The sequence below is a fragment of the Pseudomonas sp. genome, assembly GCF_035497915.1.
Lineage (GTDB): Bacteria > Pseudomonadota > Gammaproteobacteria > Pseudomonadales > Pseudomonadaceae > Serpens.
In genome coordinates, this window is record NZ_DATJCS010000014.1 from 1 (window position 1) to 55045 (window position 55045).

The window sequence follows — 55045 nt, forward strand, 5'->3', positions numbered from 1 at the left end:
CCAGTGCGGTACTTCACGAACTTGGGGCTGCCGGCCATTGCGGTGCGGCAGGAATATATTCATCGAACCGCCGTGTACGTGACCCGTATGCACGGTGGTGTGGGAGGAGAGGCGCCGTGAGGCGTCTCCCTATCCCGATTAGATTACTGAATCACTATGAAAGTTAAATTATCCAACATCAAAACTGACGGATGGGAGCTTGATGATGGGGAAGCCATTCATAGTGAACATCCAGACACCTTCTGGATTCCCGCTTTTGATGTCAGGAATAGCCTCCAAACAGAGCAACTGGTTAAGCTCATCTTTCGAATAGTTACTGTAGATGAGGCTGGCGAGGAAGAAGTCAATGTTGAACGCATGTGGGTTATTGTTAAGGACCGAATCGGAAGCCTCTATAAAGGCCAACTTGACAATGATCCATACTGCACCGAAGGCATACGAGCTGGCATGGAAGTATGGTTTCTGCCAAAACACGTAATAGATATTTACGCGGAGTAGCAATCTAACAATGCGCTCAACGTCGCTCACTTCGTTCGCTGGACGTCCAAAAGCTGCGCTTTTGGCCGCTCGTTAGCTTAATCGTTAGAAGCCAAAGGATTGTTCTGTGTTCGCCAAAAACCGAAATCCTGATAACCACCTACTCGACCCTTTAGTAAAACCTCTCGCGTCTAGAGCGTTCTTGGTTGTTATTTCCCTGGCTGCCATTGGTGCAGGAATCTTCATTTCTGTTATTCATAAGGACTGGTCATGGATCAATAGATTTGGGGCGGTAGTAATAGTGGTCGGACTGCTATTTACAATGTCCCCGCTATTCTCAAATGGCATCTATAAATCACAGTCCGGTGCCGGCCGCTTTGCTGATCTCCACACTGACGGCACGCCAATAACCACAACTCATGAAGAACGAAAAATTGGCAATAACGTTGTATTGGGGATAGTTGTTACAGTAATTGGAACATTAACAAATGCTTTTGGCGACTTACTAGGAGCTTGCGTATATGGCTTCTAACAATGCGCTTAACACCGTTCGCTTCGCTCACTGGACTCGCAAAAGCTACGCTTCTGCTCGCCTGTTAGCTTAATCGTTAGCCGCCAAGACCTTAAGATCCACAGCGAGAGAGCAATCATGTTCGCGGAGTTGAAAAACAAGGAACTGCATCTTCACGGCAAGACAGCTGAGTTCAATGCAATCGCTAGGTCAATTCATAAAGGCAGGCACGGCGCATCAGCATCCTTTGGTCTTTGCAGTTCAATCTCCTTATTTTCCTCACTGCACACCAAGTGTCATGGCAAGCTCGCCGCCATAGAAATTAAAGAATCGGAGATTCACATCACTTACTCCGAGTCTGTAAAAAATCACCTCTACACCTATTTCTCAATGCCATCTGATACACAACCGGGCTCTGTATTTTTCCTTACTCACTCAAGTCCCGGCTATCCACCATTGCTGGCAGACAGCTCACTTGACTTAATCATTCATGTCATTTCTAGCGAAACATGAGAGTTCGGCTAACAAATGGTTCAAGCCGCTCGCTTCGCTCACTGCGGGACCGGCTAAAGCCGGCCCCTTAACCAAACGTGTGTGCCGGGCATGGCACGTAACTATGTCCAAATAAATGGGACAGATTTATTTAGATTTTCCCCTTAAATAGAGTGCGCTGCATTTCAATCTGCCCGGAAGGTTTTCTCCGCGCACCGTCACTGTTCTCCCAACATCCGTAGGCCTTCTATGACGAACCATGCCGCTTTCCGCCTGTTTACCCTTTGGGCACACCTCTCGTTGTTGGCGGTCGTCCCAACCGCTTGGGCTCAGCCGGACAGTGAGCCCGCGCCCGCTGTGCTGTTGAAGCAGATCGAACACCTCAGCGAACTGCTGCGCGACCCCTATGCCAGCTGGTATCAGGAGGCAACCATGGTTCAGCAGGTGGCCGTTTCCGGTGGCCCGCCGCTGGCGCTGGCTGTGTTTACGGTGGAAGGCTTCGGTGGAGGGAATAACCACTCCCAGTATTTCGCGGTATTCAGCCCGGAAGAGGGCATGGACGGTACCGTGCATTACACGCTGCTGGATGTGCTGCCCATCGCGGGCAAGGGCTGGCGGGGCGTGTGGGAGTTAAATGCCCGGGTGAGTCGGGCACACGATTCCTATGCAACCGATATCCACCTGGATGCACTGGCGGTCGGGGAGGACGACGCGCCGAATTTTCCCAGCGTGCCGGTGACGCTGCACCTGCGCCTCAAGGATGGTCGTCTGGAAGACCTGACTTCGCAAAGTTGAGCGTGGTCGGCCTGTGCCACCCTACAAGGGGGCGTGCTTTGGGGCGGTGCTTCTGAGCGCGCGCCTCGGATCTTGTTGTTCAAGCCGCGAGCGCTACGGAGCCTACAAAAACAGCGCAAGGAGAAACGAGTGCAGACGATCCGCGATCCAGCCGAGCTTGAGCGTTGCAAACAAGGCGCCGCCCTGCTGCTGTTCGGCGGCGAAGCGTGTGGTGTTTGCCGTGCGCTGAAGCCACAGCTTGAGGTGCTGCTGGCGAACGAGTTTCCCGCACTGGAAGGTTGCTACCTGGACTGTCAGGGGCAGGCTTCAGTGCTCTGCGCGCAGGAGGGTGTGTTCTCGCTGCCCGTGGTGCAGGTCTGGTTCGATGGGCGCAAGTTCGCCGAATTCGGACGCGTATTTTCCCTGGGGCAGGTGCGCGAGGCTATCGCGCGGCCCTACCAGATGGCGTTTGGATCTGAGTGAAGATCAGCTTGCGCAGCAACCAGAACGAAAACTAGCGTCCCTGCCAGCGCCGGGGGCTGCGGCTCCCATGTAGCTGGCTACGAATCGCGCTCAGCACTTCATCGGCGGGTTTTCCGGCATTGCCATCGGTTGCATAGGCAGCCAGTCGAGCGTCCAGTTCGGCCCGCTGTTCATCGGTGAGCTGTAGCGCGCGCTGGTCTGCAGCGATGCTGTCCCACAAGTCCTCGACCAGGCGGATGCGTTGCTCGATAGGCAAGTCATGGAGCGGTGTATTCATGATGGTCTCCAGATTGATTCGTACCTTAACCGTGCTCGGACTCGCTGCACATCACCCTGCGTCGGCCGTACGCAGAAGGCCCGCTTGCCGGTCTCAGTATTCACACCTCAACAGCCCGAGCCCGTGCCGCCAACAGCTGCCGAGCCAGCGGCAGCACCTGGTCGCGGGTCAGGGGCGCCAGCGGCAGCTGCTCGGCGTCGTGCAGATCGACCCAGCGCGCCTCGGCGATTTCGGCGCGGGCGGTGATGGCCTGGTCGAGGGGCAGGGCGAACAGTTCGGCGACCACCTCCAGGCCGGGCTCGTTGGCCGCCGGGGCGCTGAAGTTGCCCAGGTAGGTGGCCTGCGCGGCGTCGATGTGCAGGCCGAGCTCTTCGTGCAGTTCGCGGCACAGGGTGTCGACCGGGCGCTCATCCGCCTCCAGCTTGCCACCGGCCTGCATGAAGGCCGTGGTGCCGGCCTTGCGCACCAGCAGCAGCTGGTGCCTGGCGTTGTAGATCAGGGCTGCGGCGATGGAAATGTAGGGCGAGTTCATGGGGTTTCCTCGAGCGGGGGGCTGGCGGCGTGGCCGGCGCTTCGTATACTGTTTGCATATACAGTATTCGCGGAGAGCCCATCGTGCAACTCATCGACAAGCTGAGCATTCTCGCCGATGCCGCCAAGTACGACGTGTCCTGCGCCAGCAGCGGAGCGCCCCGGCGCGGTTCGAAGGGGAAATCGGGCATCGGCGCCGCCGGTCCGGGCATCTGCCACAGCTTCACGCCGGATGGTCGCTGCGTATCGCTGCTGAAGATCCTGCTCACCAACTTTTGCCTGTACGACTGCCAGTACTGCGTGAACCGCCGCTCCAGCGACGTGCCGCGCGCGCGCTTCACGCCCGAGGAGGTGGTGGCGCTGACGCTGGATCTGTACCGGCGCAACTGCGTCAGCGGGCTGTTTCTCAGCTCGGGCATCATCCGCTCGGCGGACTACACCATGGAACAACTGGTGCAGGTGGCGCGCCTGCTGCGCGAAGTGCACGAGTTTCGCGGCTATATCCACCTGAAGACCATTCCCGATGCCGATCCAGCGCTGATCGAGCAGGCCGGCCAGTATGCCGACCGCCTGAGCGTGAACATCGAGCTGCCCAGCGACGCCAGCCTGGTGCGCCTGGCGCCGGAGAAGACCGTGGCGGGCATCCAGCGCGCCATGGGCACCATCCGTTATCGCCAGCAGGCGGTGGAAGGCGAGGCGCGGGCGCCGGCGTTCGCGCCGGCCGGGCAGAGCACACAGATGATCGTCGGTGCGGACGACAGCGACGACCACCGCATCCTGCACACCTCGCAATCGCTGTACCGGCGCTTTCGCCTCAAGCGCGTCTACTACTCGGCCTTCAGTCCGATCCCCCACAGCCCGGCCACGGTGCCGCAGGCGGCGCCGCCGCTGCTGCGCGAGCACCGGCTGTACCAGGCGGATTTCCTGATGCGCGGCTACGGCTTTCGCGCCGAGGAATTGCTGGGCAAGCCGGGCAACCTGGCGCTGGACGTCGACCCCAAGCTGGCCTGGGCGCTGGAGCATCGCGAGCAGTTCCCGGTCGATCTCAACCGCGCCGAGCCGAGCCTGATCGCCCGTGTGCCGGGCATCGGCGTGCTCAGCGCGCAGCGCATCGAGCAACTGCGCCGCCAGCGCAAGATCCGCTACGAGGACCTGCGCCGGCTGCGCTGCGCGCTGGACAAGGCCGGCCCGTTCATCGTCACTGCCGACTACCGGCCGCGCCAGGACAGCAGCGAATCCCTGCGCCTGCGCCAGCAACTGGCCGAGCGGCCGGCGCAGCAGATGGCGCTCTGGTAATGCGCTGCGTAGGCATCGAGGGCGGCTTCGCCGACTGGCGCGACAAGGCGCGCACGCTGCTGCACGAGGGCGTGCCGCCGGACTATGTCAGCTGGCGCGATGAGCTGATGCCGGCCGACCTGTTCGCCGAGGAGGCGCTGGCCCGCTACGCGCCCGGCCCGCAGGTCACCGTGCCGCGCCAGGTGCTGGAGCTGCTCGAGCGTGCCGCGCGCTATCGGGTGGCGGAGCGCTGGGCGTTGCTCTACCGCGTTCTCTGGCGGGTGGCGCAGGGCGATGCGGCCGCCGCGCTGCCGGGCGACCCGGACGGCAGCGAGCTGCATCTGCGGATCAAGGCGGTAGGGCGTGACATTCACCAGCTGCATGCGCTGCTGCGCTTCGTGCCGCTGGGCGGCGCGGGCCTGCCCGACTACGTGGCCTGGTTCGAGCCGGAGCACGAGGTGCTGGATATCGCCTGCGCGCATTTCGCCGAGCGCATGGGGCGGCACAGCTGGCTGATCGCCACGCCGCGCGACGGCGTGTGGTACGACGGCGAACGCTTCGACTACCGCGTCGGGGCGCCGGACGAGTGGCGACAGCTGGCGCGCACGCCAGACCCCGAGGGCCAGGCGCTGTGGCTGGCCTACTACCGCAGCACCTTCAACCCGGCGCGGGTGAATCCGCAGGCGTTGCGTCAGCACCTGCCGCAGCGCCTGTGGCAGCAGGTGCCGGAAGGCCGGCTGATTCCCTCGCTGCTGGTGCAGGCGCGCATCGGTGCGCAACGCGATGGGCAGGCGTCCGAGGTGAGCGCGCGCCCCGGCAAGCGCATCCGTCTGCGACAGGAAGACTGAGAAAAGGCGTGCGTACGGTGGGCGCTGACAGGGCAACACAGGCTAAAATGCGGCACTTTCACTCTCGCCCACCCGGAGCCCCTCCATGTCCAGCATCACCCTGAGTCGCTATCTGATCGAGCAGACTCGCAACTTCAACACCCCGGCCGACCTGCGTTTCCTGATCGAAGTGGTGTCGCGCGCCTGCCGCCAGATCAGCCACGAGGTGTCGCTGGGCGCGCTGGGCGGGGTGCTGGGCAGCATGGGCACCGAGAACGTGCAGGGCGAGGTGCAGAAGAAGCTGGACGTGCTGTCCAACGACATCCTGCTGGAAGCCAACGAGTGGGGCGGCCACCTGGCCGGCATGGCGTCCGAGGAAATGGAGCAGGCCTACCAGATTCCCGGCAAGTATCCGAAGGGCGCCTACCTGCTGGTGTTCGACCCGCTGGACGGCTCCTCGAACATCGACGTTAACGTCTCCGTGGGCACCATCTTCTCCGTGCTGCGCTGCCCGAATGGCCACAACGGCAAGGGCGATCTGTCCGAGGACGCCTTCCTGCAGAAGGGCACCGAGCAGGTGTGCGCCGGTTACGCCATCTACGGTCCGCAGACCATGCTGGTGCTAACCCTGGGCAACGGCGTGAAGGGCTTCACCCTCGACCCGCACATGGGCAACTGGGTGCTGACCCACGACAACATCCGCGTGCCGGAGCAGACCGCCGAGTTCGCCATCAACATGTCCAACCAGCGCCACTGGGAAGCCCCGGTGCAGCGCTACGTCGGCGAACTGCTGGCCGGCAAGGAAGGCCCGCTGGGCAAGAACTACAACATGCGCTGGATTGCCTCGATGGTCGCCGACGTGCACCGCATCCTCACCCGTGGCGGCATCTTCATGTACCCGCGCGACGCCCGCGAGCCGGAAAAGCCCGGCAAGCTGCGCCTGATGTACGAGGCCAACCCGATGTCGATGATCATCGAGCAGGCCGGCGGCGCCTCCACCAACGGCACCCAGCGCATCCTCGACATCCAGCCGGAATCCCTGCACCAGCGCGTGGCGGTGTTCCTCGGCTCGAAGGAAGAAGTCGAGCGCATCACCGGCTACCACAACCAGGCCTGACGCCATGCAGCCCTGGCAGCCGCTGCTCGACTGGTGGTTCGGCGCGCCCGCCGCGCCGGGCGAGCAGGCGGCGCGCCAGAATGGCCTGTGGTTCGGCTACCGGCCCGAGCAGGACGCCGAGGCGCGCCAGCACTTCGGCGGGCCGGTCGAGCGGGCCCTGCGGGGCGAGCTGAACTGGGCAACGGAGCCGCGCGGCTGGCTGGCCGAGCTGATCTGCCTGGACCAGCTGCCGCGCATGATCCATCGCGGCACGCCGCAGGCCTTCGCTGGCGATGCCCGCGCCCAGGCGCTGCTCGATGAAGGGCTGCAGCGTGGCTGGGATCACCAGCTGTCAGACCTGGAACGGGTGTTCTGCTATCTGGTGTTGGAACATGCCGAAGACCTGTCCCGCCAGGACCGCGCCGTGGCAGCCTTCGCCGAACTGCTGGCGCGTCAGGCCGGCGCCGATCGCGCGCCCTTCCAGTCCTTCCACGATTACGCCGAGGCGCATCGCCGGGTGATTGCCCGCTTCGGGCGCTTTCCGCACCGCAACGCCATCCTCGGCCGCCCGGGCAGCGACGCCGAACGGGCGTTTCTCGCCGAGCCCGGCTCGTCGTTCTGAACGCGACCCTTCATCGCCGCGCCACCGTCCCAGGCTCGCCGCTCGCGGGCTTTCCCGTTAGGCTGCCGCCGATCGTTTTCTGAGGAGTTGCGCCATGTTACGTCTCGCCATCCTGCCGCTGTGCCTGCTGCTGGCCGCCTGCAGCAAGCTGACCCAGGAAAACTACGCCCAGCTCGAGGCCGGCATGCCGCGCGCCGAGGTCGAGGCGCTGCTCGGTAAGCCGGCGCAGTGCTCCGGCGCGCTGGGCCTGTCCAGTTGCACCTGGGGCGACAGCGAGCGCTACGTGAGCGTGCAGTTCGCCGGCGACCAGGTGCTGATGTTCTCCGGCAAGGGACTGCGCTGACGTTTCCTCGCTATCATCCCGTGATCCGCAGCCACGCCTCGGGAGCAACCCATGCAACCCCTCTACCCGGACATCAAGCCCTACGCCTGCCACGCGCTGGCGGTCGATGACACCCACACCCTGCACGTCGAGGAAAGCGGCACGCCGGACGGCCTGCCGGCGCTGTTCGTGCACGGCGGGCCCGGCGCCGGCTGCGATGCCAGTTCGCGCTGCTACTTCGATCCGACCCTGTATCGAATCGTCACCTTCGACCAGCGCGGCTGCGGCCGCTCCACCCCCTTCGCCAGCCTGGAAAACAACAGCACCTGGCATCTGGTGGAGGACATGGAGCGCATCCGCGAACAGCTGGGCATCGACAAGTGGCTGCTGTTCGGTGGCTCCTGGGGCTCGACCCTGGCGCTGGCCTATGCGCAGAAGCATCCCGAACGGGTGCTGGGGCTGGTGCTGCGCGGCATCTTCCTGTGCCGCCCGCAGGAGTTTCACTGGTTCTATCAGGAAGGCGCCAGCCGCCTGTTCCCGGACTACTGGCAGGATTACCTGGCGCCGATCCCGCCGGCCGAGCGCGGCGAGCTGATGCAGGCCTACTACCGGCGCCTGACCGGCGAGGACCAGATCGCCCAGATGCAGGCCGCCAAGGCCTGGGCCGGCTGGGAAGGGCGCACCGCCACGCTGCGTCCCAACCACGAGGTGGTAGAGCGCTTCCACGAGCGCGCCTTGTCCATCGCCCGCATCGAATGCCACTACTTCGTCAACGATGCCTTCCTGCAGCCCAACCAGCTGCTGCGCGACATGGAGCGCATCGCCCACCTGCCGGGGATCATCGTGCACGGCCGCTATGACGTGATCTGCCCGCTGGACAACGCCTGGGCGCTGCACCAGGCCTGGCCGAACAGCGAGCTGCAGATCATCCGCGACGCCGGCCATTCGGCGGGCGAGCCGGGCATCGTCGATGCGCTGGTGCGCGCCACCGACGCCATGGCCCACCGCCTGCTGCGCCTGCCCAACGGCGGTGACGCATGAAGGCACTGATCCAGCGGGTGCGCGCGGCGCGGGTGGAAGTGGCCGGCGAAGTGGTGGGCGCCATCGACCAGGGGCTGCTGGCGCTGGTCGGCGTCGAGCCGCACGACACCCCGGCCAGCGCCGACAAGCTGCTGCACAAGCTGCTCAACTACCGGGTGTTCGCCGATGCCGAGGGCAAGATGAACCGCTCGCTGACCGATGTGGACGGCGGGCTGCTGCTGGTCTCGCAGTTCACCCTGGCGGCGGATACCAAGAGCGGCCTGCGCCCGAGCTTCTCCACCGCCGCGCCGCCGGCGCTGGGCGAACAGCTGTTCGACGACCTGCTGGCCAAGGCCCGCGCCCGCCACGACCAGGTGGCCAGCGGCCGCTTCGGCGCCGACATGCAGGTGCATCTGATCAACGACGGGCCGGTGACGTTCCTGCTGGAAACCTGATGGGCTGTACGGGCGGAACGGCGGCCAGAAAGGACCCCACGTCCCTGGCGGTCCGAAGGCTATGGCGAAACCTGTAGGGCCGGGTTTATCCCGGCCGACGCGGTGTCGATGCGCGCCCCGCTGGCCGGGGTAAATCCGGCCCTACAAAGGGTCAGGCGCCGCGCTTAATACAACCGCGCCAGCAGCGCGGTGACGGCGGTTTCCACGCGCAGGATGCGTTCGCCCAGCTGCACCGGCTGCAGGCCGGCCTCGCGCAGCTTGTCCACCTCGTAGGGAATCCAGCCGCCTTCCGGGCCGATGGCCAGGGTCACCGGCTGATCCAGGGGCAGGCCGCGCGGGCAGGCGGGAAACTCGCCGGGATGGCCGAGCAGGCCGAGGGTGCCGCCCGCCAGGGCCGGCAGGCGGTCCTCCACGAACGGCTTGAAGCGCTTTTCGATGCTGATCTTGGGCAGCACGGTGTCGCGGGCCTGCTCCAGGCCGAGAATCAGCTGCTCGCGAATCGCCGCCGGCTCCAGGAACGGCGTCTGCCAGAAGCTCTTCTCCACCCGATAACTGTTGAGCAGCACCAGGCGCGCCACGCCCATGGTCGCCACGGTCTGCAGGGTGCGCTTGAGCATCTTCGGGCGGGGCAGGGCGAGCAGCAGGGTGATGGGCAGCTTGGGTGGCGGCGGCTGGTCGAAGCTCACCTGCAGCTCGGCTTCCTGCGGATCAAGACGCAGGATGCGGCCTGCGCCCATCAGCCCGCCCAGACGGCCGACGCGCAGGCTGTCGCCTTCGTCGGCACGGTGGACTTCATGCAGGTGGACCAGCCGCCGATCACGCAGGATCACACGGTCGGCGGCAATGAAGTCCGCCTCTTCGAGCAGCAGCAGGTTCACGGCTGGGCGCTGGGGGGCTGATCGTTGTGCTCGGTCGTTTCGACCTCGGTCGAGGTTTCGCTTTCCTCTTCGGCCTTTTCCTTCTCGCGACGGATCATCGCGCCGAAGAACAGGCCCACCTCGAACAGCATCCACATCGGCACGGCCAGCAGGGTCTGCGAGAACACATCCGGGGGCGTCAGCAGCATGCCCACCGCGAAGCAGCCCACCACCACGTACGGCCGGCTCTTGCGCAGGGTGGCCACGTCGACGATGCCGACCCAGATGAGCAGGAAGGTGGCGATGGGAATCTCGAAGGCCACGCCGAAGGCGAAGAACAGGGTGAGGACGAAGTCCAGGTACTGGCCGATGTCGGTCATCATCGCCACCCCTTCCGGGGTCACGCTGGCGAAGAAGCCGAACATGATCGGGAACACCACGAAGTAGGCGAAGGCCATGCCGGCGTAGAACAGCAGGATGCTGGACACCAGCAGGGGCACGGCAATGCGCTTCTCGTGGGAGTACAGGCCGGGTGCGATGAAGCCCCAGGCCTGTTGCAACACCACCGGCATGCCGAGGAACAGCGACACCACCAGGGTCAGCTTGAACGGGGTGAGGAACGGCGACGCCACCCCGGTGGCGATCATGGTGGCGCCTTCGGGCAGGTAGGCGCGCAGCGGCGCGGCCACCAGCGCGTAGATGTCCTGGGCGAAGTAGAACAGGCTGACGAAGATCACCAGCACGGCGATCACGCAACGCAGCAGGCGCGTACGCAATTCGGTGAGGTGCGAGACCAGCGGCATTTCCTGGTCGCCGGGTTGGCGCGTACTCATGATTGCGGCGGTTTGTCCGGGCTGGTGGAGGCGGAAGTGGCGGTCGGAGCGGGTTCGGCGGGCACTGCGGGAGTCGGCTGGGGTTCAGCCGCCACCGCTGTCGCCTCGGCGGCAGGCGTCGCTGGCGGGTCGGCGGGCTTGTCCGTCGCCTCCAGTCCCAGGCTCTGTTTCATCTTGCGCTCCATATCGAGGATGTCCTCGTTATGCAGCTGGCGACGGATCTCGTCGGCGCCGATCTCGCGCTCGACCTCGCTCTTGATGGACAGGAAGCTGCGCTTGATCCGCCCGATCCACAGCCCGGCGGTGCGCACCGCGCCGGGCAGGCGCTCCGGACCGAGGACCAACAGGGCGACCAGGCCGACCAGCAGCAGTTCGGTAAAGCCAATGTCGAACATGGAGAGGCCCCGGTTGTGGACTTAGTCTTTCTTCGCCGGGTCTTCGACCTTGCGGGCCTCGCCGTTGATCACGGTGCCCTGCTGCTGGTTCGGTACCTGCTGGTTGGCCTGGGTTTTCTGCTCCTCGGCGGCCTTCTCCTCGTCGGCGTTCACCGACTTGCGAAAGCCCTTGATGGCATCGCCCAGGTCGGAGCCAAGGCTTTTCAGGCGCTTGGTGCCGAACAGCATGACGACGATGAGCAGGATGATGAGCAGTTGCCAGATGCTGATGCCGCCGAATCCCATGAGGATGTCTCCGAATTGAGTGTCAGGATTGCGGGCGCGCGGCCTTTTCCGCGTGCCCGGAGAGGCCGAAACGGCGCTCCAGTTCGTCGAGTACCGCCTGCGGGTGCTGGCCGAGGGCGGCGAGCATCACCAGGCTGTGGAACCACAGATCGGCGGTCTCGTAGATCACATCGCTGCAGTCGCCGCTCTGCGCGGCGTCCTTGGCGGCCAGGATGGTTTCCACCGATTCCTCGCCGACCTTTTCCAGAATCTTGTTCAGGCCCTTGTGGTACAGGCTGGCCACATAGGAACTGTCGGGCGCCGCGTTCTTGCGCGACTCCAGGACCTCGGCCAGACGGTTCAGGGTGTCACTCATGGCTGTGTGCCTTGTGATAGATGGCGTCGGGGTTCTTCAACTGGGCGTCCACGGTGTGCCAGGCGCCGTCGCGGTAGACGCGGTAGAAGCAGCTTTCCCGGCCGGTGTGGCAGGCGATGCCGCCTAGCTGTTCGACCTGCAGGACGATGACATCGGCATCGCAATCCAGGCGCAGCTCGTGCAGCTTCTGCACGTGGCCGGACTCCTCGCCCTTGCGCCAGAGTTTGCCGCGCGAGCGTGACCAGTAGATGGCGCGACCTTCCGCGACGCTCAGGCGCAGGGATTCGCGGTTCATCCAGGCCATCATCAGGATGCGGCCCGTCTTGTGGTCCTGGGCGATTGCCGGCACCAGGCCGTCCTCGTTCCAGTTGATCTCTTCCAGCCAATCGGTCATTGCGTGTTCGCTACTGCTTCTTCGGTGAGGTCGGGACGCCGACCGGGTGTTGAGTGTGCCACCCCCAGCGCGCTGCTGGCTATCGGCGGATGATCAGATAAAGCCCGGTGGTCGTCATCAGCCAGATCGGCCAGGCCTCCAGGCTGTCCAGGGCCTGACTGTTGGCCACAGCAAATAGCGAGCCACCCATCAGCAGCGCGGCGCCGATCAGGCGCATCGCCCAGCTGTCGCGACGCCGCCAGGGCTCGGGCGGATCGTTCAGGTGCGGGCGCGACAGGCGCTCCAGCAGGTCGCGGGTCATGTTGGCCAGGTGCGGCAGCTGTTCGAGCTGCGACTTGGCCTGCATGGCCAGGTTCAGCGGGCTCATGCGCTCGCGCATCCAGCGCTCCAGGAACGGCTTGGCGGTGGTCCACAGGTCCAGGTCAGGGTACAGCTGGCGGCCGAGGCCCTCGATGTTCAGCAAGGTCTTCTGCAGCAGCACCAGCTGCGGCTGGATTTCCATGTTGAAGCGCCGGGCGGTCTGGAACAGGCGCAGCAGCAGCTGGCCGAAGGAAATGTCCTTGAGCGGCTTCTCGAAGATCGGCTCGCACACGGTGCGGATCGCCGCCTCGAACTCGTTCACCTTGGTGTCGGCCGGCACCCAGCCGGAGTCGATGTGCAACTGCGCCACCTTGCGGTAGTCGCGCTTGAAGAAGGCCACCAGGTTGCGTGCCAGGTAGTCCTGGTCCTCTGGGGTCAGGCTGCCGACGATGCCGCAGTCGATGGCGATGTACTGCGGATTGCGCGGCTGCCGGGTGCTGACGAAGATGTTTCCCGGGTGCATGTCGGCGTGGAAGAAGCTGTCGCGGAACACCTGGGTGAAGAAAATCTCCACGCCGCGTTCGGCCAGCAGCTTCATGTCGGTGTTCTGCGCGCGCAGGGCGGCGATGTCGGTCACCGGCACGCCGTAGATGCGCTCCATGACCAGCACCTTGGGCCGGCAGTAGTCCCAGTGGATCTGCGGCACGTAGATCAGCGGCGAGCCTTCGAAGTTGCGCTTGAGCTGGCTGGCGTTGGCCGCTTCGCGCAGCAGGTCGAGCTCGTCGTAGATGACCTTCTCGTAGTCGCTGACCACTTCGACCGGATGCAGCCGGCGCGCTTCGCTGGACACGCCTTCGGCGATGCGCGCCAGCAGGAACAGCCAGGCCAGGTCCTGGGCGATGATCGGCTTGAGGCCCGGGCGGATCACCTTGACCACCACGTCCTCGCCGCTGTGCAGACGCGCGGCGTGCACCTGGGCGACCGAGGCGGAGGCCAGCGGCTGCTGGTCGAAACTGGCGAACAGCGTGGCGATGGAGGCGCCGAGTTGTGCCTCGATCAGCGCCACGGCCTTGGCGGGCTCGAACGGCGGCACCTGGTCCTGCAGCAGGGCCAGCTCGTCGGCGATGTCCTCGGGCAGCAGGTCGCGGCGGGTGGAGAGGATCTGCCCGAACTTGACGAACACCGGCCCCAGGTCCTGCAGCGCCAGGCGCAGGCGGGCGCCACGGGATTCGCTGCGCCGTGCGCGCGGCAGCCAGCGCCAGGGCAGCAGATAGCGGGTCGCGTCCAGCCACCAGGGCAGCGGCAGGGCGTACAACAGGTCGTCGAGGCGATAACGGATGACGACCAGCAGGATGCGCAACAGGCGGCGCAGGGCGGCAAACAGCTTCATGGGGTCCGGGTTCCTCGGCCCAGGCGCTCGACCCGGGCTTCAAGGCGGTCAAGGGCCATTTTCAAAGTGTCGAGTTCGGCAAAGCGTGCTTCGGCTTCGCGCTGCCCGACCAGGGTGCGGGCTTCCTCGGTCAGGTAGTCGGCCAGGCTGCGCTGCAGGCTGCCGAGGCTGTCGCCGGTCCAGCCGGCGGCACTGCGCAGGCGTCCGCCGATCAGCGCGGCGCCCAGCGGGCCGAGCCAGCGGCCGAGCTGGTATTCCCAGTCCAGCTCCAGGGATTGCAGGATCTCCGCCAGTTCGGTGAGCGCCGTGGCGTCACCCTGCAGATCCACCTCGGGGCCGTGCAGCACGGCGACCTTGTCCTGGCTCGTGGCCAGGCGCAGCAGTTCGCCGGCCGGAGCGATCAGCCGGCAGTCGGCCGGCGCTTCCCAGTGGCTGGCCAGCATCAGGCCTTCGGCGCCGGGCAGCACATACACCTGCAGGGCTGGCGACGGGCATTCGATGGCCAGCACCTTGCCTTCCAGGCGCGCCAGGCGCGTCAGCGCCACGGCATCCAGCGCCAGCAGGGGATTCAGGCCGCGCTCGACGGCGGCGAGCAGGGCGGTGCGCAGCATCAGGGCTTGATGCCGCGGTGCAGGGCGACGATGCCGCCGGTCATGTTGTGGTAGGTGACGCGCTCGAAGCCGGCCTCTTGCATCATGCCCTTGAGGGTTTCCTGATCCGGGTGCATGCGGATCGACTCGGCCAGGTAGCGGTAGCTTTCCGCGTCGTTGGTGATCAGCTTGCCGAACAGCGGCAGCAGGCTGAAGGAGTAGGCGTCATAGGCCTTGGAGAACAGCGCGTTGGTCGGCTTGGAGAACTCCAGCACCAGCAGGCGTCCGCCGGGCTTGAGCACGCGCAGCATGGAGCGGATGGCCGCGTCCTTGTGGGTGACGTTGCGCAGGCCGAAGGCGATGGTCACCACGTCGAAGTAATTGTCCGGGAAGGGCAGCGCCTCGGCGTCCGCCTGCACGAAGCTGACGTTGCCGGCCACGCCGCTGTCCAGCAGCTTGTCGCGGCCGACCATGAGCATCGAGGCGTTGATGTCGGCCAGCACCACTTCGCCGGTGGGGCCGACGATGCGCGAGAACTGGCGGGTCAGGTCGCCGGTGCCGCCGGCGATGTCCAGCACGCGGTTGCCCGGGCGCGCGCCGGACAGCTCGATGGTGAAGCGCTTCCACAGGCGATGCACGCCGCCGGACATCAGGTCGTTCATCAGGTCGTACTTGGCGGCCACGGAGTGGAACACCTCGGCGACTTTCTTCGCCTTCTCGCTCTCGGGCACGGTCTGGTAACCGAAGTGGGTGGTCGGTTCGGCCTCGGGCTTGCGGGAATCGTTCATGTCGGTCACCTGATGAAAAGTGGCGGGCATTCTAACCGCTGGCGCTGGAGCCGACCATGTATGCGATCAGCAACCCGGCGTGGCGAACTGGAGTATATTGGCGCGTTTTTTTGTCCGACCCTGGAGTACGTGATGGCCACCATTCGTGTCGAACGATCCCACCAGCTTGGCCGCGAGGCCGTGCGCGACAAGGTCGAGGCGCTGGCTGCGCGCCTGGCGCGCGAATATCAGCTTCGCTGCCAATGGCGCGGCGATCGCCTGGATGTCGAGCGCAGCGGGGTGAAGGGCCATATCGCCATCGACGAGCGCGCGGTCCGCATCGAGCTGAGCCTCGGGCTGCTGCTGTCGGCCATGCGCGGGCCGCTGCAGAGCGAGATCGAGTCGGCCCTGGACCGCGAGCTGGCCTGAATCTCGCGCCGCCACTGGAACGGATGGCCGACTGCTGCCCGTTTTTTCGCTTCTAGTATGAGATTTCTAATCCCGCCGACTAGCGTGCACCTCGAGCCCAGTGAAACGGGCGTTCTTTCCCACCAGTGAGAGGTGCAACATGGTCAAGGCAGCATTGAAGAAGGTCAACGAGGAAGGCGCCCGTCCGGTGCTCGACGGTGTGCGTTACTCCGCCCGCCAGCTGTGGCTGGCCGGCATCGGCGTCTACGCCAGCCTGGGTCGCCAGGGCCTGAACTACTTCCGTGAGCTGGTCCGCAGCGGCGAAGAAGCCGAAACCCAGGGCAAGCAGCTGGTCAGCGAGAAGCTCGAGCAGGCCAACGACAGGTTCAAGTCGGTCCGCCGCCGGGTCGACTCGCGGCTGGAAAAGGTCGAGGACCGGGTCGGCGTACGCGTGGGTCGCGTGCTCAAGCGCGCTGGCGTACCCAGCCGTGCCGAAATCGAGGCGCTGTCGGACAAGCTCGACGGTCTGAATGAAATGCTGGTGCGTACGGCCAAGCCGTAACAAGGAGGCCATCATGGCTGACAAGCGCAAGCAGAGCGGCTGGAGCGAGGATGTCGAGAAGTATTCGCGGCAGATCTGGCTGGCCGGTCTGGGCGCCTACGCGAAGATCGGCGAGGACGGCAGCAAGCTGTTCGATGCCCTGGTGCGCGAAGGCGAAAGAACCGAGCAGATGGTGCGCGACGAGATCGAGTCGGTGAAGAGCGGCGCGCGCAGCCGGGTCGCCGAGGCCAAGGACAAGGCGCTGGGCAAGTGGAACGCGCTGGAGGAGGCGTTCGACAAGCGCCTGAACAGCGCGATCACCCGCCTGGGCGTGCCGAGCCGCAACGACATCCTGGCCCTGGACGACAAGATCGAGTCGCTGAACCGGCAACTGGATCGGCTGAGCACGCTGCGGCTGGTTTCCGACGAGCCGGTTGACGAGACCCCGGCCAAGCCCAAGGTGGCGCGCACCAGCAAGCCCGCGCGCAGCGCCGAGAGCAAGCCGCGTACGCGCAAGCCCAAGGCGGCGGAAAGCCAGCCGCAGGACGAAACCCCGGAAGCCGCCTCGCAATGAGGCCCTGAAACGCCCCGCCCGTGCGGGGCGTTTTGTTTCAGGGGTTGGCCGCGTCACTGCGAGCCCCTGTGGGGCCGGCTTTACGCCGGCCGACGGAGCCGACGCGCTGCTACAGGCGCGAGATGGCCAACCTGCCTGTTCCGCTCCTCCCTACCCCCGATAGCGCTGTGCCAGGCTGGCCGTGTCCTGGCGCGATTCATCCGACAGGTGTGGGGAGATCAGCATCATCAGCCGATAGACCACCTGTTCGATATCGGTTCGACGCCCCAGGATGCGCTGGTAATCCAGGGCGAACAGCAGGGTCAGGGTGATTTGTTCGACCAGCTCGCTGATCACCGAGGGTTCGCCGTGCAGACGCGCCTGGCCCTGCAGCTGGCCGAGCAGGCTGGCCAGGCAGTGGCGGAGTTGCCCCAGCCAGGTGCGGATGCCGCGCGCCAGGGCGGGCTGGCGGTCGGCCAGATTGGCCAGGTCCTGGAACAGGAAACGGTAGGCCTCCAGCCGCTCCACCAGCAGTTGCAGGAACAACCAGTAGTCCTCGATGTCCAGGCGGGTGTCGCTGGGTGGCGGCTGCAGCAGTGGCGCCAGCTCCTGGCGAAAACGCTCGAACAGCGCCAGCACCAGGGGTTCCTTGCCGCGGAAGTGGTAGTAGAGATTGCCCGGGCTGATGCCCAGTTCGGTGGCGATCTCCAGCACCGAGACATTCGCCTCGCCCCGCGCGTTGAAGCACTGCAGCGCGCATTCCAGGATGCGATCCCGGGTCTTCATCGCCTGGCCTCCAGACGCTGATGCACGTAGCGCCCCGGCGCGGGCTCCAGGGGCGGATAGTCGGTGTTGCCGTCCGCCTTGCGCGCCGGGTGCAGTGGGCCGGCGTGCGCCTGTAACCATTCGATCCAGCGCGGCCACCAGCTGCCCCGGTGCGTCTGGCTGACGGTCTGCCAGGTCTGCGGATCGGCATCCAGCAGATCGGTTTCCTGATAGCTGGCCTTCGGGTGTCCCGGCGGATTCACGATGCTCTGCACGTGCCCGCTGTTCACCAGCAGGAAGCGGTGCCGGCCGCCGAGCAGGCGCGCCGAGCGGTAGGCCGCCTGCCAGGGTGTGATGTGGTCGTTGCGCCCGGCCACGCTGAAGCTGTCCACCGCGACTTGCGCCAGATCCACGGGGTGGCCGCAGACCTCCAGCCCGCCGGGGCGTGCCAGCGGATTGAACTTGAAGAAGTCCAGCAGATCGCCATGCAGGGCGGCGGGCAGGCGCGTGTTGTCGTTGTTCCAATAGAGGATGTCGTTGGGCGGCGGCTGCCGGCCGAGCAGGTAGTTGTTCACCCAGAACGGCCAGATCAGCTCGTTGGGGCGCATCCAGGCGAACACCCGCGCCATCTCGCGGCCGTCCAGCACGCCCTGCTGGTAGGAGTGGCGCTTGGCGGCTTCCAGGCCTTCCTCGTCGACGAACAGCAGCGGCGTGGAGTCGAGCTGGCTGTCCAGCAGGCTGACCAGGTAGGTGGCGCTGGCCACCTGGTCGAGGCGCCCGATCGCCTGCAGGTAGCCCTGCAGGGCGGCGATGGTCAGGCCACCGGCGCAGGCGCCGAGCAGGTTGACCTGCTCGCTGGCGCAGATCGCGCGGCAGGCGTCCAGCGCCTCCTCCAGGGCCTGCACATAGCTGGACAGCCCCCATTCGCGCTGGGCGCGGTCGGGGTTGCGCCAGCTGACCATGAACACCTGGATCTGCTGCTTCAGGCAGTACTGCACGAAGCTCTTCTTCGCGTTGAGGTCGAAGATGTAGTACTTGTTGAGCTGCGGCGGCACGATCAGCAGCGGCACGGCGTGCTGCTGTTCGGTCATCGGCCGGTACTGGATCAGCTCCAGCACCTCGTTGCGCAGCACCACCGTGCCGGCGCTGGTGGCCAGGTTGACGCCGAGCCGGAATACCCCGTCCGGCACCTGGTTGGGCATGCCGTTCGGCAGGTCGCGCAGCAGCTGGCGCAGGCCGTTCAGCAGGCTGCCGCCGCCAGTGTCGAAGCACTCCTTGAGCGCCGCCGGATTGAGCGGGCTGTTGGAGGGCGAAAGCGCCTGGCTCAACTGCGCGACCAGGAACAGCACGCGGTCCCGGTCGTCGCTGGACAGGTTGCTCTGCTCGACCCAGCTCAGCCACTGGTCCTGGCAGGCCAGGTAGGCCTGCAGGGCGCGGCGGTACAGGGGATTCAGGCGCCAGGTCGGGTCGGCGAAACGCGGGTCTTCGCCGACCGGGTGCAGGATATCGCCGCGCAGCACGCGGGCCAGCTTGCCGGTCAGTTCCAGGCCGCTGCGCAGGCTGTGCAGCGGCTGGCGCAGGCCCTGGCCGAGCAGCAGGCCGAGGCTGGAGCGCAGATCGCGCCCGCGCAGGCCGATGATGGCCTGGCGGGCAGTGAAGCGCGTCGGGGGGGAGCCGGCGCCAGCCGGCCTGTGCTCATGCATGGGGCAACACTCCTTGTAATGGGTCAGCCGGCGCGCGCCAGCCCGCCGGGCGGGCGCATGACCGCGCGTTTCGGCTCTTCTTCGAGAAAGGCCATGATGATCGGCGCCACCGCCTGCGCACGGGTCACCAGGAACAGGTGACCATCATCGATGACATGCAGCTCGGCGTGGGGAATGCGCCAGGCCAGCAGGCGCATGTTCACCAGCGGGATGATCGGGTCGTCGTCGCCGGCCAGGATCAGGGTCGGCTGGCGGATGCGGTGCAGCCAGGGCAGGCTGGTCCAGCCCAGGCCGGCGAACAGCTGCCAGTAGTAGCCCAGCTTGCCGCCGGAGCGGATCTTGCTGGCATGTTCGAGCGCCAGCTCCGGGTCGCGGCGAAAGGCGCCGCCATAGATGTGCGGCGCGATCTTCGCGCCGTAGGACGGCTGCAGGTAGCGCCGCGGGCTGGCCATGCGCATCAGCACCCTGGGCTTGCCGGGCACCATGAAAGCGCCGGCCGACGTGGCGGCCAGCACCAGTTTCTTGCAGCGCTCGGGGAAGTCGTAGGCGAACTGCTGGGCCAGCGCGCCGCCCCAGGAGACGCCGATGACATTCACCTGGCCGTAGTTCAGGTAATCGAGCATGCGGGCCATCAGGCGGGCCAGGCCGCCGAAGCGATAGGGCAGCAGCGGCGTGGACGAGCCGCCCACGCCGGGCACGTCGAAGGCGATGACCTCCAGGTCGGCGGGCAGCGCGTTGACGAAGGGCAACACCAGCTCCAGGTTGGCGCCGATACCGTTGCAGATCAGCAGCGGTGGCAGGTGCGACGAGCCTGGGCGCACGGCGGTGCGCAGCGTCTGTGTATCGAGGATGAGGGTGCGGAAAACGAATGACTGCGACATGCGCCAATCCTCCGGTCGGTGAGCGTGCTGCGGCCGAATGCCGCCACCCGCGTGGCGGGCGGTGGCATCCTGTCCGGGGTCGGTTATGGCCTCGTTCACCCAGCGCTTCGCACGTGGCGCATCAGCGCTCGTGCACGTAGGTGCCCGGCGCCGGCTCGGCCGCCGGGAAGGCGCGGTTGCCGGTGCGACGGGGAGCTTTCTTCAGCTCGCCGGAGCGGGCCTGTAGCCAGTCGCGCCAATACAGCCACCAGCTGTCGCGCTGCTCCGTGGCGCCGTTCTTCCAGGTGTCCGGGTCGTCCTCCAGGGCGGCGCCGTGCAGGAAGCGCGCCTTGGGGTTGCCCGGCGGGTTGAGGATGCTCTGCACATGCCCGCTGTTGGACAGCACGAACTCGCAGTGTTCGCCGAACATCCGCGCGGAGCGGTAGCTGGCCTGCCAGGGCGTGATGTGGTCGGTGGTGCCGGCGATGCAGAACACCTCGGCGTCGATGGCCTTCAGATCGATCGGCGTGCCGCAGACTTCCAGCGCGCCCGGGGTACGCAGCGGGTTCTGGCGGAACATCTCGATCAGGTCGTGGTGCAGCGCGGCCGGCAGACGGGTGGTGTCGTTGTTCCAGTAGAGAATGTCGAACTCCGGCGGCAGGTTGCCAAGCAGGTAGTTGTTCACCCAGTAGTTCCAGATCAGGTCGTTGGGGCGCATCCAGGCGAACACCCGGGCCAGGTCGCGGCCTTCCAGCACGCCGGCTTCGCTGGAGCGGCGCTTGGCGGCGTCCAGGGTCTTGTCGTCGACGAACAGCGCGTACTGGCTGTCCAGATCGGTATCCAGCACGCTGACCATCAGGGTCAGCGCCTTGACCCGGCTGTCCTGCAGCGCGGCGTAGTGGCCGACCAGCATGGCGGCGGTGAGGCCGCCGGAGCAGGCGCCGAGCATGCTCAGGTCCGGGCTGCCGGTGATCGCCAGCGTGGCGTCCACGGCTTCCTTGAGCGCCTCGATATAGCGGTTCAGGTCCCAGTGGCTGTGCTGACGGGTCGGATTGCGCCAGCTGACGATGAAGGTCTGCAGGCCGCTGTCCAGGCAGAAGCGCGCCAGGCTCTTGTCGGGGCTCAGGTCGAAGATATAGAACTTGTTGATCTGCGGCGGCACCACCAGTACCGGGCGGGTGTGCACCTGTTCGGTGGTCGGCTGGTACTGGATGAGCTCCAGCAGTTCGTTGCGAAACACCACCGAGCCGGGGGTGGTGGCCAGGTTGCGGCCGACTTCGAAGGCCGCCTTGTTCACCTGGGAAGGCAGGCCGCCATTGCTGACCAGGTCCCGCGACAGTTGCGACAGGCCGCTGAGCAGACTGGCTCCGCCGGTTTCGAACAGGCGCTTGAGTGCCGCCGGATTGGCCAGGCTGTTGGTGGGCGCCATGGCTTCGGTGAACAGGTTGAGGATGAAATGGCCGCGGCGGATGTCATCGGCGGGCAGGCTGCTGGTTTCCAGCCAGTCGTGCAACTCGTTGCGCCAGGCCAGGTAGGCCTGCTGGTAGCGACGGTAGACGGGGTTGAGCGTCCAGGCCGGGTCGCTGAAGCGGCGATCGTTGGGCTCGGGGCGCAGGTTGGCCTTGTCCAGCAGGACATCCTTGAGGGTGCTGCCGAAGCGCAGCAGGTGCCGGGCGCTGTGCACCGGCTGGCGAAGGGTCTGGGTGAGAACCTGGCGGGAGGAATTGAGCAGATCCTTTCCCCGCAGGCCGGCAATCGGATGAGGCTTGCAGCCGTGCAGTTCCAGGGGTTGTTGCATGTCCGTGCTCATTGAAATGAAGCTCCATCTCCTGATGCGAGAATGCCACGCGACCCCGAATGGGGCATGCGGCGTGAGCGGAGGACGGCCCAGGCGCAGAGGGCCGGGCCAGACCGCAACAGGTGTATAGGCGACATTCACGCACTTGCCAGTTCCAGACGGTTTTTTTGCGCCGAATGGTGGTGTGGCAAACAAAACGGCGCAGCGGCCGCACGGGGGCGCGCCGGCCTGGGGCATTGGCCGGCGCAAAGCCCTGGAAAGGGGCGCTGGGGCGAGGTCAGAGCATCAGGCGCACGGCCGACTCGTCGGGATCGCGGGAGCGGCCTGCGGCATTCAGTCGCTGCAGATAGTCCTGCCAGAGTTCGTCCTGATGGGTGGCCAGCTGGTGCAGGTAGTCCCAGCTGTACAGACCGCTGTCATGGCCGTCGTCGAACACCAGCTTGAGGGCATAGTTGCCGGCCGGCTCCAGGCCGGTGAGGGCCACGTGCTGCTTGCCGTACTGCAGCACCGGATTGCCATGCCCCTGCACCTCGGCAGAGGGCGAGTGCACGCGCAGGAAATCGGCGCTCAACTGGTAGCGCTGCTCGCCGTAGTGCAGCTCCAGGGTTTTCGAGGCCTTGTGCAGCTTGATGGCGGTGGGGATGTGCATGGGGAGACTCGCTGAGACCGGAAGCCGTAGGGTGGACAACGCGCGCAGCGATTGTCCACCGCTTGGGGCGGGGTGCGAAGGCGATGGAAAACCGCTGCGCGGGTTTTCTACCCTACGGTTTTCCAGCTGCCGTCAAAGGATATACCGCGACAGGTCCTCGTCCTTGGCCAGTTCGCCCAGGTGCTGATTGACGTACGCGGCGTCGATGCGGATCGGCTGGTCTTCGTGAGCTGCGGCCAGATCGCCGGCGCTGAACGATACCTCCTCCAGCAGGCGCTCCAGCAGGGTGTGCAGGCGGCGCGCACCGATGTTCTCGGTCTTCTCGTTGACCTGCCAGGCGATCTCGGCGATGCGCTTGATGCCGTCGGCGGCGAACTCGATGTCCAGCCCCTCGGTCTTCAGCAGCGCGCAGTACTGCTCGGTGAGCGAGGCATGCGGTTCGCTGAGGATGCGTTCGAAATCCTGCGGCGAGAGGGCCTTGAGTTCGACGCGGATCGGCAGGCGCCCCTGCAGTTCCGGGACCAGGTCGCTGGGCTTGGACAGGTGGAAGGCGCCCGAGGCGATGAACAGGATGTGGTCGGTCTTGACCATGCCCAGCTTGGTGTTGACCGTACAGCCCTCGATCAGCGGCAGCAGATCGCGCTGTACACCCTCGCGGGACACGTCGGCGCCGCCGACATTGCCGCGCTTGGCCACCTTGTCGATCTCGTCGATGAACACGATGCCGTTCTGCTCGACGGCCTCCAGGGCGCGGGACTTGAGTTCCTCCTCGTTGACCAGGCGCGCGGCTTCCTCGTCGCGGATCAGCTTGAAGGCTTCGGCGATCTTCAGCTTGCGGGTCTTGGTCTTGCCCTTGGCCATGCCGGAGAACAGGTTCTGCAGCTGGCTGGTCATCTCCTCCATGCCCGGCGGAGTCATGATCTCGATGCCGGCGGGGCTATCAGCCACCTCGATGTCGATTTCCTTGTCGTCCAGCTGGCCTTCGCGCAGGCGCTTGCGGAACAGCTGGCGGGTATTGGTGTCCTGTGCCTGGCCGGCTTCTTCGCCAAAGTTGCGTGCCGGCGGCAGCAGGGCGTCGAGGATGCGCTCCTCGGCGGCGTCCTCGGCGCGGTGGCGCATCTTCGCCACCTCCTGTTCGCGGAACATCTTCAGCGCGGCGTCGGCCAGGTCACGCACGATGGATTCCACGTCGCGACCGACATAGCCGACCTCGGTGAACTTGGTGGCCTCGACCTTGATGAACGGGGCGTTGGCCAGACGGGCCAGGCGACGGGCGATCTCGGTCTTGCCGACGCCGGTCGGGCCGATCATCAGGATGTTCTTGGGGGTGACTTCCTGGCGCAGCTCGGTCGGCAGCTGCATGCGCCGCCAGCGGTTGCGCAGGGCGATGGCGACGGCGCGCTTGGCCTCGTCCTGGCCGATGATGTGGCGATTGAGTTCGTGGACGATCTCGCGGGGGGTCATGGACATGCGGTTACTCCGGAGTGGACGCGATCGGATCAGACCGCGGAATCCAGCTCTTCGAGGGTCAGGTTCTGATTGGTGAAGACACAGATGCTGCCGGCGATGTTCAGCGCGGTTTCCGCGATTTCGCGGGCGGACAGGGCCGGGTCGCCCTTCTGCAGCAGGGCCATGGCGGCCGCCTGGGCGAAGCCGCCGCCGGAACCCATGGCGATCAGGCCGTGCTCGGGTTCGACCACGTCGCCGTTGCCGGTGATGATCAGCGAGGCGTCCTTGTTGGCCACCGCCAGCATGGCTTCCAGGCGGCTCAGGGAACGGTCGGTGCGCCAGTCCTTGGCCAGCTCCACGGCGGCGCGCACCAGATGGCCCTGGTGTTTTTCCAGCTGGCCTTCGAAGCGCTCGAACAGCGTGAAGGCATCGGCGGTGGCACCGGCGAAACCGGCCAGCACCTGGCCGTGGTAGAGGTGGCGGACCTTCTTGGCGTTGCCTTTCATCACGGTGTTGCCCAGGGAAACCTGGCCGTCGCCACCCATGACGACTTTGCCGTTGCGGCGCACTGAAACGATGGTGGTCAAGGGAACAATCTCCACGCAGCGGGGCCGACGGCCCGAATGCGAACCGATATGGGGGTGCCGGGTGGAGGCTTCAAGCGAAGGGCGACGAACGTCGAAGGTGGGGCTGGGGCTTGATGGGTAGGAGCGGCTTCAGCCGCGATGCTTCTGCGAGAACAGCATCGCGGCTGAAGCCGCTCCTACAAAGCCGAATACCGAACCTGTGGGGCCTGTCTGCCTCAGTTCAGCTTGCGCTGCTGCGGCAGCAGGTTGCTGAAACCGTTCCTGGTCAGTATCTGCTGGGCCTGGCCCATCTGTTCGCGGGTGCTGAACGGGCCGACCAGCACGCGGTGCCAGGTGCGGTCGCCGACCGTGCCGGATTCCAGGCGGGCGATCTGGCCGAGCAGGGTGACCTGCGCGCGCACGCTTTCGGCCTGGGCCTGGGTGGGGAAGGAGCCGGCCTGCAGGAAGAACTGGCTGTTGCCGGCGGGCGCGGCGCTGGCGATCACCGGCGGCGCTGGCGGCGGCACCTTGCCCTGCAGGGCCATCTCGGCGCGCCGGGTATCGATGCGCGCCGCTTCCTGCGGGCTCACCGGCTTGGGCGCCGGCCTGGCGGGTGGCGGCCTGACCGGTTCCGGCGGCACGATGACCTCCGACTCCGGCAGCAGGGTATAGAAGTCGTACTTCGGCTTGGGCGTCGCCGGCTCGGCGGGCTTGGCCTTCGGCGCGGATTCCTTCGGCCGCTTCACCGCGTCGCCGCCCGGTTCCAGGGTGGCGAGAAACACCACGAAGCCGCCGATCAGCAGGCCGCACGCCAGCCAGGCCCAGGCCGGCAGCTGCTTCTTGCTGGCCGGTGCCTGCGGGCGGCTGGCGCCGCGCCTGGGGGTGGGTTTCTTGCGTGCGGCGGCAGCCATTTACATGCGCTCCAGGGGTTCCAGTCCGAGCAACTCCAGGCCCTGCTTGAGGGTGCGGCCGGTCAGGGCGGCCAGGCGCAGGCGGCTTTGCTGGGTGGCTTCATCCCCGGCGGCGAGGATCGGGCAGTGCTCGTAGAAGGCGGAGAATAGCCCGGCGAGGTCGTACAGATAGGTGCACAGCAGGTGTGGCACGCCCTTTTCGCCGACACTGTTGAGCACTTCACCAAACTGCGCCAGCTTGGCGGCCAGCGCCTGCTCCTGTTCGGCCTGGATGGCGATCTGGCCGCCGACCTGGTCGAGGCCCTTGCCCAGCTTGCGGAACACGCTGGCCACGCGGGTGTAGGCGTACAGCAGGTAGGGCGCGGTGTTGCCCTCGAAGCTCAGCATCAGCTCGAAATTGAAGCTGTAGTCGCTGGTGCGGTGCTTGGACAGGTCGGCGTACTTCACCGCGCCGATGCCCACCGCGCGGGCGATGGTGCGCAGCTCGGCTTCGTCCAGCTCGGGGTTCTTGCCTTTCACCAGGGCGTAGGCGCGCTGCTCGGCTTCGTCGAGCAGGTCGATGAGCTTCACGGTGCCGCCGTCGCGGGTCTTGAACGGCCGGCCATCGGCGCCGTTCATGGTGCCGAAGCCCATGTGCTCCAGCTCCATGCCGGCGTGCACGAAGCCGGCGCGGCGCGCCACCTCGAAGGCCATCTGGAAGTGCAGGGCCTGACGCTGGTCGACGAAGTACAGCGCGCGGTCGGCCTTCAGCTGCTGGCTGCGGTAGCGCATGGCGGCCAGGTCGGTGGTGGCGTACAGGTAGCCGCCGCCGGCCTTCTGCACGATCACCGGCAGCGGGTTGCCTTCGGCGTTCTTGAACTCGTCGAGGAACACGCACTGGGCGCCCTGGTCTTCGGTGAGCAGGCCCTTGGCGCGCAGCGCGTCGATGATGCCGGGCAGCTCGGCGTTGTAGGCGCTTTCGCCCTTCACGTCGGCCGGACTCAGGCGCACGTTGAGGCGGTCGTAGACCTTCTGGCAGTGCGACAGGGAAATCTCGTTGAAACGGGCCCACAGGCGCAGGCAGTCGGCATCGCCGGCCTGCAGCTTGACCACCAGCTCGCGGGCGCGAGTGGCAAAGGCCTCGGATTCGTCGAAGCGCTTCTTGGCGGCGCGGTAGAACTGCTCCAGGTCGGACAGCTCGGTTTCGGCGGAGCTTGGGTTCTCTTCCAGGTAGGCCAGCAACATGCCGAACTGGGTGCCCCAGTCGCCAACGTGGTTCTGGCGGATCACCTCGTCGCCGAGGAACTCCAGCACGCGGCCCACGGCGTCGCCGATGATGGTGGAGCGCAAGTGGCCCACGTGCATTTCCTTGGCCAGGTTCGGCGAGGACAGGTCGACCACGACGCGCTGTTGCGCGCCGGCCTTGCGCACGCCGAGGTGCTCATCGGCCAGCGCGGCTTCCAGGCGCTGGGCCAGGGCATCGGTGTTCTGGAAGAAGTTCAGGAAGCCGGGGCCGGCAATGTCCACCTTGCTGATGGCGGCGTCGGCCGGCAGGGCGGCGATCAGCTTCTCGGCCAGGTCGCGCGGCTTCATGCCGGCGGGTTTGGCCAGCATCATGGCGATGTTGCTGGCGAAGTCGCCGTGGCTCTTGTCCTTGGTGTTCTCCACCTGGATAGCCGGGGTCAGGCCCGCGGGCAGCACGCCATCGGCAGTGAGGCGGTCAAGGGCTTGCTGGATCAGGTGGCGAATGCTGTCTTTCATCGGAGGACTCGGTCGGCGGGGCTGCTCGAAAACCGCGCATTATAGAAGCAGCGGCAAGGGTCAGGCCACCGGCGGCTCGCAACAGTCTTGTGGGAGGGGCTTCAGCCGCGACCGCCGGCAGGCAACGCCAAAGCATCGCGGCTGAAGCCCCTCCTACAAGAGCTCTGTAAGCATCAGGCCGGCGAGCCGGAACGCTAAAACAGGTCGATCGGATCGACGTCCAGCGACCAGCGCACCGCGCGGCTGTCCGGCAGTTGCTCCAGGCGCGGCAGCCAGGCGTGCAGCAGCTTGTGCAGCGGCGCGCGGGTGTTGCCCTGCAACAGCAGCTGGGCGCGGTAACGGCCGGCGCGGCGTTCCATCGGCGCCGGCACCGGGCCGAGCAGTTCGATGCCGCCGGCGACCTGCAGTTCCTCCAGCAGCGTTTCGGCCTCCACGCAGGCCAGATCGAGGAAGCCCTCGGCCTGGCCGGGGCGGTGCGCCTCGGCGCGCAGTAGCGCCAGGTGGCTGAATGGCGGCAGGCCGGCGGCGCGGCGTTCGGCCAGCGCCTGCTCGGCGAAGGCGAAGTAGCCCTGTTCGGTGAGCTGTACCAATAAAGGATGGTCGGCCAGCTGGCTCTGGATGATCACGCGCCCCGGCTGTTCGGCCCGTCCGGCGCGACCGGCGACCTGCACGATCAGCTGGGCCATGCGTTCGGGGGCGCGGAAGTCGGCGGAGAACAGCCCGCCGTCGGCGTCGAGGATCGCCACCAGGGTGACGCGCGGGAAGTGATGCCCCTTGGCGAGCATCTGGGTACCGACCAGCAGACAGGGCTCGCCCTTGTTGATGGTGGTGAACAGCTGCTCCATGGCGCCCTTGCGGGCCGTGCTGTCGCGGTCGATGCGCAGCACCGGATAGTCGGGGAACAGGGTGTTCAGGCGCTCCTCGGCGCGTTCGGTGCCGGTGCCCAGCGGGCGCAGGTCCACATGGTTGCACTTGGGGCAGTTGTGCGGTGTGCGTTCGGCATGGCCGCAATGGTGGCAGCGCAGCTCGTGGTGGCGCTGATGCACGGTCATGCGCGCGTCGCAGCGCGGGCACTGGCTGAGCCAGCCGCAGTCCTGGCAGAACAGCGTCGGCGCAAAGCCGCGGCGGTTGAGGAACACCAGTACCTGCTGGCCCGCTTCCAGTGTCTGGCGCATGGCCTGCTGCAACGGGCCGGAAATGCCGCTGTCCAGCGGCAGGCTCTTCACGTCCAGGCGCAGGAAGCGCGGCGCCTGGGCGCCGCCGGCGCGCTGGGTCAGCTTGAGCAGCGCGTAACGGCCGGTTGCGGCATTGTGCAGGCTTTCCAGCGATGGCGTGGCCGAGCCGAGCAGGATCGGCAGGTTCTCCTGGCGGGCGCGCATCAGGGCCAGGTCGCGGGCGTGATAGCGCAGGCCCTCCTGCTGCTTGTAGGAGGCGTCATGTTCCTCGTCGACGATGATCAGTCCCGGGTTCTTCAGCGGTGTGAACAGCGCGGAGCGGGTGCCGATGACGATCTCCGCGTCGCCGTCGCGTGCCGCCAGCCAGGCGTCGAGGCGCTCGCGGTCGTTGAGTCCGGAATGCAGCAGGGCGATGCGCGCGTTGAAACGGCGGGCAAAGCGGTCCAGGGTCTGCGGCCCCAGGTTGATTTCCGGAATCAGCACCAGCGCCTGCTTGCCGGCCTCCAGGGTCTGGCGGATCAGCTGCAGGTAGACCTCGGTCTTGCCGCTGCCGGTCACCCCGGCCAGCAGGAAGGGCCGGAAGCCGCCGAAGCTGGCGCGCACCGCTTCGGTAGCGGCGCTCTGCTCGGCGTTCAGCGGCAGCTCCGCCTGGGCCAGCCAGCCGCCGTGGTGTGGCTTGACGGTGCGCGCGCGCACGCTGACCTGCACCAGGCCCTTGGCGCGCAGCAGCTCCAGGCTGTCGCGGTTGAGCTCCAGCTTGCCGAGCAGGCTGTGCGGCACGCCCTGCGGATGCTGGGCCAGGGTGCGCAGGGCGTCGCGCTGGCGTGGCGCGCGGCTCAGGCGCGGATCGTCGAGGCTGGCGCCCGGGGCCGGAGTCCACACCTGTTCCTGGCGCACTTCTGCCGGCTCGCCCTGGCGCAGCAGCACCGGTAGCGCCCAGCTCAGGGTGTCACCCAGGCTGTGCTGGTAGTACTGCGCCGTCCACAGGCACAGCTGGAACAGCGCGGGCGGCAGCAGCGGCCGGCTGTCCAGCAACTGCAGGGCCGCCTTGAGCTTGTCTTCGGGCACTTCGCTGTGCCCGGCGGTTTCCACCAGCACGCCGACCACTTCACGGCGGCCAAAGGGAACCCGCAGACGCACGCCGGGCTGCAGCGCGGCCGCCGGTACGCCGGCCGGGGCGCGGTAGTCGAACAACCGGCGCAGCGGCGAGGGAAGGGCGAGGCGGAGAATGAGGTTGGTCACGGTCGATCCCTGGCAGATTGCCGGCGATCTTAACAAGAGCGCGCGGGTGTCGTGCGCTCTTGCAACGAGGGGGCGCTCTGGTATCATCCGCCGCCTGTTTTGCGTGCGGTATTCGGCATAGGGCCGGATGGCGGCACGCCCACTCGAGGACGTACCCATGAAAGCCGATATCCATCCGAACTACGTCGAGGTCGCCGCGACCTGCTCCTGCGGCAACGTGATCAAGACCCGCTCGACCCTGGGCAAGGATCTGAGCATCGACGTGTGCAACGAGTGCCACCCGTTCTACACCGGCAAGCAGAAGGTGCTGGACGCTGGCGGCCGTATCGATCGCTTCAAGCAGCGCTTCGGCGTGTTCGGCGCCAAGTAAGGCCCGACATTTCGGGAAGCCCCATGGGTATTTCCGTGCTGCACAAGAAGGCGCCCCGCTGGGGCGCCTTTTTTATTGCCGCGCTGTTGATGGATTCTGCCGCGGCGCTGTGTGCGCTGCCCGGCGAGGGCGAGGTGGTGCGGGTCGAGCGCGTGGTGGATGGCGACACCGTGCGTCTGGAAGGCGGGCGGCGCGTGCGGCTGATCGGCGTGAACACGCCGGAGCTGGGCGGGCAGGGGCGACCGGGCGAGCCGTATGCGCAGGCGGCGCGGCGCTTCGTTGCCGACCGGGTGAGCGAGAACGGTGGGCGTCTGCGCCTGCTGCCCGGCGTCGAGCGTCGCGACGCGCACGGGCGCGAGCTGGCGCACCTGTATGACCGCCACGGGCGCAATCTGGCCGCCTTGCTGCTGGACGAGGGCCTGGCGCTGCAGGTAGCGGTGGCCCCCAACCTGCGCCTGGTGGATTGCCACCACCAGGCCGAGCGCCGCGCCCAACTGGCCGGCAAGGGCGTCTGGCGAACGCCGCCGGCAATAGCCCCCGCACAGCTGACGCATCCCGGCTTTGCTCTGGTGCGCGGCCGCGTCGCCCGGGTGGCGCGCAACCGGGGCGGTCTGTGGCTAGAACTGGACGGCGGGCTGGCGCTGCGCATCAGGCCGCAGCATCAGGCGCGCTTCGGCGCCCTGGAGCCCGAAAGCCTGACCGGCCTCACGGTGGAGGCGCGCGGCTGGGTGCTGGAACGTACGCGCCCGGCGCCCGGACAGGCGCGCTGGCTGCTCGAGCTGGAGCATCCGGTTTCGCTGCGCCGGGACGCTGATGCGGGGATGTGACGCTCTGTCGCATTGCATTGCGCAAATTCGCGACCTTTTTACGCACCGTACGGCACCCGCTTGTGGGGGGGTATTCTTCTTTCGTATGCTCGCTGCCCTGCACAAAAAAAGCGGATACCTACACCATGTCTGATCTGAAAACAGCCGCTCTCGACTACCATGCCCTGCCGCGCCCCGGCAAGCTGAGCGTCGAACTGACCAAGCCCACTGCCACCGCCCGCGACCTGGCCCTGGCCTACAGCCCCGGCGTGGCCGAGCCGGTACGCGAAATCGCCCGCGATGCCGAGCTGGCCTATCGCTACACCGGCAAGGGCAACCTGGTCGCGGTGATTTCCGACGGCACGGCGATCCTCGGCCTGGGCAATCTCGGCCCGCTGGCCTCCAAGCCGGTCATGGAAGGCAAGGGCGTGCTGTTCAAGCGCTTCGCCGGCGTCGACGTGTTCGACATCGAGGTGGACGCGGAAAGCCCGCAGGCCTTCATCGACACCGTCAAGCGCATCTCCATCACCTTCGGCGGCATCAACCTCGAAGACATCAAGGCACCCGAGTGCTTCGAGATCGAGCGCACGCTGATCGAGCAGTGCGACATCCCGGTATTCCACGATGACCAGCACGGCACCGCCATCGTCACCGCGGCCGGCATGCTCAACGCGCTGGAAATCGCCGGCAAGAAGATGGAAGAAGCGAAGATCGTCTGCCTGGGTGCCGGCGCCGCCGCCACCTCGTGCATGAAGCTGCTGATCAGCATGGGTGCCAAGGTCGAGAACATCTTCATGATCGACCGCAAGGGCGTGATCCACGCCGGCCGCGACGACCTGAACCAGTACAAGGCGATGTTCGCCCACGAGACCGACAAGCGCACCCTGGACGACGCGCTGGAAGGCGCCGACGTGTTCGTCGGCCTGTCCGGCCCGGATCTGCTGAGCGCCGAAGGCCTCAAGCGCATGGCGGCCAACCCGATCGTGTTCGCCTGCTCCAACCCGGATCCGGAAATCAAGCCGGAGCTGGCCCATGCCACCCGCAACGACGTGATCATGGCCACCGGCCGTTCGGACTACCCGAACCAGGTCAACAACGTGCTGGGCTTCCCCTTCATCTTCCGTGGCGCCCTGGACGTGCGTGCCAAGCGCATCAACGAGGAAATGAAGATCGCCGCCGCCCTGGCCCTGCGTGACCTGGCCAAGCTGCCGGTGCCCAAGGAAGTCTGCGACGCCTACGGCCTGTGCGGTCTGGAGTTCGGTCGCGAGTACATCATTCCGAAGCCGATGGATCCGCGCCTGATCACCCTGGTGTCCGACGCGGTGGCCAAGGCCGCCATCGAGAGCGGTGTGGCCACGCTGCCCTACCCGAAGAACTACCCGCTCAAGTCGGTGGACGACGTGTTCAACGTCTGATGCGCTGAGCAGAAACAGAAAACCCGCCGAGAGGCGGGTTTTTTGTGGGCGGGATCTGCGGTCTCGCAGATCAGAACAGGTCGATCGGCGCCACCTCGTCGGCTGGCAGCGGGCTGCCTGGCGTGCCGGCGTCCAGCTCGCCCAGAGGCGGCGGCGAATCCTCGCTCTTGAAGACTTCGAAGTAGGCGTTCGGCGTGGCGGCCGACGCGGCGCGACCGGTGACCGGATCGATGCGCAGGCTCAGCAGGCCGCCGGGCTCGGGCAGCGTCCGGGACGGCTTGCCGCTGAGTGCCGGACCCATGTAGTTCATCCAGATCGGCAGCGCCACGGTGCCGCCGTACTCCCAGCGGCCGAGGCTTTCCGGCTGGTCGAAGCCGGCCCAGACGGTGGTCACGTAGTCGCCGTTGTAGCCGGTGAACCAGGCGTCCTTGGATTCGTTGGTGGTGCCGGTCTTGCCGGCCAGGTCGTCGCGCTCCAGCGCCAGGGCGCGGCGGCCGGTGCCCTTGGTGATCACGTCCTTGAGCATGCTGTCGAGGATGAAGGTGGTGCGTGAATCGACGATCTGCTCGGCGATGCGCGGCTGCGTGTCGTCTGCCGGTGCCACGTCGCTGACCGTCTGCAGGCTCTCGGTCCTGGCGCTGGCGGCAACGGTTTCGCCGGGCCGGGGTGCGCGCGCCGGGTTGGCCTGGAAGATGACCTTGTTGTCGCGATTCTCCACGCGCTGGATCAGGTACGGAGTGACCTTGTAGCCGCCGTTGGCGAACACGCTCCAGCCGGCGGTGATCTCCAGGGGCGTAAGCGCGGCGGTACCCAGCGCCAGCGACAGGTCGCGGGGCAGGTTTTCGCGCGGGAAGCCGAAGCGGTCCATGTAGTTCAGCGCGTACTGGATGCCGATGTTCTGCAGCAGGCGGATCGATACCAGGTTGCGCGAGCGGTACAGCGCCTCACGCAGGCGGATCGGGCCGAGGAAGGTATTGTTGTCGTTCTTCGGTCGCCAGGCCTCGTCCATGCTGGAGTCGTGGTAGACGATTGGTGCGTCGTTGACCAGCGTGGCCGGCGTGTAGCCGCGATCCAGCGCTGCGCTGTACAGGAACGGCTTGAAGCTGGAGCCGGGCTGGCGGCGCGCCTGCACCACGCGGTTGTAGTTGCTCTGCTCGAAGGAGAAACCGCCGACCAGGGCGAGGATGGCGCCGTCCTGCGGATTCAGCGAAACCAGCGCGCTTTGCGCGGTGGGCAGCTGACTGAAGGCCAGGCTGCCATCCGGCTGGCGCTGCACGCGGATCAAGTCGCCGGGTTGCACCACGTCGCCGGGCTGCTTCGGCCAGTCGCCGACGTTGTCGGTGTCCAGGTAGGGGCGGGCCCACTTCATGGTTCCCCAGCTCACCGGCTCCTCGCCCTGGCTGGTCAGCACCAGGATGCCGTCTTCTTTCAGCTCGCTGACGATGGCCGGCTGCAGGCCGCCGAGGCTGCGCTGCTCGGCCAGCTGCTGCTGCCAGGCTTCGTGGGTTTGGCCGCGATAGCGGGCTTCCGGGCCACGGTAACCGTGACGCTGGTCGTAGCTCTGCAGGCCCAGGTGTACGGCGCTGTTGGCGAAGCTCTGCAGGTCGCTGGGCACGGTGGTGTAGACGTTGAAGCCTTCCGTGTAGGCCTCGCTGCCGTACAGACCGACCATTTCCGAGCGGACCATCTCCGCCACGTAGGGGGCGTTCAGTTCCGGAGTCGGAATGTGCAGGCGTACCTCGACCGGCTCGGCCAGCGCGTCCAGGTAGCGCTGCTGGTCGATCTTGCCGAGGCGATACATGCGCCCGAGGATCCAGTCGCGGCGCTCCTTGCTGCGCTCCGGGTTGGCCACCGGGTTGTAGCGCGAGGGCGCCTTGGGCAGGCCGGCGATCATCGCCAGTTGGGCCAGGCTCAGCTCCTGGATGGATTTCCCGTAATAGATCTGTGCGGCGGCCTCGATGCCGTAGGCGCGGTTGCCCAGGTAGATCTTGTTCACGTACAGCTCGAAGATCTCGTCCTTGCTCAGGTCGCGTTCGATCTGCAGGGCCAACAGGATTTCCGTGATCTTGCGCGAGAAGCTCTTTTCGCTGGTCAGGAAGTAATTCTTCGCCACCTGCATGGTGATGGTGCTGCCGCCGGACTGGATCTGGCCCGATTTCAATAATTGCGTGGCAGCGCGCATCAGCCCACTGACGTCAACGCCATAATGATTCGCGAAATTGTCATCCTCCGCAGCCAGCAAGGCTTCGATGAAATCGCGGGGGATGGCTGCGAAATCCACGGGGGTTCGCCGCATTTCGCCGTACTCGGCGATGAGCTTTCCGTCGCTGCTGTAGATCCGCAGGGGAATCTGCAACTGGATGCTGCGCAGCGCCTCGACGGAAGGCAGTGTGGGATTGATGTAGAGGAAGGCGCCGCTGAGGCTCAGCGCCAGACCGCAAACGACGGCGAAGCCGGACCACACGACGAATTTCAGCAGGCGAATCAAGGTGGCGGATTTCCAGAATTGAGGGTGGGCGTCAGGCCGACGGGCCGGGAAAAGCGGCTCGCATTATAAGCGCTTTCCCTTCCGGCGAGCCATTTGGCCTCCTGTCAAGAGGGCTGCTGGATGTCGAGCGGCATCACAGTGTTGCTAAGTCACGGATGCGGATGGGGAAACGGGCGTGCCAGGACTCTTCAGTAAAAAGGCCAATGCGGTGCTCGGCGTCGATATCAGTTCGACCTCGGTCAAGCTGCTCGAATTGAGTCGCTCGGGAAACCGCTACAGGGTCGAGGCCTATGCGGTCGAGCCGCTGCCGGCCAACGCGGTGGTGGAAAAGAACATCGTCGAGGTGGAAGGCGTGGGCCTGGCGCTGGCTCGCGTGCTCGGCAAGTCGCGCGCCAGCGCGCGCCAGGCGGCGGTCGCGGTGGCCGGCTCGGCGGTGATCACCAAGCTGGTGGAAATGGATGCCGGTCTGAATGACGAAGAGCTGGAAACCCAGCTCAAGCTTGAGGCGGACCAGTACATCCCCTATCCGCTCGAGGAAGTGGCGATCGACTTCGAAGTGCAGGGTCCGGCGCCGCGCAATCCCGAGCGGGTCGAGGTGCTGCTGGCGGCCTGTCGCAAGGAAAACGTCGAGGCGCGCGAGGCGGCCCTGGCGCTGGCCGGGCTGACGGCGCGGGTGGTGGATGTCGAGGCCTATGCGCTGGAGCGCACCTACGAGTTGCTGGCGCCCCAGCTGGACAAGCGGCGCGAGGACCTGGCCGTCGCGGTGGTCGACATCGGCGCCACCATGACCACCCTGAGCGTGCTGCGCAACGGGCGCACCTTATATACCCGCGAACAGCTGTTCGGCGGCCGCCAGCTCACCGAGGAAATCCAGCGCCGCTACGGCCTATCGCTGGAGGAAGCCGGGCTGGCCAAGCGCCAGGGCGGCTTGCCCGAGGATTACGAGCGCGAGGTGCTGCAGCCGTTCCGCGAGGCGGTGGTGCAGCAGGTGTCGCGCTCGCTGCAGTTCTTCTTCGCCTCCGGCCAGCTGCATGAAGTGGACTGCATCCTGCTGGCCGGCGGCACCGCCTCCATTCCCGGCCTTGCCCGTCTGATCGAGGAAAAACTCGGCACGAGCACGCGGGTGGCCAACCCGTTCGCCGACATGACGCTCAACAGCCGCATCAATGCCGCGGCGCTGGCCGCCGACGCGCCGGCGCTGATGATCGCCTGCGGCCTGGCGATGAGGAGTTTCGACTGATGGCCCGCATCAACCTGCTTCCGTGGCGCGAGAAGCTGCGCGAAGAACGCCGGCAGCGTTTCCTGGCGACCCTGGGCGGTGTGCTGCTCGCCGCCGCCGGGCTCGTGTTCCTCAGCGACCAGTACCTGAGTCTGTCCATCGAACAGCAGAGCGCGCGCAACGATTACCTGCGCAAGGAAATCGCCGTGCTGGACGCCCGCATCAACGAAATCAGCGAGCTGCGCACCCGCCGCCAGCAACTGCTCGAACGCATGAAGATCATCCAGGACCTGCAGGGCAACCGTCCGATCATCGTGCGGGTCTTCGACCAGTTGGCGCGCACCCTGCCGGACGGCGTGCATTTCAGCGAGCTGAACATGGCCGGCAAGAATATCGCCATCCGTGGCGCGGCCGAGTCCAACAGCAAGGTGTCCAGCCTGATGCGCAACCTGGACGGCTCCGACTGGCTGGCCGCGCCGAACCTCACCGAGGTCAAGGCGGTAACCGCCGGCGCGGTCGAGCAGGCCAACGTCTTTCAGCTGACGGTGCAGCAGGTGGTGCCCGAGGTGCGCGAGGAACGAGAGGTGAAGCAATGAGTCTGGCCCAATCCCTGGAAGGGCTGCGCAAGGTCGACCTTGCCGACCTCGATCTGAACAACCTCGGCTCCTGGCCGGCGCCGGTCAAGGTGATCGCCGCCGCGCTGCTGTTCGCCGTGACGCTATTTCTCGGCTACCAGTTTCATCTCAAGGAGCTGCAGGGGCGGTTGGATCATCAGCGCGGCGAGGAAGTCTCCCTGAAGGAGGACTTCACCAAAAAGGCCTTCCAGGCGGCGAACCTGGAGGCGTACCGGGCCCAGCTAGTGCAGATGGAGGAATCCTTCGGCGCCATGCTGCGCCAGTTGCCCAGCGACACCGAGGTACCCGGCCTGCTGGAGGACATCACCCGCACGGGGCTGGGCAGTGGCCTGGAATTCGAGGAAATCAAGCTGCAGCCCGAAGTGGTGCAGCAGTTCTACATCGAACTGCCGATCAAGATCAGCGTGGTCGGTGGCTATCATGACCTGGCCACCTTCGTCAGTGGCGTGGCCAGCCTGCCGCGCATCGTCACGCTGCATGATTTCGAGATCAAACCCGTCAAGGATGGCGGCGCCAGCAAGCTGCGCATGGCCATCACCGCCAAGACCTACCGCTACAACGACAAGGGGGTGACGCCATGAGCCGCCTTCGCGCCGTGCCGGTCGCCGCATTGCTCGCCAGTCTGGCGGGCTGCGGTATCGGCCACGATTTCCAGGATCTGCAGGGCTTCATGGACGAGGTGCGCGCCCGCCCGAAGGGACGCATCGAACCGATGCCCAGCTTCCAGCCCTATGAAGCCTTCACCTACAGCGCCGCCAGCCTGCGCAGCCCGTTCCAGCCGCCGGTGCCCATCGACCTGGCGCGTCAGCAGCGCGGCTCGAAGGACATCAAGCCGGACGAGCAGCGCGTGCGGCAGTTCCTCGAGGGCTTCAACATCGAACTGTTCGAGATGGTCGGCAGCCTGTCCAACGCCGAAGGCATGTTCGCCCTGGTGCGGGGCGCTGGCGGCGTGCACCGGATTCGCATCGGCGACTACCTGGGACGCAACCACGGCAAGGTGGTGGCGATCGAGACCGGCAAGGTCGATGTGCTGGAGATCGTCCCCGACGGCGACGGCGGCTGGCTCGAGCGGCCGCGCAGCATGACGCTCAAGGAGCGCTCCTAATGATCAACAACCAGAACAGCCTGTCTGTACAACGGAACGCACGCATGAACAGCATTTTCACGCGCCTTGGCCTGTCGCTGCTGGCGACCCTGCTCGCCCCGCACGCATTGGCGGCTACCCTGCAAAGCCTGGATGTGGCAACCCTGCCGGGTGACCGGGTCGAGCTCAAGCTCGGCTTCGACCAGCCGGCGACCACGCCACGCGGCTACACCATCGACCAGCCGGCGCGCATCGCGCTCGACCTGCCCGGCGTGACCAGCCGGATCGGCGCGAAGAACCGTGAGCTGGGCATGGGCAACGCGCGCAGCCTGAACATCATGGAGGTCAAGGACCGCACCCGGCTGATCGTCAACCTCGACCGGCTGACGCCCTACAGAACCCGGGTCGACGGCAACTATCTATATGTGGTGCTGGGCGAACAGGCGGCCGCGCCGGCGCCGCTGGTGGCCAGCGTGCCGACGCCGCAGGCCGCCACGGCCGGCGGCCGGGTGATTCGCGGCGTGGATTTCCAGCGCGGCGAGCAGGGCGAGGGCAACGTCATCATCGACCTGAGCGATCCGAGCATGGCGCCGGATATCCAGGAGCAGGGCGGGCGCATCCGCCTGGAGTTCGCCCGGGCCCAGTTGCCCGAGTCGCTGCGTCTGCGCCTGGACGTCAAGGATTTCGCCACCCCGGTGCAGTTCGTCAGCAGCAGCGTGCAGGGTGACAAGGCGGTGATCAGCATCGAGCCCAGCGGGCAGTATGACTTCATGGCCTTCCAGACCGACCGGCGCCTGACCCTCAGCGTCAAGCCGCTCAGCGATCGCGAACTGGAGCGCCGCAAGGCCGAGCGCTTCGCCTACACCGGTGAAAAGCTTTCGCTGAACTTCCAGGACATCGAAGTGCGCTCGGTGCTGCAGCTGATCGCCGACTTCACCAACCTCAACCTGGTGGCCAGCGACACGGTGCAGGGCAGCATCACCCTGCGCCTGCAGAACGTGCCCTGGGACCAGGCGCTGGAGCTGGTGCTCAAGACCAAGGGGCTGGACAAGCGCCAGGTCGGCAACGTGCTGCTGGTGGCGCCGGCCGCCGAGATCGCCGAACGCGAACGCCAGGAACTGGAAGCCCAGCGCCAGGTGGCCGAGCTGGCGCCGCTGCGCAAGGACGTGATCCAGCTGAACTACGCCAAGGCCTCGGAGATCGCCAAGCTGTACGAAGATGAGTCCGCCAAGGGCACCCTCAAGGATGACATGCGCGGCTCGGTGATCTTCGACGACCGCACCAACAGCCTGCTGGTCACCCTGACCCAGGAACGCATCGACGAGCTGCGGCGCATCGTCACCCTGCTGGACGTGCCGGTGCGCCAGGTGATGATCGAGGCGCGCATCGTCGAAGCCAACGTCGACTACGACAAGAGCCTCGGCGTGCGCTGGGGTGGCACCCAGACGTTCGCCAACGACCGTGGCGCCTTCTACGGCAACGACGACCGTGGCGACGAGGGCGGCAAGAGCGGCGCGGACAGCAACGGCAACTTCCCCTTCGTCGACCTGGGCGTGCTGGGCCGCACCTCGGGCTTCGGCATCGGCTACGTGACCGACAACCTGATCCTCGACCTCGAGCTGACCGCCATGGAGAAGACCGGCAACGGCGAGATCGTCTCCCAGCCCAAGGTGGTCACCGCCGACAAGGAAACCGCCAAGATCCTCAAGGGTTCGGAGATTCCCTACCAGGAAGCCAGCTCCAGCGGCGCCACCTCCACCTCGTTCAAGGAAGCTGCGCTGTCCCTGGAAGTGACCCCGCAGATCACCCCGGACAACCGCATCATCATGGAAGTGAAGGTCAACAAGGACGCCCCGGACTTCGCCAACGCCATGAACGGCATTCCGCCGATCAACAAGAACGAGGTGAATGCCAAGGTGCTGGTGGCCGACGGCGAGACCATCGTCATCGGCGGGGTGTTTTCCAATACCCAGATCAAGGGTGTGGAGAAGGTGCCCTTCCTCGGCGACGTGCCTTTCCTCGGCCGGCTGTTCCGCCGCGACATCGTGCAGGACAAGAAATCCGAGCTGCTGGTCTTCCTGACTCCGCGTATCATGCACAGCCAGGCGTTAGCTGTGAGTCGTTAGGGTTGTGCAAAATCTGATCATCGTGGGCCCGATGGGCGCTGGCAAAAGCACCATCGGGCGTCTGCTTGCCAAGGAACTGCGTCTGGACTTCAAGGACTCCGACAAGGAGATCGAGGTGCGCGCCGGCGCGAACATCCCCTGGATCTTCGACGTCGAGGGCGAGCAGGGCTTTCGCGACCGCGAACAGGCCATGCTGGCCGAACTGTGCGAAGCACAGGACCAGGTGATCGCCACCGGCGGCGGCGCGGTGATGCGCCCCGAGAACCGGCGGACCTTGCGCGCCGGCGGCCGGGTGATCTACCTGCACACCTCCGTGGAACAGCAACTGGCGCGCACCGCCCGGGATCGCAATCGCCCGCTGCTGCGCACCGCCAACCCCGGGCAGGTACTGAGCGACCTGCTGGCCATCCGTGATCCGCTGTACCGCGAGATCGCCGATCTGATCATCGAGACCGACGAGCGTCCCCCGCGCCTGGTGGTGCTGGAAATCCTGGCGCGCCTCAAGGGCCTTCCCGAGCGTTAATGCCGGCGTCTAACTGGGGTATCCTAGCCCCCTGATCAAATCGGGGGCCCCATGCAGACTCTTCACGTCGATCTCGGAACGCGCAGTTATCCCATCTATATCGGCCGCGGCCTGCTCGACGACGGCACGCTGCTGGCCCGCCACATCGTCGGCCGCCAGGTGGCCATCGTCAGCAACGAGACGGTGGCGCCGCTGTATCTCCAGCGCCTGTCGACGGCCCTCGCCGATTTCAAGCAGACCCACATCGTGCTGCCCGACGGCGAGGCCCACAAGAACTGGGAAACCCTGCAGCTGATCTTCGACGGCCTGCTGCAGGCCCGCCACGACCGGCGCACCACGGTGATCGCCCTGGGCGGCGGGGTGATCGGTGACATGGCCGGCTTCGCCGCCGCCTGTTACCAGCGCGGCGTGAACTTCATCCAGGTGCCCACCACGCTATTGTCCCAGGTCGATTCCTCGGTGGGCGGCAAAACGGGCATCAACCACCCGCTGGGCAAGAACATGATCGGCGCCTTCTACCAGCCGCAGGCGGTGCTGATCGACACCGCCAGCCTGGCCACGCTGCCGGCCCGCGAGTTCTCCGCCGGGCTGGCCGAGGTCATCAAGTACGGGCTGATCTGCGACGAGCCGTTCCTCGGCTGGCTGGAAGCGCACATGGACGCGCTGCGCCAGCTCGACGATGCCGCCCTGAGCAGCGCCATCGAGCGTTCCTGCGCGGCGAAGGCCCGCGTGGTGGGTGCCGACGAGCGCGAATCCGGCATCCGCGCCACCCTCAACCTCGGGCACACCTTCGGCCACGCCATCGAAACCCACATGGGGTATGGCGTGTGGCTGCATGGCGAAGCCGTCGGCGCCGGCACCGTGATGGCGCTGGAGATGTCCCGACGCCTGGGCTGGATTTCCGAGGCCGAGCGCGACCGCGGCATTCGCCTGCTGCGCCGCGCCGGTCTGCCGGTGGTGCCGCCAGGCGAGATGACGCCCGAACATTTCCTCGAGCACATGGCGGTGGACAAGAAGGTGCTCGATGGCCAGCTGCGCCTGGTACTGCTGCAGCGCCTGGGCGAGGCGGTCGTCACCGCGGATTATCCCCGCGAAGTGTTGCAGGCTACCCTGACTACCGATTACCGCGCCCTCGTCGATTCGCTAGGAGATTGAGTCATGAGCAACCTTCACGCCGAGGACGTGTTCCTCAGCCACTACCAGTTCAGCCATGACCCCTTCGCGGCGCGGGTGCCCAACTTCAAGTTCTTTCCGGCGCAGCGCAAGCCGCTGCTCGCCCAACTGCTGCACCTGGCCCGCTACAGCCAGCTGCTGCTGCTGGTGAGCGGCCCGCTGGGCAGCGGCAAGACCCTGCTGCGCCAGGCGCTGGTCGCCACCTGCAACAAGCAGACGGTGCTGCCGGTGGTGCTCAACGCCAGCGCCGGCGGCAGCGCCCAGGCCCTGCTGTTGCAGATTTCCCAGGTGCTCGGACTGCCCGCCGCCGATTCGACCACCATCCAGCAGCATGTCGAGCAACTGGCGCAGACCGGCCAGGCGGTGTTCCTGCTGGTGGACGACGCCGAGCTGCTGAACAGCGAGGCGCTGGCCGAACTGCTGGTGCTCGCCCAGGGGCCCGAGGAAGGCCGCGCCCACGTATTCCTGTTCGGCGAGCCGCAGACCGCCGAGCGACTGACGGCGCTGGGCGACGATGACCAGGAGGAGCGCTTCCATGTCATCCCCCTGCAGCCCTACAGCGAGGAGGAGACCCGCGACTACCTGGCGCTGCGCCTGCAAGGCGCCGGCCAGGGCATCAACCTGCTCAGCGACGAACAGGTGAGCGAGATTCACCAGCGCTCCGGCGGCTGGCCGGGGCCGATCAACGAGGTGGCCCGCGACCTGATGGTCGAGGCCATGCTGGAAGAACGCGGCCTGCTGCGTCCGACGGGCTTCCAGTTCAACCTGCCACGCAGGCACCAGCTCGGTCTGCTCGGCATCCTGCTGGCGGTGGCAGCCGGCTGGTTCTGGCTGGGCGGCGGCGAGGAACCGGCGGACGACGCGTTGGCGCCGCGCGCGGCCGCGCCGGTCGAGCGCCACGCCGTGACTCGCTCGGCGGCACCCGAGGTGCCGCGCGTGGAATTCGCCAATGCGCCGCAGCCGCTGCCGTTGCCGAGTGCGCCTGTGCGCCCGGCGGCCGCGCCCGTTGCCGCGCCGCAGCCGGCCCCGGCCCCGGCCCCAGCGCTGGCCCTGCCATTGCCCGCCGAATCGGCGACTGCCCAGCCGGTGGCGGCGCCTGTCGCGCCGACTCCGACTCCGGTTCAGCCGCCCGCGCCGGCTGTGGTGCAGGTGGCCAGCGAGCCGCCCGCGACGACCGTTACCCTGCCGCTGCCCGAGCCGGTAAGCGCCGCCCCCGTCGCCCCGCAATCCCGGCCGGCCACTCCGCAGGTCGCCAGCCTGCCGCTGCCGCCGACCCAGGCGATGATCCAGGGCCCCTCCACCGACTGGTATCTGAGTCAGTCCGCCCAGCACTACACCTTGCAGGTGCTGGCGGTCAGCTCTGAGTCGGCGGCCCGCGACTTCGTCAAGGAACTGGGCAGCGACTACCGCTACTACCGCAAGGTCCAGCAGGGCAAGGCGCTGTTCGTGGTCACCACCGGCAGCTTCGCCGATCAGTCCATCGCCAAGGCGGCTATCGACAAGCTGCCCGCCAAGGTGCGCGGCGGCAAGCCCTGGGCGCGCAGCTTCGCCGGCATCCAGCAGGAGATCGCCCGGCCCTGAGCCGGTCGGACCTTGGGCGGGGCCGTCGCCCACCCAGCAGCTCGCGGCTGAAGCCGCGAAGCTCTTCCACAGAGCCCGGCGGACAAGAAGCGCCTTGTCCATTCTCCGGATCTTTGTCGCTTTTCAGACAATTAACTTCGCCTTTCTGACTCTAAAAAGGGCTGGAGGCCGCGTCGTGCGCGGTTTTCGTGCACTTGCCCTAACATGGTGCATTAACCGCATCGTTCGCTTTTGCGACATAAACTTTCAGTTTTCAGCCATTTTTGCGTTGTCCGGGATTTGGGCGCTGTGTAAGATGGCCCCCGTTTCAGTCGCCACGGCCCCTGTCAAGCGCGCCTGGGCGATGCGCTAACTGATTGATTTTGAAAGCAATGTGCCTTCCCAGCGAAGGCCGTCAGGCGAGATTCCCCTATGAAAGCAGGTCTGTACCAACCCGAAGCGTTCAAGGACAACTGCGGCTTCGGCCTGATTGCCCACATGCAGGGCGAGGCCAGTCATCACCTGCTCAAGACCGCCATCCAGGCGCTGACCTGCATGACCCACCGGGGCGGCATCAACGCCGACGGCAAGACCGGCGACGGTTGCGGCCTGCTCATCCAGAAGCCCGACCTGTTCCTGCGCGCCGTGGCCCGTGAAGAATTCAATGTCGAGCTGCCGAGCCAGTACGCAGTGGGCATGGTGTTTCTCAATGCCGACCCGGTGAAGGCCGAAGCGGCGCGTGCCAACATGGACCGCGAGATCCAGGCGGCGGGCCTGAAACTGATCGGCTGGCGCAAGGTGCCGGTGGATACCTCCGTGCTGGGTGAACTGGCCCTGGCACGCCTGCCGCAGATCGAGCAGGTGTTCATCGGTGGCGAGGGCCTGTCGGATACCGCCTTCGCCGTGCAGCTGTTCCGCGCCCGCCGCCGCTCCTCGGTGAGCAACGCCGCCGACACCGACCACTACGTGTGCAGCTTCTCGGCGCAGACCCTGATCTACAAAGGTCTGATGATGCCGGCCGATCTGACCCGCTTCTATCCGGACCTCAACGACGAGCGTCTGCAGACCGCCATCGCGGTGTTCCACCAGCGCTTCTCGACCAACACCCTGCCCAAGTGGCCGCTGGCCCAGCCGTTCCGCTTCCTGGCCCACAACGGCGAAATCAACACCATCCCGGGCAACCGCAACTGGGCGCAGGCACGTCGCCTGAAGTTCGCCAACGAGCTGATCCCCGACCTGCAGGAGCTCGGCCCGCTGGTCAACCGCGTCGGTTCCGACTCCTCTAGCATGGACAACATGCTGGAGCTGCTGGTGACCGGCGGCATGGACCTGTTCCGTGGCCTGCGCATGCTGATGCCGCCGGCCTGGCAGAACGTCGACACCATGGACGTCGATCGCCGCGCCTTCTACGAATACAACTCCATGCACATGGAGCCCTGGGACGGCCCGGCCGGCATCGTGCTCACCGACGGCCGCCACGCCGTGTGCCTGCTCGACCGCAACGGCCTGCGTCCGGCGCGCTGGGTCACCACCAAGAATGGCTACATCACCCTGGCCTCTGAAGTCGGCGTCTGGGACTACCAGCCCGAGGACGTGCTGGCCAAGGGCCGGGTCGGTCCGGGGCAGATCCTCGCCGTGGATACCCACACCGGCGACGTGCTGCACACCGACGACATCGACAGCCGCCTGAAGTCGCGCCACCCCTACAAGAAGTGGCTGCGTCAGAATGCCCTGCGCATCCAGTCGACCCTGGACGACAACGACCACGGCGGCCCGCAGTACAGCAGTGAGCAGCTCAAGAGCTACATGAAGATGTTCCAGGTCACCTTCGAGGAGCGTGACCAGGTGCTGCGTCCGCTGGCCGAGCAGGGCCAGGAGGCGGTGGGCTCGATGGGCGACGACACGCCGATGGCCGTGCTGTCGCGCCGCGTGCGTTCGCCGTATGACTACTTCCGTCAGCAGTTTGCGCAGGTCACCAACCCGCCGATCGACCCGCTGCGCGAAGCCATCGTCATGTCGCTGGAAACCTGCCTGGGTGCCGAGCGCAACGTCTTCGAAGAAACCCCGGAGCACGCCAACCGCGCGATCCTCAGCAACCCGGTGATCTCCCCGGCCAAGTGGCGGACGATCATGGAGCTGGATCGTCCCGGCTTCGAACGGCATGTCATCGAGCTGAACTACGACGAGTCGGTCGGCCTGAAAGCCGCCGTGCGCGGCTTCGCCGACCAGGCCGAAGCGGCGGTCAAGGCCGGCAAGGTGCTGCTGATCCTCAGTGACCGCAACATCGCTCCCGGCAAGCTGCCGGCGCATGCTGCGCTGGCCGTCGGCGCCGTGCACCACCGCCTGGTGGAGAAGGGCTTGCGCTGCGACTGCAACATCCTGGTGGAAACCGGCACCGCCCGTGACCCGCACCACTTCGGCGTGCTGCTGGGCTTCGGCGCCACCGCCGTGTACCCGTACCTGGCCTATGAAGTGCTGGCCGACCTGATCCGCACCGGCGAAGTGCTGGGTGACGTCTACGAAGTCTTCAAGTACTACCGCAAGGGCATCTCCAAGGGCCTGCTGAAGATCCTCTCGAAGATGGGCATCTCCACCGTGGCTTCGTACCGTGGCGCCCAGCTGTTCGAAGCGGTCGGCCTGGCCGACGAGGTGGTCGAGCTGAGCTTCCGTGGCGTGGCCAGCCGCATCAAGGGCGCGCGCTTCGTCGATCTGGAAAGCGAGCAGAAGCTCCTCGCCGCCGAAGCCTGGACGCCGCGCAAGGGCATCCAGCAGGGTGGTCTGCTGAAGTTCGTGCACGGTGGCGAGTACCACGCCTTCAACCCGGATGTGGTCAACACCCTGCAGGCCGCGGTGCAGACCGGCGACTACGCCACCTTCAAGCAGTACACCGCGCTGGTGGACAGCCGTCCGGTGTCCATGCTCCGCGATCTGCTCAAGGTCAAGGAAGCCGCCCAGCCGCTGTCCCTCGACGAGGTCGAGCCGCTGGAAGCGATCTTCAAGCGTTTCGATGCCGCCGGCATCTCCCTCGGCGCGCTGTCGCCGGAAGCCCACGAAGCCATCGCCGAAGCCATGAACCGCATTGGCGGGCGCTCCAACTCGGGCGAGGGCGGCGAGGACCCGGCGCGCTACGGCACGCTGAAGAGCTCGAAGATCAAACAGGTCGCCACCGGCCGCTTCGGCGTCACCCCGGAGTACCTGGTCAATGCCGAAGTGCTGCAGATCAAGGTCGCCCAGGGAGCCAAGCCGGGTGAGGGCGGTCAGCTGCCCGGCGGCAAGGTCAACGGCCTGATCGCGCGACTGCGCTACGCCGTGCCGGGCGTGACGCTGATCTCCCCGCCGCCGCACCACGACATCTATTCCATCGAGGACCTGGCGCAGCTGATCTTCGACCTCAAGCAGGTCAACCCCAAGGCGCTGGTCTCCGTGAAGCTGGTGGCCGAGCCGGGCGTGGGCACCATCGCCGCCGGCGTGGCTAAGGCCTACGCGGACCTGATCACCATCTCCGGCTACGACGGTGGCACCGGCGCCTCGCCGCTGACCTCCATCAAGTACGCCGGCTCGCCGTGGGAACTGGGCCTCTCCGAGGCGCACCAGACCCTGCGCGGCAACGACCTGCGCGGCAAGGTGCGCGTGCAGACCGACGGCGGCCTGAAGACCGGCCTGGACGTGATCAAGGCCGCCATCCTCGGCGCCGAGAGCTTCGGCTTCGGCACCGCGCCGATGATCGCCCTGGGCTGCAAGTACCTGCGCATCTGCCACCTGAACAACTGCGCCACCGGCGTGGCCACCCAGAATGACCTGCTGCGCAAGGAGCACTTCATCGGCACCGTGGACATGGTGGTGAATTTCTTCACCTTCATTGCCAGCGAAACCCGCGAGTGGCTGGCGCGTCTGGGCGTGCGCAGCCTGGAGGAACTGATCGGCCGCACCGATCTGCTGGAAATCCTGCCCGGCGAGACCGACAAGCAGGGCCAGCTGGATCTGACCCCGCTGCTGGGCAGCGACCTGATCCCGGCCGACAAGCCGCAGTTCTGCCAGGTGGAAAACAACCCGTCCTTCGACCCCGGCCTGCTGGCCGAGGAGATGGTCAAGCTGGCCGGCATGGCCATCGCCGACAAGCTCGGCGGCGAGTACGCGCTGAACATCTGCAACTGCGACCGCTCCATCGGCGCGCGGGTCTCCGGCGAAATCGCCCGGCGCCACGGCAACCAGGGCATGGTCGATGCGCCGATCACCTTCCGCTTCAAGGGTACGGCCGGGCAGAGCTTCGGCGTGTGGAACGCCGGCGGCCTCAACCTGTACCTGCAGGGCGACGCCAACGACTACGTGGGCAAGGGCATGACCGGCGGCAAGATCGTCATTACCCCGCCGGCCGGTAGCCAGCTGGATACCCGCGAGTCCGCCATCGTCGGCAACACCTGCCTGTACGGCGCCACTGGCGGCAAGCTGTTCGCCGCCGGCACCGCGGGCGAGCGCTTCGCGGTGCGCAACTCCGGCGCCCACGCGGTGGTGGAAGGCACCGGCGATCACTGCTGCGAGTACATGACTGGCGGCTTCGTCTGTGTGCTGGGGCGTACCGGCTACAACTTCGGCTCGGGCATGACCGGCGGCTTCGCCTACGTGCTGGACGAGGACAACAGCTTCTTCGACCGGGTGAACCACGAGCTGGTGGAAATCCAGCGCATCACCGGTGAGGCGATGGAAGGCTATCGCAGCCACCTGCAGAAGGTGCTCGCCGAGTACGTGGCCGAAACCGGCAGCCCGTGGGGCACCGAGCTGGCCGAGAACCTCGACGACTACCTGCGTCGCTTCTGGCTGGTCAAGCCCAAGGCCGCCAGCCTGAAGAGCCTGCTGGCCAGCACCCGCGCCAACCCGCAATAACCCGTGACCCGGGGCAGAACCTTCTGCCCCGACCCAGATTCCGCGAGCGGGCACCCAAGATGCGCCGCCGCTGCCAAGAGGTTTTTAGTCATGACTGAACGTCTGCATAACGACTTCCAGTTCGTCGACGTTGATCGCCAGGACCCGAAGAAGAAGCTGCTGCGGGTGCGCAAGAAGAACTTCGTGGAGATCTACGAGCCCTTCAAGCCTGACGAGGCCGGTGAGCAGGCGCACCGCTGCCTGGAGTGCGGCAACCCGTACTGCGAGTGGAAGTGCCCGGTGCACAACTACATCCCGAACTGGCTGAAGCTGGTCTCGGAAGGCAACATCCTGGCCGCCGCCGAGCTCTCCCACCAGACCAACACCCTGCCGGAAGTCTGCGGCCGCGTCTGTCCGCAGGACCGCCTGTGCGAGGGTGCCTGCACCCTGAACCAGACCGGCTTCGGCGCGGTGACCATCGGGTCGGTGGAGAAATACATCACCGACACCGCCTTCGCCATGGGCTGGCGCCCGGACCTGTCCAAGGTGGTGCCGACCGGCAAGCGTGTCGCGGTGATCGGCGCCGGTCCGGCGGGCCTGGGCTGCGCGGATATCCTGGTGCGCAACGGCGTGACCCCGGTGGTGTTCGACCGCAACCCGGAGATCGGCGGCCTGCTGACCTTCGGCATCCCCGAGTTCAAGCTGGAAAAGCAGGTGCTGACGCGTCGTCGCGAAGTGTTCACCGGCATGGGCATCGAGTTCCGCCTGAATACCGAGGTCGGCAAGGACATCGGCATGCAGCAGCTGCTGGACGAGTTCGATGCGGTGTTCATGGGCATGGGCACCTACACCTACATGAAGGGCGGCATCCCGGGTGAGGACCTGCCCGGCGTGCATGCCGCGCTGGATTTCCTGGTGGCCAACGTCAACCGCAACCTGGGCTTCGAGAAGTCGCCGGCCGACTTCGTCGACATGAAGGGCAAGAAGGTGGTGGTGCTCGGCGGTGGCGATACCGCCATGGACTGCAACCGCACCTCGATCCGCCAGGGTGCCAAGAGCGTCACCTGCGCCTACCGCCGCGACGCCAAGAACATGCCGGGCTCGCGCCGCGAGGTGAAGAACGCCAAGGACGAGGGCGTGAAGTTCCTGTTCAACCGCCAGCCGGTGGCCATCGTTGGCGAAGACCGCGTGGAAGGCGTCAAGGTAGTGGAAACCCGCCTGGGCGAGCCGGATGCCCGTGGCCGCCGCAGCCCCGAGCCGATCCCGGGTTCCGAGCAGATCCTGCCGGCCGACGCCGTGGTGATCGCCTTCGGCTTCCGCCCCAGCCCGGCGGCCTGGTTCCAGGACTTCGAGATCGGCACCGACGAGCAGGGCCGGGTGGTTGCGCCGGAGCAGGGTCGCTTCAAGTTCCAGACCGGCAACCCCAAGGTGTTCGCCGGCGGCGACATGGTGCGCGGCTCGGACCTGGTGGTCACCGCCATCCACGAAGGCCGCCAGGCCGCCGAGGGTATTCTCGATTACCTGGGCGTTTGATCCGTCGTAATCGCGGCTGCAGCCGCTCCTACAGGGTTTGATGCGTACTGGTAGGAGCGGCTCAGCCGCGATCGCTTTTCATGGTGGAGGTCCGGCCCCACGGGACTCCCTGCCGTTCGCGCCTGACGCCGATCAAACCAAAGATGAAAGGCCCTGCCGTCGCCGTGCCTTTTGTCGCGCGCTTTGCGACAATGCCGGCACTTTTTTTGGCTGGAACCCCGGACATGACTGCTCTGAAGAACGATCGCTTCCTGCGTGCCCTGCTCAAGCAACCCGTCGACGTGACCCCGGTATGGATGATGCGCCAGGCCGGCCGCTATCTACCGGAATACCGCGCTACCCGGGCCAAGGCCGGCGACTTCATGAGCCTGTGCATGAATCCCGAGCTGGCCTGCGAGGTCACCCTCCAGCCGCTGGAGCGCTACCCGCTGGACGCCGCGATCCTCTTCTCCGACATCCTCACCGTGCCGGACGCCATGGGCCTGGGCCTGTACTTCGAGACCGGCGAAGGTCCGCGCTTCAAGAAGGTGGTGCGCACCCTGGCCGACATCGAAGCGCTGCCGATTCCCGATCCGGAAAAGGACCTGGGCTACGTGATGGACGCCGTGCGCACCATCCGCCGCGAGCTGAACGGCCGCGTGCCGCTGATCGGCTTCTCCGGCAGCCCCTGGACCCTGGCCACCTACATGGTCGAAGGCGGCTCCTCCAAGGACTTCCGCAAGTCCAAGGCCATGCTCTACGAGAACCCGCAGGCCATGCACGCGCTGCTCGACAAGCTGGCGCAGTCGGTCACCAGCTACCTGAACGGCCAGATCAAGGCCGGCGCCCAGGCGGTGCAGATCTTCGATTCCTGGGGTGGCAGCCTGTCGGCCGCGGCCTACCAGGAATTCTCCCTGGCCTACATGAAGAAGATCGTCGACGGCCTGATTCGCGAGCACGACGGCCGGCGCGTGCCGGTGATCCTGTTCACCAAGGGCGGCGGCCTGTGGCTGGAGTCCATGGCCGATGCCGGCGCCGAAGCGCTGGGTCTGGACTGGACCTGCGACATCGGCAACGCCCGCGCCCGCGTGGGTGACAAGGTGGCGCTGCAGGGCAACATGGACCCCAGCGTGCTGTATGCCAAACCGGACGCCATCCGCGCCGAAGTGGGCCGCATCCTGGCCGCCTACGGCCACGGCAACGGCCACGTGTTCAACCTCGGCCATGGCATCACCCCGGAAGTCGACCCGGCCCACGCCGGCGCCTTCATCGAGGCGGTGCACGAGCTGTCGGCGCAGTACCACCGCTGAGCCGCTGCGGATCCGCATGAAAATACGCCACTGTCCGTGGCGTTTTTTCATTTCGGCCCGCCTGGCGAAATGCCCGATCTTGAGCCTTCCGTAGGGGTCGCGCAGGTACCGGTCATGACATAGACTCCAGAGTCATTGTCAGAATCGGGAGACCAGCATGCGGCGAGTCGTGTTCAACCAGAAGGGCGGCGTCGGCAAGTCGAGCATCGCCTGCAACCTCGCCGCCGTGAGCGCCGCCGAGGGCTACCGCACCCTGCTGATCGACCTGGATGCCCAGGGTAACTCGAGCCATTACCTGACCGGGCTGAGCGGCAACGAGCTGCCGGTCGGCATCGCCGATTTCTTCAAGCAGGTGCTGTCCTCCGGGCTGACCAAGAAGGGCCGCGTGGACATCTACGAAACGCCGTTCGACAACCTGCACCTGGTCACTGCCACCCCCGAGCTGGCCGAGCTGCAGCCCAAGCTGGAGCAGAAGCACAAGATCAACAAGCTGCGCAAACTGCTCAGCGAGCTGTCGGGAGACTACGACCGCATCTACCTGGACACCCCGCCGGCGCTGAACTTCTACACCGTGTCGGCGCTGATCGCTGCCGATCGCGTGCTGATCCCCTTCGACTGCGACAGCTTCTCGCGCCAGGCGCTGTACGGCCTCTTGGAGGAGATCGACGAACTGCGCGAGGACCACAACGAGAAGCTGCAGGTGGAAGGCATCGTGGTCAACCAGTTCCAGCCGCGCGCCAGCCTGCCGCAGCAGATGCTCGACGAGCTGATCGCCGAGGGCATGCCGGTGTTGCCGGTGTACCTGAACAGCTCGGTGAAGATGCGCGAGTCGCACCAGGCGTGCATGCCGCTGATCCACCTGGACCCGAAGCACAAGCTCAGCCAGCAGTTCGTCGAGCTGCACCGGCATCTGGATGCCGATAGCTGAACCTTGTGAGGCCGGCTTTACGCCGGCCGACGGAGCTGAGGGTACCTGCCTAGGGCCGGCTGGCACCGGCCTTTGGCCGGAATAAACCCGGCCCTGCAGGTTCTTGCCGCCTTGTTGCCTACCCGCGGCTGATCAGGATGTCGCAGGGCGGCTGGCGCAGCAGGTCCTGGGCCATGCCGCCGAGCAGCGCGTCACCCATCAGGCTGCGGGTGTGCTTGCCCAGCGCCAGCAGCTGCGGCTGTCGTTCGGCGATGGCCGCCGCCAGGCAGGCGCCGCGTTCGCCGCTGCGCACACCGTATTCGAGTACCCGACCGGGCGGCGCCAGGCGCGCCTGTTCGTCCGCCACCAGACGGCTGAACAGGCTGCATTGCAGGTCGAGATCCTCCTGCTGTTCGTCCGCCTTGCTCGGCGCCACCTCGAACACGTTCAGCGCGTACAGCTCGGCCTCGCTCGGCAGCAGGCGATGCGCCTGATGCAGGGCGGCACAGGCGCACTGCGAGAAGTCCAGCGCCACCAGCGCGCGCTGATAAGGCGAGACATCCCGGTTGATGGCCAGCAGCAGCGGAATGCGGCTGCCGCGCGCCAGGCGTTCGAGGGTGGTGCCGGCGAACAGCTCGGGGCTCGACTTGTGATGGGCGCCCAGCACCAGCAGGTCGGCGCCGACGCCCTCCGCCTGGCTGGCGATGGTGGCCGACGGCTGGCCCTTGGCGATGCGCAGCTCGGCGCCCGGCAGGCCCAGGGCCTGCAGGCGATCACGCAGCGGTTGCGGATCGGTTTCCCGCTCCTGCACATGCAGCAGGGTCAGGCGACCCTCCAGCTGGCGGGCCAGCTGGGCGGCGCGCTGCAGGGCCAGGTCGGCCTCCGGGGTCAGGTCATGGGCGATGAGGATGTGCATGGTGGACACCTGAGGGGCTGCCGTTTTGAGTGCCGACAGCCTAGCAGAGGGCAGCCCCCGGGGGCTGCCCTGGGTCAGGTCACAGCGCCGCACCGCGCAATTCGGCGACCCGCTGCTGCAGGGTCAGCCGGTCGGTGTCCGGCGCCAGCGGTTCGCCGGCCAGCAGGGTGACCCGCGACCAGATGCGGCGGAACGGCCGGCGCGCCGGGTCACGACTGAAGAAGCTGCCCCACAGCCCGCGCAGCGCCAGCGGAATCACCGGCACCGGAGTGTCGCGCAGGATCAGCTCGACGCCGCCCTTGAACTCGTTCAGCTCGCCGGTGGTGGTCAGCTTGCCCTCCGGGAAGATGCACACCACTTCGCCGGCCTCCAGGTAGGCCTTGATACGCGCGAAGGCCTGCTCGTAGATCGCGCGATCCTCATGCTGGGCGGCGATGGGCACCGCGCCGGCGGTGCGGAACACGAAGTTGAGCACCGGCAGGTTGTAGATGCGGTAATACATGACGAAGCGCACCGGGCGACGGATGGCGCCGCCGAGCAGCAGCGCGTCGACGAACGACACGTGGTTGCACACCAGCAGCGCGGCGCCCTCGTCGGGAATCGCCTCCAGGTTGCGGTGCTCGACCCGGTATAGGGTGTGGCCGAGCAGCCAGATGATGAAGCGCATGCTGAACTCGGGGACGATGGTGAAGATGTAGCCGTTCACCGCCAGGTTGAGCAGCGAGACGATCAGGAACAGCTCGGGAATGCCCAGCCCGGCCCAGTTCAGCACGGCGATGGCGAGCAGCGCCGCCAGCACCATGAACAGCGCGTTGAGGATGTTGTTGGCGGCGATCACCCGGGCGCGCTCGTCCGGCTCGCTGCGCGACTGGATCAGCGCGTACAGCGGCACGATGTAGAAGCCGCCGAACACCCCCAGGCCGAGGATGTCGAGGAGGATGGCGCGCCCCGGCGCGCTGGCCAGGATCGCCAGCCAGTCGTGGGGCGCGCCGCTCGGGAAGCTGGCGACGTGCCAGGCCAGCAGCATGCCGAACAGGCTCAGGCCCAGCGAGCCGAAGGGCACCAGGCCAATCTCCACCTTGTGGCCGCTGAGCCGCTCGCAGAGCATCGAGCCGAGCGCGATGCCCACCGAGAACACCAGCAGGATCAGCGTCGCCACGCTTTCGTCGCCGTGCAGCCAGTCGCGGGCCAGCGCGGGAATCTGCGTCAGGTACACCGCGCCGAGCAGCCAGAACCAGGAATTGCCGAGCAGCGAGCGCGACACCGCCGGGCGGCGGGTCAGGCCCATGCGCAGGGTGCGCCAGGTCTGCCGGGGAATGTTCCAGTCGAACCTCAGACCCGGCAGCGCCGCCGGCGCGGCGGGAATGCTCCGGCTGGCCAGGTAGCCGAGCAGGGCCACCATCACCAGGCTGGCGCCGATCCACAGGCTGTAGTCCGCGCGCGCCAGCAGCAGGCCGGCGCCCAGGGTGCCGAGCAGGATGGCCAGGAAGGTGCCGGACTCCACCAGCGCGTTGCCGCCGACCAGTTCGGTGTCGTCCAGGTGCTGCGGCAGGATCGAGTACTTCACCGGGCCGAACAGCGCCGACTGGGTGCCCATGGCGAACAGCGCCAGCAGCATCAGCGGCACGCTGCCCAGCCAGAAGGCCAGCGCGCCGAGCAGCATCAGCGCCAGCTCGAGCAGCTTGAGGCGACGGATCAGCAGGTCCTTGGCGTACTTCTCGCCCAGCTGGCCGCCGAACGCCGAGAACAGGAAGAACGGCAGCACGAACAGCAGCGCGCAAAGGTTGACCAGGGTGTCGGCGCTGCCGGATAGGGTCAGCTTGAAGAGGATGGCGAGGATGATCGCCTGCTTGAACAGGTTGTCATTGAAGGCGCCGAGCGCCTGGGTCAGGAAGAACGGCAGGAAGCGCCGGCTGCGCAGGAGGCTGAACTGGGACGACGAGGACATGGTTTCCATCCGTGAACAAGGCCGAGGGGCCGCTCACGGCCCCGTTCGGCGCATAGCATATCGCCACTGAGGCGACAGTCCCATGTCAGGCGCGCCGGCCTGTGATCAGATGCCCTGCTGGCGCAGCCAGGCGAGCAGCTGCGGCAGCGGCAGCGCGCCGCTCTGGCGGGCCACCTCGCGACCGTCCTTGAACAGCAGCAGGCTGGGAATCGAGCGGATGCCCAGCTGCCCGGCCAGCTGCGGGTTGGCCTCGCTGTCCAGCTTGGCCAGCCGGCAGCGGCCCTGCAGCTCGCGGGCGGCCTGGGCGAAGGTTGGCGCGAAGCTGCGGCACGGCCCGCACCAGCTGGCCCAGACATCCACCAGCAGCGGCAGGTCGCCCTTCAACTGGTTGGCGAACGAGGCCTGGTCGAGATCGAACGGCGCCGCCGGCAGCACGGCGGACTTGCAGCGCCCGCAGCGTGGCGCGTCGTGCAGGCGATCGGCGGGAATACGGTTGAGCCCGGCG

54 protein-coding genes and 1 pseudogene (1 of these 55 cut by a window edge) are annotated in these 55045 nt (G+C 66.5%); 30 read left to right on the forward strand and 25 right to left on the reverse strand.

Features of this window, described 5'->3' with window-relative positions:
• Nucleotides 1-156: 156 nt before the first annotated feature.
• From VL129_RS04640 to VL129_RS04660, 5 genes are all read left to right on the forward strand, one after another.
• Nucleotides 157-498 carry a DUF2314 domain-containing protein gene (locus VL129_RS04640; protein WP_325410572.1) on the forward strand — a complete coding sequence of 114 codons (342 nt, stop codon included), beginning with the start codon at nucleotides 157-159 and terminating at the stop codon, nucleotides 496-498.
• A gap of 106 nt (nucleotides 499-604) precedes the next feature.
• Complete coding sequence (locus tag VL129_RS04645) at nucleotides 605-1009, forward strand: hypothetical protein (protein ID WP_325410574.1); 405 nt, start codon at nucleotides 605-607, stop codon at nucleotides 1007-1009.
• Nucleotides 1010-1126: 117 nt separating this feature from the next.
• The gene (locus tag VL129_RS04650; RefSeq protein ID WP_325410576.1) at nucleotides 1127-1501 is read left to right on the forward strand and encodes a hypothetical protein; all 375 of its coding nucleotides are present in this window, start codon (nucleotides 1127-1129) and stop codon (nucleotides 1499-1501) included.
• A 228-nt stretch (nucleotides 1502-1729) separates the two neighbouring features.
• Nucleotides 1730-2275, forward strand: coding sequence for a hypothetical protein (locus VL129_RS04655; RefSeq protein WP_325410578.1), 546 nt, complete (start codon nucleotides 1730-1732; stop codon nucleotides 2273-2275).
• Between the two features lie 129 nt (nucleotides 2276-2404).
• Nucleotides 2405-2737: a thioredoxin family protein gene (locus VL129_RS04660; protein ID WP_325410580.1), complete on the forward strand. Its 333-nt coding sequence runs from the start codon at nucleotides 2405-2407 to the stop codon at nucleotides 2735-2737.
• A 31-nt stretch (nucleotides 2738-2768) separates the two neighbouring features.
• Here the strand turns inward: VL129_RS04660 and VL129_RS04665 are convergent, their stop codons facing one another.
• On the reverse strand, nucleotides 2769-3014 hold the full coding sequence (locus VL129_RS04665) for an addiction module protein (protein WP_325410583.1): 246 nt from the start codon (nucleotides 3012-3014) through the stop codon (nucleotides 2769-2771).
• 100 nt (nucleotides 3015-3114) lie between these two features.
• The gene (locus VL129_RS04670; RefSeq protein WP_325410584.1) at nucleotides 3115-3546 is read right to left on the reverse strand and encodes an NUDIX hydrolase; all 432 of its coding nucleotides are present in this window, start codon (nucleotides 3544-3546) and stop codon (nucleotides 3115-3117) included.
• Nucleotides 3547-3629: 83 nt separating this feature from the next.
• On the opposite strand from VL129_RS04670, the gene VL129_RS04675 reads away from it, so the two are divergent.
• From VL129_RS04675 to dtd, 7 genes are all read left to right on the forward strand, one after another.
• Entirely contained in the window at nucleotides 3630-4841 is a 1212-nt protein-coding gene (locus VL129_RS04675) for a putative DNA modification/repair radical SAM protein (protein WP_325410585.1), read from the forward strand.
• Nucleotides 4841-5668 carry a TIGR03915 family putative DNA repair protein gene (locus VL129_RS04680; protein WP_325410587.1) on the forward strand — a complete coding sequence of 276 codons (828 nt, stop codon included), beginning with the start codon at nucleotides 4841-4843 and terminating at the stop codon, nucleotides 5666-5668. The genes VL129_RS04675 and VL129_RS04680 overlap by 1 nt, the downstream gene beginning before the upstream one ends.
• An 85-nt stretch (nucleotides 5669-5753) precedes the next feature.
• Nucleotides 5754-6764 (forward strand): class 1 fructose-bisphosphatase, encoded by a 1011-nt coding sequence (locus tag VL129_RS04685; protein ID WP_325410589.1) that lies wholly within the window; start codon nucleotides 5754-5756, stop codon nucleotides 6762-6764.
• A gap of 4 nt (nucleotides 6765-6768) precedes the next feature.
• A complete protein-coding gene (locus tag VL129_RS04690; protein WP_325410590.1) occupies nucleotides 6769-7365 on the forward strand; it encodes a DUF924 family protein in 597 nt (198 codons plus the stop codon).
• Between the two features lie 94 nt (nucleotides 7366-7459).
• A complete protein-coding gene (locus tag VL129_RS04695; RefSeq protein WP_325410592.1) occupies nucleotides 7460-7708 on the forward strand; it encodes a hypothetical protein in 249 nt (82 codons plus the stop codon).
• Between the two features lie 51 nt (nucleotides 7709-7759).
• Nucleotides 7760-8728, forward strand: coding sequence for a prolyl aminopeptidase (gene pip, locus VL129_RS04700; protein WP_325410594.1), 969 nt, complete (start codon nucleotides 7760-7762; stop codon nucleotides 8726-8728).
• Complete coding sequence (dtd, locus tag VL129_RS04705; protein ID WP_325410595.1) at nucleotides 8725-9162, forward strand: D-aminoacyl-tRNA deacylase; 438 nt, start codon at nucleotides 8725-8727, stop codon at nucleotides 9160-9162. The genes pip and dtd overlap by 4 nt, the downstream gene beginning before the upstream one ends.
• A gap of 164 nt (nucleotides 9163-9326) precedes the next feature.
• Here the strand turns inward: dtd and VL129_RS04710 are convergent, their stop codons facing one another.
• From VL129_RS04710 to ubiE, 9 genes and pseudogenes are all read right to left on the reverse strand, one after another.
• Complete coding sequence (locus VL129_RS04710) at nucleotides 9327-10040, reverse strand: 16S rRNA (uracil(1498)-N(3))-methyltransferase (protein ID WP_325410597.1); 714 nt, start codon at nucleotides 10038-10040, stop codon at nucleotides 9327-9329.
• Complete coding sequence (gene tatC, locus VL129_RS04715) at nucleotides 10037-10852, reverse strand: twin-arginine translocase subunit TatC (RefSeq protein ID WP_325410599.1); 816 nt, start codon at nucleotides 10850-10852, stop codon at nucleotides 10037-10039. The genes VL129_RS04710 and tatC overlap by 4 nt, the downstream gene beginning before the upstream one ends.
• Entirely contained in the window at nucleotides 10849-11247 is a 399-nt protein-coding gene (gene tatB / locus VL129_RS04720) for a Sec-independent protein translocase protein TatB (RefSeq protein WP_325410601.1), read from the reverse strand. Before tatB ends, tatC begins: the two co-directional genes overlap by 4 nt.
• A 21-nt stretch (nucleotides 11248-11268) precedes the next feature.
• On the reverse strand, nucleotides 11269-11532 hold the full coding sequence (tatA, locus tag VL129_RS04725; protein ID WP_325410603.1) for a twin-arginine translocase TatA/TatE family subunit: 264 nt from the start codon (nucleotides 11530-11532) through the stop codon (nucleotides 11269-11271).
• Between the two features lie 22 nt (nucleotides 11533-11554).
• The gene (locus VL129_RS04730; protein ID WP_027590013.1) at nucleotides 11555-11887 is read right to left on the reverse strand and encodes a phosphoribosyl-ATP diphosphatase; all 333 of its coding nucleotides are present in this window, start codon (nucleotides 11885-11887) and stop codon (nucleotides 11555-11557) included.
• Nucleotides 11880-12284, reverse strand: a pseudogene (hisI, locus tag VL129_RS04735) (phosphoribosyl-AMP cyclohydrolase); the annotation flags it as partial. The pseudogene hisI and the gene VL129_RS04730, both read right to left, overlap by 8 nt.
• Before the next feature lie 76 nt (nucleotides 12285-12360).
• Nucleotides 12361-13971, reverse strand: a complete 1611-nt coding sequence (ubiB, locus tag VL129_RS04740; protein WP_325410608.1) for a ubiquinone biosynthesis regulatory protein kinase UbiB — start codon at nucleotides 13969-13971, stop codon at nucleotides 12361-12363.
• Complete coding sequence (locus tag VL129_RS04745; protein WP_325410610.1) at nucleotides 13968-14582, reverse strand: ubiquinone biosynthesis accessory factor UbiJ; 615 nt, start codon at nucleotides 14580-14582, stop codon at nucleotides 13968-13970. The genes ubiB and VL129_RS04745 overlap by 4 nt, the downstream gene beginning before the upstream one ends.
• Nucleotides 14582-15349: a bifunctional demethylmenaquinone methyltransferase/2-methoxy-6-polyprenyl-1,4-benzoquinol methylase UbiE gene (gene ubiE, locus VL129_RS04750; protein WP_325410612.1), complete on the reverse strand. Its 768-nt coding sequence runs from the start codon at nucleotides 15347-15349 to the stop codon at nucleotides 14582-14584. Before ubiE ends, VL129_RS04745 begins: the two co-directional genes overlap by 1 nt.
• Nucleotides 15350-15481: 132 nt before the next feature.
• Here ubiE and VL129_RS04755 point away from each other — a divergent pair, with 132 nt between their 5' ends.
• From VL129_RS04755 to VL129_RS04765, 3 genes are all read left to right on the forward strand, one after another.
• Nucleotides 15482-15757: a polyhydroxyalkanoic acid system family protein gene (locus tag VL129_RS04755; protein ID WP_027590018.1), complete on the forward strand. Its 276-nt coding sequence runs from the start codon at nucleotides 15482-15484 to the stop codon at nucleotides 15755-15757.
• A gap of 139 nt (nucleotides 15758-15896) precedes the next feature.
• The gene (locus tag VL129_RS04760) at nucleotides 15897-16298 is read left to right on the forward strand and encodes a phasin family protein (protein WP_325410615.1); all 402 of its coding nucleotides are present in this window, start codon (nucleotides 15897-15899) and stop codon (nucleotides 16296-16298) included.
• A 13-nt stretch (nucleotides 16299-16311) separates the two neighbouring features.
• Nucleotides 16312-16851 (forward strand): phasin family protein, encoded by a 540-nt coding sequence (locus tag VL129_RS04765; protein WP_325410617.1) that lies wholly within the window; start codon nucleotides 16312-16314, stop codon nucleotides 16849-16851.
• Between the two features lie 150 nt (nucleotides 16852-17001).
• On the opposite strand, the gene VL129_RS04770 is transcribed toward VL129_RS04765, so the two are convergent.
• The 10 genes from VL129_RS04770 to VL129_RS04815 form a co-directional block, all read right to left on the reverse strand.
• A complete protein-coding gene (locus tag VL129_RS04770; RefSeq protein WP_325410619.1) occupies nucleotides 17002-17616 on the reverse strand; it encodes a TetR/AcrR family transcriptional regulator in 615 nt (204 codons plus the stop codon).
• Nucleotides 17613-19298 carry a class II poly(R)-hydroxyalkanoic acid synthase gene (gene phaC, locus VL129_RS04775; protein WP_325410621.1) on the reverse strand — a complete coding sequence of 562 codons (1686 nt, stop codon included), beginning with the start codon at nucleotides 19296-19298 and terminating at the stop codon, nucleotides 17613-17615. The genes VL129_RS04770 and phaC (VL129_RS04775) overlap by 4 nt, the downstream gene beginning before the upstream one ends.
• Nucleotides 19299-19321: 23 nt before the next feature.
• Nucleotides 19322-20179, reverse strand: a complete 858-nt coding sequence (gene phaZ, locus VL129_RS04780; RefSeq protein WP_325410623.1) for a poly(3-hydroxyalkanoate) depolymerase — start codon at nucleotides 20177-20179, stop codon at nucleotides 19322-19324.
• A gap of 121 nt (nucleotides 20180-20300) precedes the next feature.
• Entirely contained in the window at nucleotides 20301-21956 is a 1656-nt protein-coding gene (gene phaC / locus VL129_RS04785) for a class II poly(R)-hydroxyalkanoic acid synthase (RefSeq protein WP_325410625.1), read from the reverse strand.
• A 277-nt stretch (nucleotides 21957-22233) separates the two neighbouring features.
• Nucleotides 22234-22605, reverse strand: a complete 372-nt coding sequence (locus tag VL129_RS04790; protein WP_325410627.1) for a gamma-butyrobetaine hydroxylase family protein — start codon at nucleotides 22603-22605, stop codon at nucleotides 22234-22236.
• A gap of 132 nt (nucleotides 22606-22737) precedes the next feature.
• Nucleotides 22738-24075, reverse strand: coding sequence for an ATP-dependent protease ATPase subunit HslU (gene hslU / locus VL129_RS04795; protein WP_325410629.1), 1338 nt, complete (start codon nucleotides 24073-24075; stop codon nucleotides 22738-22740).
• A 29-nt stretch (nucleotides 24076-24104) separates the two neighbouring features.
• On the reverse strand, nucleotides 24105-24641 hold the full coding sequence (gene hslV, locus VL129_RS04800) for an ATP-dependent protease subunit HslV (protein WP_027590027.1): 537 nt from the start codon (nucleotides 24639-24641) through the stop codon (nucleotides 24105-24107).
• A 215-nt stretch (nucleotides 24642-24856) separates the two neighbouring features.
• Entirely contained in the window at nucleotides 24857-25531 is a 675-nt protein-coding gene (locus VL129_RS04805; protein WP_325410632.1) for an SPOR domain-containing protein, read from the reverse strand.
• Nucleotides 25532-27271 carry an arginine--tRNA ligase gene (gene argS / locus VL129_RS04810; protein WP_325410634.1) on the reverse strand — a complete coding sequence of 580 codons (1740 nt, stop codon included), beginning with the start codon at nucleotides 27269-27271 and terminating at the stop codon, nucleotides 25532-25534.
• Nucleotides 27272-27465: 194 nt separating this feature from the next.
• Entirely contained in the window at nucleotides 27466-29688 is a 2223-nt protein-coding gene (locus VL129_RS04815) for a primosomal protein N' (RefSeq protein WP_325410636.1), read from the reverse strand.
• Between the two features lie 157 nt (nucleotides 29689-29845).
• On the opposite strand from VL129_RS04815, the gene rpmE reads away from it, so the two are divergent.
• The 3 genes from rpmE (at nucleotide 29846) to VL129_RS04830 (ending at nucleotide 32279) form a co-directional block, all read left to right on the forward strand.
• On the forward strand, nucleotides 29846-30058 hold the full coding sequence (rpmE, locus tag VL129_RS04820; protein WP_325410638.1) for a 50S ribosomal protein L31: 213 nt from the start codon (nucleotides 29846-29848) through the stop codon (nucleotides 30056-30058).
• Between the two features lie 23 nt (nucleotides 30059-30081).
• Nucleotides 30082-30885 (forward strand): thermonuclease family protein, encoded by an 804-nt coding sequence (locus VL129_RS04825; protein WP_325410640.1) that lies wholly within the window; start codon nucleotides 30082-30084, stop codon nucleotides 30883-30885.
• 125 nt (nucleotides 30886-31010) lie between these two features.
• On the forward strand, nucleotides 31011-32279 hold the full coding sequence (locus VL129_RS04830) for a malic enzyme-like NAD(P)-binding protein (RefSeq protein ID WP_325410642.1): 1269 nt from the start codon (nucleotides 31011-31013) through the stop codon (nucleotides 32277-32279).
• A gap of 70 nt (nucleotides 32280-32349) precedes the next feature.
• On the opposite strand, the gene VL129_RS04835 is transcribed toward VL129_RS04830, so the two are convergent.
• On the reverse strand, nucleotides 32350-34767 hold the full coding sequence (locus VL129_RS04835) for a penicillin-binding protein 1A (RefSeq protein ID WP_325410644.1): 2418 nt from the start codon (nucleotides 34765-34767) through the stop codon (nucleotides 32350-32352).
• A 175-nt stretch (nucleotides 34768-34942) separates the two neighbouring features.
• Here VL129_RS04835 and VL129_RS04840 point away from each other — a divergent pair, with 175 nt between their 5' ends.
• From VL129_RS04840 to VL129_RS04895, 12 genes are all read left to right on the forward strand, one after another.
• Entirely contained in the window at nucleotides 34943-36007 is a 1065-nt protein-coding gene (locus tag VL129_RS04840) for a pilus assembly protein PilM (protein ID WP_325410646.1), read from the forward strand.
• Nucleotides 36007-36582, forward strand: a complete 576-nt coding sequence (locus VL129_RS04845) for a PilN domain-containing protein (protein WP_325410648.1) — start codon at nucleotides 36007-36009, stop codon at nucleotides 36580-36582. The genes VL129_RS04840 and VL129_RS04845 overlap by 1 nt, the downstream gene beginning before the upstream one ends.
• Nucleotides 36579-37202: a type 4a pilus biogenesis protein PilO gene (pilO, locus tag VL129_RS04850; RefSeq protein WP_325410650.1), complete on the forward strand. Its 624-nt coding sequence runs from the start codon at nucleotides 36579-36581 to the stop codon at nucleotides 37200-37202. The genes VL129_RS04845 and pilO overlap by 4 nt, the downstream gene beginning before the upstream one ends.
• Complete coding sequence (gene pilP / locus VL129_RS04855; protein WP_325410652.1) at nucleotides 37199-37726, forward strand: type 4a pilus biogenesis lipoprotein PilP; 528 nt, start codon at nucleotides 37199-37201, stop codon at nucleotides 37724-37726. Before pilO ends, pilP begins: the two co-directional genes overlap by 4 nt.
• A gap of 44 nt (nucleotides 37727-37770) precedes the next feature.
• The gene (locus VL129_RS04860) at nucleotides 37771-39831 is read left to right on the forward strand and encodes a type IV pilus secretin PilQ (RefSeq protein ID WP_325410654.1); all 2061 of its coding nucleotides are present in this window, start codon (nucleotides 37771-37773) and stop codon (nucleotides 39829-39831) included.
• 4 nt (nucleotides 39832-39835) lie between these two features.
• Nucleotides 39836-40354, forward strand: a complete 519-nt coding sequence (gene aroK, locus VL129_RS04865) for a shikimate kinase AroK (protein ID WP_325410656.1) — start codon at nucleotides 39836-39838, stop codon at nucleotides 40352-40354.
• A gap of 51 nt (nucleotides 40355-40405) precedes the next feature.
• Complete coding sequence (aroB, locus tag VL129_RS04870; protein WP_325410658.1) at nucleotides 40406-41509, forward strand: 3-dehydroquinate synthase; 1104 nt, start codon at nucleotides 40406-40408, stop codon at nucleotides 41507-41509.
• Between the two features lie 3 nt (nucleotides 41510-41512).
• The gene (locus VL129_RS04875; RefSeq protein ID WP_325410660.1) at nucleotides 41513-43108 is read left to right on the forward strand and encodes an AAA family ATPase; all 1596 of its coding nucleotides are present in this window, start codon (nucleotides 41513-41515) and stop codon (nucleotides 43106-43108) included.
• 411 nt (nucleotides 43109-43519) lie between these two features.
• Nucleotides 43520-47968, forward strand: a complete 4449-nt coding sequence (gene gltB, locus VL129_RS04880) for a glutamate synthase large subunit (protein WP_325410662.1) — start codon at nucleotides 43520-43522, stop codon at nucleotides 47966-47968.
• Between the two features lie 90 nt (nucleotides 47969-48058).
• Entirely contained in the window at nucleotides 48059-49480 is a 1422-nt protein-coding gene (locus VL129_RS04885) for an FAD-dependent oxidoreductase (RefSeq protein WP_325410664.1), read from the forward strand.
• A gap of 224 nt (nucleotides 49481-49704) precedes the next feature.
• A complete protein-coding gene (gene hemE, locus VL129_RS04890; protein ID WP_325410665.1) occupies nucleotides 49705-50769 on the forward strand; it encodes a uroporphyrinogen decarboxylase in 1065 nt (354 codons plus the stop codon).
• Between the two features lie 157 nt (nucleotides 50770-50926).
• Nucleotides 50927-51697, forward strand: a complete 771-nt coding sequence (locus VL129_RS04895; RefSeq protein ID WP_325410667.1) for a ParA family protein — start codon at nucleotides 50927-50929, stop codon at nucleotides 51695-51697.
• 118 nt (nucleotides 51698-51815) lie between these two features.
• On the opposite strand, the gene VL129_RS04900 is transcribed toward VL129_RS04895, so the two are convergent.
• The 3 genes from VL129_RS04900 to trxC all read right to left on the reverse strand — a co-directional run.
• Nucleotides 51816-52592: a universal stress protein gene (locus VL129_RS04900; protein ID WP_325410669.1), complete on the reverse strand. Its 777-nt coding sequence runs from the start codon at nucleotides 52590-52592 to the stop codon at nucleotides 51816-51818.
• 79 nt (nucleotides 52593-52671) lie between these two features.
• Nucleotides 52672-54540 carry an MFS transporter gene (locus tag VL129_RS04905; RefSeq protein WP_325410671.1) on the reverse strand — a complete coding sequence of 623 codons (1869 nt, stop codon included), beginning with the start codon at nucleotides 54538-54540 and terminating at the stop codon, nucleotides 52672-52674.
• Between the two features lie 105 nt (nucleotides 54541-54645).
• Nucleotides 54646-55045: the 3' portion of a thioredoxin TrxC gene (trxC, locus tag VL129_RS04910; protein ID WP_325410673.1), read on the reverse strand. The gene runs 35 nt beyond the window's last position; the window shows 400 of its 435 coding nt (coding positions 36-435); the start codon falls outside the window, past its right edge — the gene reads right to left on this strand; the stop codon is at nucleotides 54646-54648.

What these genes read in the sequence shown, in the direction of transcription:
- VL129_RS04860 (WP_325410654.1), top strand. Translation starts at nt 37,771, where the DNA reads ATGAACAGCATTTTCACGCGCCTTGGCCTGTCGCTGCTGGCGACCCTG.
- tatB (WP_325410601.1), bottom strand. Translation starts at nt 11,247, where the DNA reads ATGTTCGACATTGGCTTTACCGAACTGCTGCTGGTCGGCCTGGTCGCC.
- VL129_RS04670 (WP_325410584.1), bottom strand. Translation starts at nt 3,546, where the DNA reads ATGAACTCGCCCTACATTTCCATCGCCGCAGCCCTGATCTACAACGCC.
- VL129_RS04825 (WP_325410640.1), top strand. Translation starts at nt 30,082, where the DNA reads ATGGGTATTTCCGTGCTGCACAAGAAGGCGCCCCGCTGGGGCGCCTTT.
- VL129_RS04745 (WP_325410610.1), bottom strand. Translation starts at nt 14,582, where the DNA reads ATGCTGCGCACCGCCCTGCTCGCCGCCGTCGAGCGCGGCCTGAATCCC.
- hslU (WP_325410629.1), bottom strand. Translation starts at nt 24,075, where the DNA reads ATGTCCATGACCCCCCGCGAGATCGTCCACGAACTCAATCGCCACATC.
- VL129_RS04875 (WP_325410660.1), top strand. Translation starts at nt 41,513, where the DNA reads ATGAGCAACCTTCACGCCGAGGACGTGTTCCTCAGCCACTACCAGTTC.
- VL129_RS04845 (WP_325410648.1), top strand. Translation starts at nt 36,007, where the DNA reads ATGGCCCGCATCAACCTGCTTCCGTGGCGCGAGAAGCTGCGCGAAGAA.
- VL129_RS04900 (WP_325410669.1), bottom strand. Translation starts at nt 52,592, where the DNA reads ATGCACATCCTCATCGCCCATGACCTGACCCCGGAGGCCGACCTGGCC.
- VL129_RS04640 (WP_325410572.1), top strand. Translation starts at nt 157, where the DNA reads ATGAAAGTTAAATTATCCAACATCAAAACTGACGGATGGGAGCTTGAT.
- pip (WP_325410594.1), top strand. Translation starts at nt 7,760, where the DNA reads ATGCAACCCCTCTACCCGGACATCAAGCCCTACGCCTGCCACGCGCTG.
- pilP (WP_325410652.1), top strand. Translation starts at nt 37,199, where the DNA reads ATGAGCCGCCTTCGCGCCGTGCCGGTCGCCGCATTGCTCGCCAGTCTG.
- VL129_RS04895 (WP_325410667.1), top strand. Translation starts at nt 50,927, where the DNA reads ATGCGGCGAGTCGTGTTCAACCAGAAGGGCGGCGTCGGCAAGTCGAGC.
- gltB (WP_325410662.1), top strand. Translation starts at nt 43,520, where the DNA reads ATGAAAGCAGGTCTGTACCAACCCGAAGCGTTCAAGGACAACTGCGGC.
- VL129_RS04695 (WP_325410592.1), top strand. Translation starts at nt 7,460, where the DNA reads ATGTTACGTCTCGCCATCCTGCCGCTGTGCCTGCTGCTGGCCGCCTGC.
- VL129_RS04650 (WP_325410576.1), top strand. Translation starts at nt 1,127, where the DNA reads ATGTTCGCGGAGTTGAAAAACAAGGAACTGCATCTTCACGGCAAGACA.
- phaC (WP_325410621.1), bottom strand. Translation starts at nt 19,298, where the DNA reads ATGCATGAGCACAGGCCGGCTGGCGCCGGCTCCCCCCCGACGCGCTTC.
- VL129_RS04690 (WP_325410590.1), top strand. Translation starts at nt 6,769, where the DNA reads ATGCAGCCCTGGCAGCCGCTGCTCGACTGGTGGTTCGGCGCGCCCGCC.
- ubiE (WP_325410612.1), bottom strand. Translation starts at nt 15,349, where the DNA reads ATGAACGATTCCCGCAAGCCCGAGGCCGAACCGACCACCCACTTCGGT.
- VL129_RS04765 (WP_325410617.1), top strand. Translation starts at nt 16,312, where the DNA reads ATGGCTGACAAGCGCAAGCAGAGCGGCTGGAGCGAGGATGTCGAGAAG.
- VL129_RS04655 (WP_325410578.1), top strand. Translation starts at nt 1,730, where the DNA reads ATGACGAACCATGCCGCTTTCCGCCTGTTTACCCTTTGGGCACACCTC.
- VL129_RS04665 (WP_325410583.1), bottom strand. Translation starts at nt 3,014, where the DNA reads ATGAATACACCGCTCCATGACTTGCCTATCGAGCAACGCATCCGCCTG.
- VL129_RS04730 (WP_027590013.1), bottom strand. Translation starts at nt 11,887, where the DNA reads ATGAGTGACACCCTGAACCGTCTGGCCGAGGTCCTGGAGTCGCGCAAG.
- VL129_RS04760 (WP_325410615.1), top strand. Translation starts at nt 15,897, where the DNA reads ATGGTCAAGGCAGCATTGAAGAAGGTCAACGAGGAAGGCGCCCGTCCG.
- hemE (WP_325410665.1), top strand. Translation starts at nt 49,705, where the DNA reads ATGACTGCTCTGAAGAACGATCGCTTCCTGCGTGCCCTGCTCAAGCAA.
- rpmE (WP_325410638.1), top strand. Translation starts at nt 29,846, where the DNA reads ATGAAAGCCGATATCCATCCGAACTACGTCGAGGTCGCCGCGACCTGC.
- VL129_RS04680 (WP_325410587.1), top strand. Translation starts at nt 4,841, where the DNA reads ATGCGCTGCGTAGGCATCGAGGGCGGCTTCGCCGACTGGCGCGACAAG.
- VL129_RS04885 (WP_325410664.1), top strand. Translation starts at nt 48,059, where the DNA reads ATGACTGAACGTCTGCATAACGACTTCCAGTTCGTCGACGTTGATCGC.
- VL129_RS04755 (WP_027590018.1), top strand. Translation starts at nt 15,482, where the DNA reads ATGGCCACCATTCGTGTCGAACGATCCCACCAGCTTGGCCGCGAGGCC.
- pilO (WP_325410650.1), top strand. Translation starts at nt 36,579, where the DNA reads ATGAGTCTGGCCCAATCCCTGGAAGGGCTGCGCAAGGTCGACCTTGCC.
- VL129_RS04830 (WP_325410642.1), top strand. Translation starts at nt 31,011, where the DNA reads ATGTCTGATCTGAAAACAGCCGCTCTCGACTACCATGCCCTGCCGCGC.
- ubiB (WP_325410608.1), bottom strand. Translation starts at nt 13,971, where the DNA reads ATGAAGCTGTTTGCCGCCCTGCGCCGCCTGTTGCGCATCCTGCTGGTC.
- VL129_RS04790 (WP_325410627.1), bottom strand. Translation starts at nt 22,605, where the DNA reads ATGCACATCCCCACCGCCATCAAGCTGCACAAGGCCTCGAAAACCCTG.
- VL129_RS04905 (WP_325410671.1), bottom strand. Translation starts at nt 54,540, where the DNA reads ATGTCCTCGTCGTCCCAGTTCAGCCTCCTGCGCAGCCGGCGCTTCCTG.
- aroB (WP_325410658.1), top strand. Translation starts at nt 40,406, where the DNA reads ATGCAGACTCTTCACGTCGATCTCGGAACGCGCAGTTATCCCATCTAT.
- argS (WP_325410634.1), bottom strand. Translation starts at nt 27,271, where the DNA reads ATGAAAGACAGCATTCGCCACCTGATCCAGCAAGCCCTTGACCGCCTC.
- phaZ (WP_325410623.1), bottom strand. Translation starts at nt 20,179, where the DNA reads ATGTCGCAGTCATTCGTTTTCCGCACCCTCATCCTCGATACACAGACG.
- VL129_RS04770 (WP_325410619.1), bottom strand. Translation starts at nt 17,616, where the DNA reads ATGAAGACCCGGGATCGCATCCTGGAATGCGCGCTGCAGTGCTTCAAC.
- dtd (WP_325410595.1), top strand. Translation starts at nt 8,725, where the DNA reads ATGAAGGCACTGATCCAGCGGGTGCGCGCGGCGCGGGTGGAAGTGGCC.
- tatC (WP_325410599.1), bottom strand. Translation starts at nt 10,852, where the DNA reads ATGAGTACGCGCCAACCCGGCGACCAGGAAATGCCGCTGGTCTCGCAC.
- VL129_RS04805 (WP_325410632.1), bottom strand. Translation starts at nt 25,531, where the DNA reads ATGGCTGCCGCCGCACGCAAGAAACCCACCCCCAGGCGCGGCGCCAGC.
- VL129_RS04685 (WP_325410589.1), top strand. Translation starts at nt 5,754, where the DNA reads ATGTCCAGCATCACCCTGAGTCGCTATCTGATCGAGCAGACTCGCAAC.
- tatA (WP_325410603.1), bottom strand. Translation starts at nt 11,532, where the DNA reads ATGGGATTCGGCGGCATCAGCATCTGGCAACTGCTCATCATCCTGCTC.
- phaC (WP_325410625.1), bottom strand. Translation starts at nt 21,956, where the DNA reads ATGCAACAACCCCTGGAACTGCACGGCTGCAAGCCTCATCCGATTGCC.